This window comes from Streptomyces sp. NPDC058000 (genome assembly GCF_042886435.1).
In the GTDB taxonomy this organism is placed as follows: domain Bacteria; phylum Actinomycetota; class Actinomycetes; order Streptomycetales; family Streptomycetaceae; genus Streptomyces.
In genome coordinates, this window is record NZ_JBHVQS010000068.1 from 1 (window position 1) to 41,090 (window position 41,090).

At 73.1% G+C, this 41,090-nt stretch carries 32 protein-coding genes; 14 read left to right on the top strand and 18 right to left on the bottom strand.

What is annotated here, in order from left to right:
- Positions 1 to 406: 406 nt before the first annotated feature.
- On the bottom strand, positions 407 to 1,414 hold the full coding sequence (locus ACFVT2_RS37535; protein WP_390025554.1) for a stage II sporulation protein M: 1,008 nt from the start codon (positions 1,412 to 1,414) through the stop codon (positions 407 to 409).
- A 152-nt stretch (positions 1,415 to 1,566) separates the two neighbouring features.
- On the opposite strand from ACFVT2_RS37535, the gene ACFVT2_RS37540 reads away from it, so the two are divergent.
- Positions 1,567 to 2,601, top strand: a complete 1,035-nt coding sequence (locus ACFVT2_RS37540; RefSeq protein ID WP_390025556.1) for an RDD family protein — start codon at positions 1,567 to 1,569, stop codon at positions 2,599 to 2,601.
- Between the two features lie 88 nt (positions 2,602 to 2,689).
- On the opposite strand, the gene ACFVT2_RS37545 is transcribed toward ACFVT2_RS37540, so the two are convergent.
- The 8 genes from ACFVT2_RS37545 to ACFVT2_RS37580 form a co-directional block, all read right to left on the bottom strand.
- Positions 2,690 to 3,304, bottom strand: a complete 615-nt coding sequence (locus ACFVT2_RS37545) for a hypothetical protein (RefSeq protein WP_390025558.1) — start codon at positions 3,302 to 3,304, stop codon at positions 2,690 to 2,692.
- A 156-nt stretch (positions 3,305 to 3,460) separates the two neighbouring features.
- Entirely contained in the window at positions 3,461 to 4,918 is a 1,458-nt protein-coding gene (ahcY, locus tag ACFVT2_RS37550; RefSeq protein WP_390025560.1) for an adenosylhomocysteinase, read from the bottom strand.
- 379 nt (positions 4,919 to 5,297) lie between these two features.
- Complete coding sequence (locus tag ACFVT2_RS37555) at positions 5,298 to 6,242, bottom strand: cation diffusion facilitator family transporter (protein ID WP_390025562.1); 945 nt, start codon at positions 6,240 to 6,242, stop codon at positions 5,298 to 5,300.
- Positions 6,243 to 6,371: 129 nt separating this feature from the next.
- The gene (gene manA / locus ACFVT2_RS37560) at positions 6,372 to 7,574 is read right to left on the bottom strand and encodes a mannose-6-phosphate isomerase, class I (protein WP_390025564.1); all 1,203 of its coding nucleotides are present in this window, start codon (positions 7,572 to 7,574) and stop codon (positions 6,372 to 6,374) included.
- Positions 7,575 to 7,646: 72 nt separating this feature from the next.
- Entirely contained in the window at positions 7,647 to 8,783 is a 1,137-nt protein-coding gene (locus ACFVT2_RS37565) for an SIS domain-containing protein (protein WP_390025566.1), read from the bottom strand.
- A gap of 42 nt (positions 8,784 to 8,825) precedes the next feature.
- Positions 8,826 to 9,008, bottom strand: a complete 183-nt coding sequence (locus tag ACFVT2_RS37570; RefSeq protein ID WP_016573075.1) for a Trm112 family protein — start codon at positions 9,006 to 9,008, stop codon at positions 8,826 to 8,828.
- Between the two features lie 131 nt (positions 9,009 to 9,139).
- Positions 9,140 to 10,498, bottom strand: a complete 1,359-nt coding sequence (locus ACFVT2_RS37575; RefSeq protein WP_390025567.1) for a phosphomannomutase/phosphoglucomutase — start codon at positions 10,496 to 10,498, stop codon at positions 9,140 to 9,142.
- 103 nt (positions 10,499 to 10,601) lie between these two features.
- The gene (locus tag ACFVT2_RS37580) at positions 10,602 to 11,048 is read right to left on the bottom strand and encodes a DUF3499 domain-containing protein (RefSeq protein ID WP_390025569.1); all 447 of its coding nucleotides are present in this window, start codon (positions 11,046 to 11,048) and stop codon (positions 10,602 to 10,604) included.
- A gap of 268 nt (positions 11,049 to 11,316) precedes the next feature.
- On the opposite strand from ACFVT2_RS37580, the gene ACFVT2_RS37585 reads away from it, so the two are divergent.
- On the top strand, positions 11,317 to 11,775 hold the full coding sequence (locus tag ACFVT2_RS37585) for a metallopeptidase family protein (protein ID WP_390025571.1): 459 nt from the start codon (positions 11,317 to 11,319) through the stop codon (positions 11,773 to 11,775).
- A 74-nt stretch (positions 11,776 to 11,849) separates the two neighbouring features.
- Here ACFVT2_RS37585 and ACFVT2_RS37590 read toward each other — a convergent pair whose 3' ends face one another.
- The 3 genes from ACFVT2_RS37590 to ACFVT2_RS37600 all read right to left on the bottom strand — a co-directional run bounded on the left by ACFVT2_RS37590 (position 11,850) and on the right by ACFVT2_RS37600 (position 17,850).
- The gene (locus ACFVT2_RS37590) at positions 11,850 to 13,448 is read right to left on the bottom strand and encodes a DUF5719 family protein (protein WP_390025573.1); all 1,599 of its coding nucleotides are present in this window, start codon (positions 13,446 to 13,448) and stop codon (positions 11,850 to 11,852) included.
- Positions 13,445 to 17,266, bottom strand: a complete 3,822-nt coding sequence (locus tag ACFVT2_RS37595; RefSeq protein ID WP_390025575.1) for a glycosyltransferase family 2 protein — start codon at positions 17,264 to 17,266, stop codon at positions 13,445 to 13,447. Before ACFVT2_RS37595 ends, ACFVT2_RS37590 begins: the two co-directional genes overlap by 4 nt.
- A 320-nt stretch (positions 17,267 to 17,586) precedes the next feature.
- Positions 17,587 to 17,850, bottom strand: a complete 264-nt coding sequence (locus ACFVT2_RS37600; RefSeq protein ID WP_003983763.1) for a WhiB family transcriptional regulator — start codon at positions 17,848 to 17,850, stop codon at positions 17,587 to 17,589.
- Between the two features lie 695 nt (positions 17,851 to 18,545).
- On the opposite strand from ACFVT2_RS37600, the gene ACFVT2_RS37605 reads away from it, so the two are divergent.
- The 3 genes from ACFVT2_RS37605 to ACFVT2_RS37615 all read left to right on the top strand — a co-directional run bounded on the left by ACFVT2_RS37605 (position 18,546) and on the right by ACFVT2_RS37615 (position 21,568).
- Complete coding sequence (locus tag ACFVT2_RS37605) at positions 18,546 to 19,088, top strand: cysteine dioxygenase (RefSeq protein ID WP_390025577.1); 543 nt, start codon at positions 18,546 to 18,548, stop codon at positions 19,086 to 19,088.
- A gap of 132 nt (positions 19,089 to 19,220) precedes the next feature.
- Entirely contained in the window at positions 19,221 to 20,180 is a 960-nt protein-coding gene (gene cofD, locus ACFVT2_RS37610) for a 2-phospho-L-lactate transferase (protein WP_390025579.1), read from the top strand.
- Positions 20,177 to 21,568, top strand: a complete 1,392-nt coding sequence (locus ACFVT2_RS37615) for a coenzyme F420-0:L-glutamate ligase (RefSeq protein WP_390025581.1) — start codon at positions 20,177 to 20,179, stop codon at positions 21,566 to 21,568. The genes cofD and ACFVT2_RS37615 overlap by 4 nt, the downstream gene beginning before the upstream one ends.
- Positions 21,569 to 21,610: 42 nt before the next feature.
- Here ACFVT2_RS37615 and ACFVT2_RS37620 read toward each other — a convergent pair whose 3' ends face one another.
- The 3 genes from ACFVT2_RS37620 to ACFVT2_RS37630 form a co-directional block, all read right to left on the bottom strand.
- Positions 21,611 to 22,516 (bottom strand): DNA-3-methyladenine glycosylase family protein, encoded by a 906-nt coding sequence (locus ACFVT2_RS37620; RefSeq protein ID WP_390025583.1) that lies wholly within the window; start codon positions 22,514 to 22,516, stop codon positions 21,611 to 21,613.
- 140 nt (positions 22,517 to 22,656) lie between these two features.
- Positions 22,657 to 23,739, bottom strand: coding sequence for a sugar phosphate nucleotidyltransferase (locus ACFVT2_RS37625; RefSeq protein WP_390025585.1), 1,083 nt, complete (start codon positions 23,737 to 23,739; stop codon positions 22,657 to 22,659).
- A 342-nt stretch (positions 23,740 to 24,081) separates the two neighbouring features.
- Positions 24,082 to 25,485, bottom strand: coding sequence for a peptidoglycan recognition protein (locus tag ACFVT2_RS37630; protein ID WP_390025587.1), 1,404 nt, complete (start codon positions 25,483 to 25,485; stop codon positions 24,082 to 24,084).
- 127 nt (positions 25,486 to 25,612) lie between these two features.
- On the opposite strand from ACFVT2_RS37630, the gene ACFVT2_RS37635 reads away from it, so the two are divergent.
- From ACFVT2_RS37635 to ACFVT2_RS37650, 4 genes are all read left to right on the top strand, one after another.
- Positions 25,613 to 26,371 carry a TIGR03089 family protein gene (locus ACFVT2_RS37635; RefSeq protein WP_390025589.1) on the top strand — a complete coding sequence of 253 codons (759 nt, stop codon included), beginning with the start codon at positions 25,613 to 25,615 and terminating at the stop codon, positions 26,369 to 26,371.
- 263 nt (positions 26,372 to 26,634) lie between these two features.
- Complete coding sequence (locus ACFVT2_RS37640) at positions 26,635 to 27,918, top strand: LCP family protein (RefSeq protein WP_390025591.1); 1,284 nt, start codon at positions 26,635 to 26,637, stop codon at positions 27,916 to 27,918.
- 244 nt (positions 27,919 to 28,162) lie between these two features.
- On the top strand, positions 28,163 to 29,935 hold the full coding sequence (locus ACFVT2_RS37645; RefSeq protein ID WP_390025593.1) for an LCP family protein: 1,773 nt from the start codon (positions 28,163 to 28,165) through the stop codon (positions 29,933 to 29,935).
- Positions 29,936 to 30,084: 149 nt separating this feature from the next.
- The gene (locus ACFVT2_RS37650; protein ID WP_390025595.1) at positions 30,085 to 31,857 is read left to right on the top strand and encodes an LCP family protein; all 1,773 of its coding nucleotides are present in this window, start codon (positions 30,085 to 30,087) and stop codon (positions 31,855 to 31,857) included.
- Between the two features lie 44 nt (positions 31,858 to 31,901).
- On the opposite strand, the gene ACFVT2_RS37655 is transcribed toward ACFVT2_RS37650, so the two are convergent.
- Complete coding sequence (locus ACFVT2_RS37655) at positions 31,902 to 32,927, bottom strand: glycosyltransferase family 2 protein (RefSeq protein WP_390025597.1); 1,026 nt, start codon at positions 32,925 to 32,927, stop codon at positions 31,902 to 31,904.
- Positions 32,928 to 33,232: 305 nt separating this feature from the next.
- Between ACFVT2_RS37655 and ACFVT2_RS37660 the strand changes: the two genes are divergently transcribed.
- The 3 genes from ACFVT2_RS37660 to ACFVT2_RS37670 are packed head-to-tail and all read left to right on the top strand — an operon-like array spanning position 33,233 to position 35,806.
- Positions 33,233 to 34,702: an LCP family protein gene (locus ACFVT2_RS37660; RefSeq protein ID WP_390025598.1), complete on the top strand. Its 1,470-nt coding sequence runs from the start codon at positions 33,233 to 33,235 to the stop codon at positions 34,700 to 34,702.
- Positions 34,699 to 35,151 carry a hypothetical protein gene (locus ACFVT2_RS37665; protein WP_390025600.1) on the top strand — a complete coding sequence of 151 codons (453 nt, stop codon included), beginning with the start codon at positions 34,699 to 34,701 and terminating at the stop codon, positions 35,149 to 35,151. Before ACFVT2_RS37660 ends, ACFVT2_RS37665 begins: the two co-directional genes overlap by 4 nt.
- A gap of 46 nt (positions 35,152 to 35,197) precedes the next feature.
- Positions 35,198 to 35,806, top strand: a complete 609-nt coding sequence (locus ACFVT2_RS37670; RefSeq protein ID WP_390025602.1) for a VanZ family protein — start codon at positions 35,198 to 35,200, stop codon at positions 35,804 to 35,806.
- Positions 35,807 to 35,824: 18 nt separating this feature from the next.
- Here ACFVT2_RS37670 and ACFVT2_RS37675 read toward each other — a convergent pair whose 3' ends face one another.
- Complete coding sequence (locus ACFVT2_RS37675) at positions 35,825 to 36,379, bottom strand: acyl-CoA thioesterase (RefSeq protein ID WP_390025604.1); 555 nt, start codon at positions 36,377 to 36,379, stop codon at positions 35,825 to 35,827.
- A gap of 283 nt (positions 36,380 to 36,662) precedes the next feature.
- Here ACFVT2_RS37675 and ACFVT2_RS37680 point away from each other — a divergent pair, with 283 nt between their 5' ends.
- Complete coding sequence (locus tag ACFVT2_RS37680; protein ID WP_390025606.1) at positions 36,663 to 37,961, top strand: LCP family protein; 1,299 nt, start codon at positions 36,663 to 36,665, stop codon at positions 37,959 to 37,961.
- Positions 37,962 to 38,034: 73 nt separating this feature from the next.
- Here ACFVT2_RS37680 and ACFVT2_RS37685 read toward each other — a convergent pair whose 3' ends face one another.
- A complete protein-coding gene (locus ACFVT2_RS37685) occupies positions 38,035 to 39,207 on the bottom strand; it encodes an acyl-CoA dehydrogenase family protein (RefSeq protein ID WP_390025607.1) in 1,173 nt (390 codons plus the stop codon).
- 208 nt (positions 39,208 to 39,415) lie between these two features.
- On the opposite strand from ACFVT2_RS37685, the gene ACFVT2_RS37690 reads away from it, so the two are divergent.
- Positions 39,416 to 40,756, top strand: a complete 1,341-nt coding sequence (locus tag ACFVT2_RS37690; protein ID WP_390025609.1) for a UDP-glucose dehydrogenase family protein — start codon at positions 39,416 to 39,418, stop codon at positions 40,754 to 40,756.
- Positions 40,757 to 41,090 lie beyond the last annotated feature (334 nt).

Sequence of the window (41,090 nt, forward strand, 5' to 3'; positions counted from 1 at the left end):
ACCTTACCAGATCCGTTTCCGTCTCTGGCCCCCTGCTGGAGCGGGGTCCGGCCGCTTCGCTTTCGCTTTTCGGCCTTTCCGACTTTATCAGATCTTCTTTCCGATCCAGACCGCGAGGCGGCCGGTTCGAATTCCGTTCTGAATTACCCGTCAGAGGGGGTTTGTCTTTCGACTTTTCCGACTTTATCAGAAGGCATTCGATCCAAATAATCGAGTGGAACTTCTGATAAGTGGCCGGTGCGCTCAGTCGATTCGAAAGTGCGACTGGAGCGGAGGAGAGACTAAACGTCGCGATTGAACTTGTCCAGTTCGTTGCAACCGTTTGAATCTACCTCCCCCTGCCACCCATGTCAACGGGTTGCTGGGGCGAAGAGGAGATTAGCAGGTCAGGAGGGGTGCGCGCACCTCAGGCGGCGGTGGGGAGGAGGGCGGCGCGGTCGGTGGTGGCGACGTCGCCGGTTTCGCCGGCGCGTACGGCGCGGCCGCCCAGTACGTAGACGTAGGTGAGGAACGCCAGCTCGGCGAGGATGCCGATGGTTATGCGGGCCCAGGTCGGGAGGCCGGAGGGCGTGACGAAGCCTTCGAGGACGCCGGAGACGAAGAGGACGGCGGCCAGGCCGATGGCGACGCCGAGGGCGGTGCGGCCTTCCTCCGCCAGGGCCGTACGACGGGGGCGGGGCCCCGGGTCGATGACGGTCCAGCCCAGGCGCAGGCCGATGCCGGCGGCGACGAAGACGGCGGTCAGTTCGAGGAGGCCGTGCGGGAGGATCAGGCCGAGGAAGGTGTCCAGGCGGCCCGCCGAGGACATCAGGCCCAGGCCGGCCCCGAGGTTGAGCATGTTCTCGAAGAGGATCCACAGGACGGGGAGGCCGAGGAAGGCGCCGAGGACCAGGCAGAGGGCCACGGCCTGGGCGTTGTTCGTCCATACCTGGGCGGCGAAGGCCGCGGCGGGGTGGTTGGAGTAGTAGGCCTCGTAGTCGCCGCCGGGGCGGGTCATCTCGCGGAGTTCCTGGGGGGCGCCGAGGGTGGACTGGACCTCCGGGTGGGCGGCTATCCACCAGCCCAAGAGGGCGGCGACGGTCAGGGAGAGCACCGCCGTGGGGATCCACCAGTGGCGCAGGCGGTAGACGGCGGCGGGGAACGAGGTGGTGAAGAAGCGGGCGGCGTCGCGCCAGGAGGACGTGCGGGCGCCGGTGACCTTGCTGCGGGCGCGGGCCACGAGGGAGGTGAGGCGGCCCGTCAGGGCGGGGTCGGGGGCGCTGGAGAGGAGGAGGGAGAGGTGGGTGGTGGTGCGTTGGTAGAGGGTGACGAGTTCGTCGGCCTCCGCGCCGGTGAGGCGGCGTTTTCGGCGGAGGAGGGAGTCGAGGCGATCCCATTCGGCGCTGTGGGCCGTGACGAAGACATCGAGGTCCATGCGGGGTCGCTCCTCGTAGCGCGGTGGGTGGGTGCCGGGCCAGCTTGGCAGACTGGCCGGGCGCGGGCCCTGGACCTCAAGGGGTAGGGAGCACCGTGTGAGGGGGCCGCGCGGTGGCGGGCTCGGGAGCAGGGTCGAGAGGGAGTGGGCGTGTGAGTCAGCTGGTGACGGGGGAAGCGGTGGTGCTGGGGCTGCGGCCGGCCAGGCTGGCGAGCCGCGGGCTGGCGGTGATCGTCGATCTCGCGGTGGCCTGGGGGACGTACATCGTGGTCACGTTGGTGATGGTGAGCGCTGCGTCCTCGTTGGACAGTGCGGTGCTGGCGGCCGTACAGGTGGCCACGTTCGTGTTGGTGCAGGTGGGGATTCCGATCGCGGTCGAGACGCTGAGCCACGGGCGGTCGTTGGGGAAGCTGATCTGTGGGCTGCGGGTGGTGCGGGAGGACGGCGGGCCGATCCGGTTCCGGCATGCGCTGGTGCGGGGTGCCATGGGGGCGGTCGAGATCGTGATGACGATGGGGGTGTTGGCGTCGATCGCGTCCATGGTGTCGGCCCGGGGGCGGCGGCTGGGTGATGTGTTCGCCGGGACGCTGGTGATACGGGAGCGGGTGCCCGAGGCGGAGGGCGGGGGTGTGGTGCTGCCGGCGCCGCCTCCGTGGTTGGCCGGGGAGGTCGGGGGGCTCGATCTGTCGCGGGTGCCGGACGGGTGGTGGCTGGCCGTGCGGCAGTACCTGGGGCGGCTGGGCGAGTTGGATCCGCAGGCGGGCGCGGCGATGGCCTGGCGGCTCGCGGGGGATCTGCGGGGCTTCACGGGGGCGGAGGTGCCGGCGGGGTTGGACCCGGCGGTGTATCTGGCGTCGGTGGTGCGGGAGCGGCAGGGGCGGGAGTCCCGGCGGGCGTTCGGGGCGAGCGGTGTGCCGGGGGCGGTCATGGGGGTGCCGCCCTCGGGTGGTGTTCTTGGGGGTGGTGTTCCTGCGGGGGCTTCGGCGGAGCGTGGAGGCGGTGCGGCTGCGGCCGGTGGGGCGTGGGTGGCGCCCGGGGGTGCGGTGGCGGCCGGGCAGGGGGCAGCCGGCGGTGCGCCGGGAGGCGGCGGGGCGGGCTGGCCTACGGGGACGGCCCCGGCGGCGTCGGGTCAAGGCGGGGGCGGCCAGGCGCCTCGGGGTGGCAGCGGGTTCGCGCCGCCCGTGTGAGACGGGTCGGGCAGCAGGAGGCCGGTGGGGAACGGGGCGAGTTGTCGCCCGGGGGGCGAGGCACGGGGTCCGGCGCTCGCCGTCGCCGTCAGGTGAACGTCGAGGGCGGCGTGTCGAGGGATTCGAGTTCGATGCCGGGGGCGGCGAGGACGACGTCGCCGGCGAGGTGGACGGCGTGCTGTTCGCCGGTTTCGAGGTCGGTGACCTGGTACTCGTCGGCGATGAGCGGGGCGTTGTCAGTGGCGTGTGGTGTGCTGGAAAGCAGGGCCCAGGACTGGTCGAGGGTGCGGGGGGCGAGGACGGGGGGTGTGAAGGCGACGAGGCGGACGCGGGTGGCGCCGGCGCCCAGGGCGGGGCGCAGCAGGCGGGCGGTGGCGACGAGGAAGGCCGGGGACGCGCCGGTGAAGGCGTGGGCGGGGACGTTGCCTTCGGTGGCGTGGGTGCCGGTGGGGTCGGTGCGTACCCAGGTGACGCCGTCCAGGGCGGCGCCGCGGATCTGCCAGGCGGAGCGCACGAGTTGGAGGCGGATCGGGCGGCCGAGGTCGTCGAGGGTGAGGTCGACGGATCCGGTGGGCTCGCCGGCGGTGTCGAGGGTCTGGGAGACGTAGCGCCAGCCGGAGGGGCCGGTGGCGCAGTGGAAGTGTTCCTCGCCGAGGGGGGTGTGGTCGTGCGGGTCGTACAGGGAGTAGTGGCCGCGGGGCATGGTGGTGCAGTCCTTGGGGGAGGCGGGCGGGGCGGTGCGCCGCGGGCGGGGGTTCGGGGGATTCTGCGAGCCAGGCCCCCGCCGGGAGGGCGAGGGCCTGGTGCCAGCGGCTGCTGGGGTGCCGGCTACCGGTCCGCGGGCGGGCCGGTGGTGGCTTTAGTAGCGGTAGTGGTCGGACTTGTAGGGGCCGTCGACCTTGACGCCGATGTAGTCGGCCTGCTCCTGGCGCAGGGTGGTGAGCTTGACGCCCAGCGCGTCCAGGTGGAGGCGGGCGACCTTCTCGTCCAGGTGCTTGGGCAGGACGTAGACGTCGGTCGGGTACTGCTCGGGCTTGGTGAACAGCTCAAGCTGCGCCAGCGTCTGGTCCGCGAAGGAGTTCGACATCACGAACGAGGGGTGACCGGTGGCGTTGCCCAGGTTGAGCAGACGCCCCTCGGACAGCACGATCAGGACCTTGCCGTCGGGGTGGGTCCAGGTGTGGACCTGCGGCTTGACCTCGTCCTTGACGATGCCGGGGAGCTTGGCCAGACCGGCCATGTCGATCTCGTTGTCGAAGTGACCGATGTTGCCGACGATCGCCTGGTGCTTCATCCGCGCCATGTCGGAGGCAAGGATGATGTCCTTGTTACCGGTGGTGGTCACGAAGATGTCCGCGGTCTCCACGACCTCCTCAAGCGTGGTGACCTGGTAACCGTCCATCGCCGCCTGCAGCGCGCAGATCGGGTCGATCTCGGTGATGATCACGCGGGCACCCTGGCCGCGCAGGGACTCCGCGCAGCCCTTGCCCACGTCGCCGTAGCCGCAGATCACGGCGGTCTTGCCGCCGATCAGGACGTCGGTGGCGCGGTTGATGCCGTCGACCAGCGAGTGGCGGCAGCCGTACTTGTTGTCGAACTTCGACTTGGTCACCGCGTCATTGACGTTGATCGCGGGGAAGAGCAGGACGCCGTCGCGCTGCATCTCGTAGAGGCGGTGGACACCGGTGGTGGTCTCCTCCGTCACGCCGCGGATCTCGGAGGCGAGCCGGGTCCACTTCTGCGGGCTGTCGGCGAGGGTGCGGTTGAGGAGCTCCAGGATCGCGTGGTGCTCTTCGTTCTCGGCGGTCTCGACCGCCGGGGCCTGACCGGCCTTCTCGTACTCCACGCCCTTGTGGACCAGGAGCGTGGCGTCACCGCCGTCGTCGAGGATCATGTTCGGACCGCCGGTGGGCGTGCCCGGCCAGGTCAGCGCCTGCTCCGTGCACCACCAGTACTCCTCCAGGCTCTCGCCCTTCCAGGCGAAGACCGGGACGCCCTGCGGAGCCTCGGCGGTGCCGTGGGGGCCGACCGCGATCGCCGCGGCGGCATGGTCCTGGGTGGAGAAGATGTTGCAGGAGGCCCAGCGCACCTGCGCGCCCAGGGCGACCAGGGTCTCGATCAGCACGGCGGTCTGCACGGTCATGTGCAGCGAGCCGGTGATCCGGGCGCCCTTGAGGGGCTGCTGGTCGGCGTACTCCTTGCGGATCGCCATCAGACCGGGCATCTCGTGCTCGGCGAGGGTGATCTCCTTGCGGCCGAAGGCGGCGAGGGAAAGGTCGGCGACCTTGAAGTCCTGGCCGGTGGCTGCTGTCGTCATTCGGGCTGCTCCTCGGAATGTCGAGGTCGGTCGGGCAATTCGGGCAGTCTGCGGCGCGGGTTGGGGGTCCCCAGTGGTAACGGGGCGCACTTGAGCCTACGTGGAGGCTGGTACACCTCTCCCCTTGCCGCAGCGCAATCCGTCGGAGGCCCTCTCTCCCTCGGCCGGTCCGCGGTGCGGGCCGCCCGACCGCCATCAGCAGCGACGTCTGGCACTGCCCTCGAATTTACACCGAACGGTCCTGGTGCCCCAGCCCGCATCGGTTTGTTCGTTGGCTTGTTCTGTGCGGTGTGCGGGGGTGGGGGTCGGTCGGCGGGTGGGGTGGCATGCGTAAGGCCCCGCCTCCTGGGGTGGCGGGGCCTTACGGCGGGTGGGTCGGTCAGGTGCCGCTGGGGGGCTGGGCGGCGGCGGCCCGCTCGTCGTAGATGTCGGGTTCGAGGTAGATGACGCGGGCTATCGGGACGGCTTCCCGGATGCGGGCCTCGGCGGCGTCGATGGCGCGGGCGATCTCGGTGGCGGTGTCGTCGTGCTGGACGGCGATCTTGGCGGCGACGAGGAGTTCCTCGGGGCCGAGGTGGAGGGTGCGCATGTGGATGACGCCGGTGACGACGTCGCCGTCGACGAGGGCGGCGCGGATCTTGGCGACCTGGTCGGGGCCGGCCGCCTCACCGAGCAGCAGGGACTTGGTCTCGGCGGCGAGGACCAGGGCGATCAGGACCAGCAGCGTGCCGATGCACATGGTGCCGATGCCGTCCCAGGCGCTGTTGCCGGTGGCGAGGGTGAGTCCGACGCCGCACAGGGCGAGGACGAGGCCGATCAGCGCGCCGAAGTCCTCCAGTAGGACGACGGGGAGTTCGGGGGCCTTGGCGCGGCGGATGAACTGGACCCAACTCTGCTGGCCGCGCAGTTCGTTGGACTCCTTGATCGCGGTGCGGAAGGAGAAGCCCTCGGCGATGACGGCGAAGATCAGGACGCCGACCGGCCAGAACCAGTTGTCCAGGGGGTGCGGGTGCTGGATCTTCTCCCAGCCCTCGTAGAGCGCGAAGACGCCGCCGATGGTGAACAGGACGATGGAGACCAGGAAGCCGTAGATGTAGCGCTCGCGGCCGTAGCCGAAGGGGTGTTCGGCGGTGGCGGCGCGCTTGGCCCGCTTGCCGCCGAGCAGCAGTAGGCCCTGGTTGCCGGAGTCGGCGATGGAGTGCACGCCTTCGGCGAGCATCGAGGACGAGCCGCTGAAGGCGAAGGCGACGAACTTGGCCACGGCGATCGCCAGGTTGGCGCCCAGCGCCGCAACGATCGCCTTGGTACCGCCGGATGCGCTCATGGGTGCGCCGTGTCCCTTCCGTAGACCGGGCTTTACCGCCCCTTTAATGACGTGCGGCGGTCATTCTTGCAGCCCGGTCCGCGGGAGGTGTCGGGAGGCCGTATCCCGGACGGGATCCCGTTCCGGGGATCAGGCGACGACGGTGGCGCGGAAGAGGGTGCCGTCGCCGGCGAGGGTGAGGTGTTCGCCGGCGGGGGCGAAGGCGGCGGTGCCGGGGGTGAGGGTGAGGTCGCGGGTGGTGCCGCGGTCGCTGGTCAGGTGTACGGAGCCGGCGGTGCAGAGCAGGATCTGCGGGGTGCGGGCGGGGAGCGGGCGGGGGGCGGCGCCGGGGGCGAGCGCGAAGCGGGAGAGGCGGAACTCGTCGACGGGGGTGTCGTAGACCTCCTCGCCGTCGACCTCCTCGGGTCGCAGTACGCCGGCGTCGCGGGGGGCGAAGCGGACCACGCGCAGGAGTTCGGGGACGTCGACGTGCTTGGGGGTGAGGCCGCAGCGGAGCACGTTGTCGGAGTTGGCCATCAGTTCCACGCCGAGGCCGCTGAGGTAGGCGTGCGGGATGCCGGCGCCGAGGAAGAGCGCTTCGCCCGGCTGGAGGCGGACGTGGTTGAGGAGCGCGGCGGCGAGGACGCCGGGGTCGCCCGGGTAGTGGTGGGCGAGGGTGGCGAGGGCCTCGTACGCCTCGGCGTGCGGGCCTCCCTTGGGGGCGAGGTGGGCGGCGGCGGTGGCGGCGCGTTCGACGGTTTCGGCGATGGCGTGGGGTTCGGCGCCGAGGACGGCGGTGAGCACCTCGCGCAGGGCGGATTCCTCCGGGCTGGCGCGGAGGATGTCGACGTACGGCTTGAGGTCGCCGACGTCGAGGCCCTCCAGGAGCTCGGCGGCCTGGTCGGGGTGGCGGAAGCCGCAGAGGCCGTCGAAGGGGGTGAGGGCGCAGATCAGCTCGGGCTTGTGGTGCGCGTCCTTGTAGTTGCGGTGCGGGGCGTCGAGGGGGACGCCGCGGGCCTCCTCGTCGGCGTAGCCGGCTTCGGCCTGGGCGCGGTCGGGGTGGACCTGGAGGGAGAGCGGGGCGCCGGCGGCGAGGACTTTGAACAGGAAGGGCAGCCGGGGGCCGAAGGCGCGGACGGTGTCGGCGCCCAGTTCGGCCTCAGGGTCGGCGGCGATCACGTCGGCGAGGGAGACCGGGCCGTGGCCGCGGTCGAGGCGGGAGGGGGCACCGGGGTGGGCACCGAGCCACATCTCGGCCTGCGGTTCGCCGGTGGGTGGGACGCCGAGGAGGTCGGGGAGGGCGGTGGTGGAGCCCCAGGCGTAGGGGCGCACGGTGTTGACGAGGCGGTCCATGGGACGGCTGCTTCCTGACGTGACGTGGGTGGTCCGGCGGGGCGCGGGTGGTGGGCTCCCCCGGAGCCATGATCACTCGGTGCCGGCGAGCGCCAGGTAAACGGCACCGAAATCGGCGATGGCGAGGAGTTCCGCGGCGCGTTCCAGGTCGCTGCCGGCGGTCGGCTCCAGCTCGCTGAGGGGGGTGTCGCGTTCGTCGGCGAGTTGCTGGGCGGCGCGGGTGGCGGAGAGCGGCCCGGCCTCGTCCTCGCGGAGCAGGATGATCCTGGCGTGCAGGGCGGCGGGTTGTTCGACGCGATCGCGGAAGAAGTCGTCGGGGTCGGCGCCGGCGGCGAGTGCGCCGGCGAGCAGGGTGCGGTGGGTGGTGAGCACCTCGGGGAGTTCCGCGGCGAGCGCGGGGCGACCGGCCAGTCCGGCGAGTTCGGTGGCGAAGTGGCGGCCGACGGCGCCGGCGATCAGGCCCTCGGTCCAGATGAGCGGGAGCGCGTCGGCGAGGTCGGCGGCGAGGGTCTTGCCGGGGTTGGTGTAGGTGGGGATGGCCGGGCCGCAGCGTTCGGCGACCTGGTCGAGGCGGTCGGCGAGCTTGCTGACGGCGTCCGCGGGGGCGCTGATGAGGCCGATCCGGTCGGCGAGCACGAGCAGCGGGATGAGGACGGACCAGAGGGTGCCGGGGGCGGCGGGTGGGGCGCCCTCGACGTCGAATTCCTCGTCGTAGGCGGTGGTGGCCAGGGGGACGGGCAGGCCGCGGGCCTGGACGACGGCGTCGGCGAGCGGGCCGCCGGCCGGGGTGACGGCGACGACCGCGCAACCACGGCGGTAGGCGTGTTCGACGAGTTCGGCGAGGCCGGGGTCGGCGGCGTCGGGGCCGGCGACCAGGAGGAGGTCGAGGGGGCCGGCCCAGCCGGGCAGGGTCCAGCGGAGAGCGCCGGGTAGGGGGGCGACTCCGGTGGGCTGGATGAGGCTGACCGGGCAGCTGCCGCCGCTGAGGGCGCGCAGCAGGTCGGCGACGCCGGCGGCGGCCGGGGCGGGGCCGGCGACCAGGATGGCGCGCGGCCGCCCGTCGGGGGTCAGCTCGGGGATGCCGGATTCGGCGGCGCTACGGGCGGCGGTGCGGACCCGGGCGCCGGATTCGGCGACGCCGCGCAGCAGGCCGAAGCGGTCGGCGCCGGCCAGCGCCTCGGGGGCGTCGAGCAGTGACTCGTCGAGCATGGTGGCGCGGCCTCCGATCGCCGGTGGGCGGGGTGGTGCCGGTCAGGCGGGGCGGCGGGCTTCATCGACGAGGAGGACCGGGATGCCGTCCTGGACGGGGTAGGCGAGGCCGCAGTCGGCGGAGGTGCAGATCAGCTCGGCCGGGTCGGCCGCGGTGCGGTCTTCCAGCGGGGCGTGGCAGGCCGGGCAGGCGAGGATCTGGATCAGGCTGGCTTCGACCGGCATCGGGGTGCTCCTTTGGCGTGGTTACGGCGTGGCCAGCGTACCGCCGGTGTGGGGGGCGGGGCCTGCCCGGAGGGGGTTTTGGCAGGTGGGAGGGCCGGGGTGGGCGGCCCTCCCGTCCGGTGGGGCGTGGGTCAGCCGCGGATGATGCCCAGGGCCTCGTCGCGGGTGCGTGCGACGGTGGCCTGGTCGCGGGCCTCGACGTTGAGGCGGAGCAGCGGTTCGGTGTTGGAGGGGCGGACGTTGAACCACCAGTCGGCTGCGGTGACGGTCAGTCCGTCGAGTTCGTCGAGGGTGATGCCGTCGCGGCCTTCGTAGGTGGCCTTGATGGCGGCGAGTCGGCCGGCCTGGTCGTCGACGGTGCTGTTGATCTCGCCGGAGGCGGCGTAGCGGTCGTACTGGGCGACCAGCTGGGACAGCGGGCCGTCCTGGCCTCCGAGGGCGGCCAGGACGTGCATCGCGGCGAGCATGCCGGTGTCGGCGTTCCAGAAGTCGCGGAAGTAGTAGTGGGCGGAGTGCTCGCCGCCGAAGATGGCACCGGTGTGGGCCATTTCGGCCTTGATGAAGGAGTGGCCGACGCGGGTGCGGACGGGGCTGCCGCCGTGCTCCTTGACGACCTCCGGGACGGACCACGAGGTGATGCAGTTGTGGATGACCGTGCCGCCGGGGTGCTTGGCCAGTTCGCGGGCGGCGACCAGGGCGGTGATCGCGGACGGGGAGACCGGGTCGCCGTTCTCGTCGACGACGAAGCAGCGGTCGGCGTCGCCGTCGAAGGCGAGGCCGAGGTCGGCGCCGACGGCGCGGACCCGGGCCTGAAGGTCGGTGATGTTCTTCGGGTCGAGCGGGTTGGCCTCGTGGTTGGGGAAGGAGCCGTCCAGCTCGAAGTAGAGGGCGTCGAGGTCGAGGGGCAGGCCCTTGAAGACGGTGGGGACGGTGTGGCCGCCCATGCCGTTGCCGGCGTCGACGACGACCTTCAGGGGGCGGATGTCCGACAGGTCCACCAGGGAGTGCAGGTGGGCGGCGTAGTCCTTCAGGACGTCGCGCCGGGTGAGGGTGCCGCGTGCGGCGGCCGGCTCGGGGGCGCCTTCGGCGGTCCAGCGCTCGACCAGGGCGCGGATGTCGGCGAGGCCGGTGTCCTGGCCGACGGGGGCGGCGCCGGCCCGGCACAGCTTGATGCCGTTGTACTGGGCGGGGTTGTGCGAGGCGGTGAACATCGCGCCGGGCAGGTCGAGGGCGCCGCTGGCGTAGTAGAGCTCGTCGGTGGAGCAGAGGCCGATCTCGGTGACGTCGGCGCCGCGGGCGGCCGCGCCGCGGCCGAAGGCCCGGGACAGGCTCGGCGAGGAGGGCCGCATGTCGTGCCCGATGACGATCGCGTCGGCGCCGGTGACCTGGACGAAGGCCGCGCCGAAGAGTTCGGCCAGGGTCTCGTCCCACTGGTCGGGGACCACGCCGCGCACGTCGTACGCCTTCACGATCTGCGACAGATCAGTCACAGCCAGCCCTCCTGCAGTCGCTACGGGGTGACAAACCTACCCGTACGTTCTGTGCGGGGGCCGTGAACCAGCCGTGTACGGCAGCGGGCCAGCTGGTGGCGGGTCAGGAGTCGGGTGAGCGCAGGATCCGGAGGTGGCCGCGGCGGGCGACCTCCATGGGGTGGCCGTCGCGGCCGGTGGGGGTGGGGGTGTTCGTGCCGCCGGCGGCGCGTTCCTGGGGGCGGGCGGCCTCGCGGACGGCGTTGGCCAGCGCTTCGAGGTCGTCGCTGTTGGGGCGGGCGGGCCCGGGGTCGATGGCGAGGCGGACGACTTCCCAGCCGCGGGGGGCGGTCAGGCGCTCGGAGTGTTCGGCGCACAGGTCGTAGCAGTGCGGCTCGGCGTAGGTGGCGAGCGGTCCGAGCACGGCGGTCGAATCCGCGTAGACGTACGTCAGCGTTGCGACGGCGGGGCGGCCGCACGCAGTGCGCGAACAGCGACGTACAGGGCTCACGACGTTGGACGGTACCGCACTCTTGAGCGGGCCGCGACGACTCTCCCCCGGCTCACCCAACCGTGTCGTCCCGCTTCGTCCGATGCGTCTGACCTGCACCCGTCGGTCGGGGCTCGGCGGGGGTGCGCGCGGAGGGGTCGTGCGGGGGGCGGCATGCCGTCCCCAGGTGGTGCATTTCGTGTCATTCTGCGGTGCGGAGTGGGGGTGGGGCGATCCGATACGGGGCCACAAACGAACCGAACCGGGGCCGGTCCGGTCACCCGACGACAAGTGGCGAGTTGTCGCACAACGCCGTGCGGGTCGTCCCCGGAGGACTACGCTCGATCTGATGGACAGCCCCGTACCTCCCCGTCCTGCGGAGCCGCGACCCCGCCGCCGCGACCGCCACGGCCGTGGCATGCGCGGCCCGATCGCGCCTCCCCAGGTACCGCTGTCGGTGTCCCGCGCCGACGCGTTCGCGGACCTCGTCTACGACTCCCGGGACCGGCTGGAGCGGCGCTGGTCGCAGCTGGCGCAGGTCGATTTCCTGGTGCTGGAGGTGCCGGGGTTCGGGCCGGGCGACGAGCCGGACCCGCTCGCCGAGGAGGAGGGCGTGCCGCTGGGCCGGGTGCTGCCGGCCGGTGGCGGATATCGCGACCGGATCGTGATCTACCGCAGGCCGGTGGAGATCCGCACGAAGAGCCACGACGAGCGGGCGCTACTGGTGCACGAGGTCGTCGTCGAGCAGGTCGCCGAGCTGTTGGGGCTGGCGCCGGAGTCGGTGGACCCGCGCTACGGGCAGGAATGAGCGGGCAGCGCGGGTCCGGGAGGTGTCGCCCGCGGCGGCGCCCTTGAGGCGCGGCCGGGTGACGGGCGGGCGGGTCAGCGGGTGAGCAGCGACAGGTCCTGGCCGGCGGTGGGCACCAGCACCGAACCGCGGTCGTCGGGCAGCGACTGGATGGTGAAGGCGGGCAGCCCGCCCTGCGGCAGCGCCAGCATCCGGGCCGCGTAGACCGGGCCGCTGCCGGGCTGGGGCTCAACGGTCAGCGCGTAGGAGCCCTTGAGGCCGGTCGGCTGCGGCGGCTGGACGGCGAGGCTGGTGCCGCCCTTGACCGTGTACGTCTTGGAGACCGGGGTGCCGCCGTCGCTGCCGGCCGACGCGGTGACCTTGACCTTGGCGTCCTTGCCCTTCTCGGGGGCGACCAGGGTCAGGGTGCTGGCCTTGGCCCGGTTGTCGGCGACGGTGCCGCGGGCCTCCAGGGGCCGGGTCGCCGGGATGAAGGCCATCTCCTGGTTGTCGCCCTTGCCGCGGATCACCCGCAGCGCCGCGGCGATCGGGGCGGTGGAGCCGTCGTCGCTCGGGGTGAGGACCAGCGAGCCGGCCTCGCCCTTGGTGACGTCCTTGAGGTCGACGGTGGTGGCCATCCCGCTCTTGACGTGCAGGCTGTCGAGGCCGGCGGGGGTGATCAGGCCGGTCGGGGTGGCCAGTTGGACCTTGAGGTCGACGTCGGCGTCGCCCGGCGCGACGGCGACCAGTTGGACGTCGGTGGCATCGGCCGGGATGCCGGGGAGGACGGCACCGGGCGACGGGTCGGCGGCGGGCGGCAGCCAGTCGCCGCCGGTCTTGGCGTCGGCGGCCTGGACGGCCGCGCCGATCCGGCCGGAACGGGCGGTGACGTGCAGCGCGGCGCCGTCGGCGGAGCTGCTGGTGAGGGTGGAGAGCAGCACCGGGACGGTGGTGCGCGGCGGCACGGTGATGTCCTCGCCGCCGCCGCTGTCCGTCAACGGGCCGTCCTTGCCGCGCATTTCGAGGTCCACGACGGCCGGCACCGAATCGGGGTTGGTGAGGTGGACGTAGTCGTTGCGGCCGGCGGCGGTGCTGACGCCGGGGAACCAGAACTGGGTGTCGGGGGCGGTGCAGGTCAGCCCCTGGAGGCCGCGGCCGGAGCCGGCGGCGATGCCGGTGGTCTGCTGGACGGTCCAGCCGGGGGCCAGCACACCGTCGGCGGAGCCGGTCAGGGCGGGTGCGTCGGCGCTGTCGGTGGTCGCGATGACCGGCTTCCCGGCCTGCTGGAGGGGCACCACGGGCTTGGTGTCGGGCGGCGGGACGATCTGCGTCCCGCCGGCGTCCGCGGCACCGCCCTTGCCCTTGCCGTCCTTCGCGTCCTTGCCGCCCTTGCCGGCGGCGTTGCCGTGGCTGTCGGCGACCGTGCCGGCGGGCTGGAGCTGGGCGGTGCCCTTCTTGGTGTCCGCGCCGGCCGCGGCACCGGGGGGCGCGAAGGCGGTGTAGGTGGTGTCGGCGACCTCCGAGGAGCTGGGCGCCGGGCACACCAGCGTGGACCGCTGGACGGGCAGCCGGGTGCCGCTCGCGGGGGCCGCGGCCGCGGCCGCGCCGTCGCCGGGGGCCGCGAGCGCGGCGACCCCGGTGACGGCGGCCAGCGCGGCGGCCGCGGCGGTGAGGGACAAGATGGTGCGCTTCACTGCTGCTCGCTCCCGTCACGGCGCGGCTCGGGGAAGGCGCCGGGGTACGTCGTGCCGTCGTAGGGCTGCGGGTGCTGCGGATGCTGAGGGTGCTGCTCCGCCCCGGCGTCCGGGTAGGGCTGCTGCTGGCCGCCGTAGCCGTACGGGTCGTAGGCGCCCGCCTGGTAGGGGTCGGTCGTGTACCCGCCGGACTCGTAGCCGCCGGACTGGTACGGGTCGGCCGGCGGATAGGGCTGCTGCTGCGCGCCGTACTGGCCGGCCTCGTACTGGCCGGCCTCGTACGGGTCGGCGGACGGGGCGTAGGGCTGCTGGTCCGCGGCGGACGGGTCGGGGGCGGCCGGCCACTGCTCGTAGGAGGGCTGCGGCGGTACCGCGGCGTAGGGGTCGGCGGCCGGAGCCGGGTCCGGGGCCGGGGCGGCGGCCGGGGGCTCCTCGCCGGTGCGGGCGGCCGGGATGCCGGCGTCGGCCGGTGCGGCGGCCTCGGCCTGGGCGCGCAGCCGGCGGGCCCGGCGGCCCTCCCCCGCGGTCTGGTCGGCGGCGGCCGCGGTGGTCACGGCGGCCGCGCTGGTCACGGCCGCATCCTCGGGCAGGTCGTCGTCGATCTCCCGGCGGCGGCCGGGCAGCGCCATCACGACCAGGACGAGGGCGAGCAGGCCCTGGCCCCACAGCCACAGGGTGTGGCCGAGGGGGTTGTCGTGGGTGAGGTCGAGCCGGCCGCCGTCGGACGGGAGCTGGAAGCCCTGGGCCCAGCCGTCGAGGGTGACGGGCTTGAGGGGGGTGCCGTTGAGGGTGGCGTGCCAGCCGTCGTCGGCGGCGTCGGCGATCCGCAGGATCCGGCCGGCGGGACCGGCGGGCACCTTGGTGGTGTGCGCGTTGACCGGTCCGGCCGGCACCGGGACGGGCGCGACGGCGTCGCCGTTGCCGGTGCCCTCCTTGGTCTGGCCGGGCACGATCGCGATCCGGGAGACGCGCTGGTCGACCCGCCACAGGGCGCTGCCGTCCTCCTGGCTGAGCCGGGTCAGGCCGGGGGTGGCGTCCAGGACGCGGCCCATCTCGCGCGGGGCGCCCTTGCGGACCAGGACGTAGCGGACCGCGTAGCCGCCGAGCCGGTCGGTCTGGTCGGCGCCGGAGCCGGCGACGAGGTGGGCGACGACGGCGTCCAGGCGGGTGTCCGGGCCGGCCTCGGCGGCCAGGTCGGCGTCGCCGAGCTGAGCTCCGGAGCCGCGGACGAGGGAGTAGGAGACGTGACCGGCGGTGCCGTCCAGGACGAGGGTGCGGGCCCGGTCGGTGGTCGTGGACTCCTCGGCGACGAACGCCGGGACCTGCGTGGGGTCGCGCCGCTGGACCGGGCCGGCCGCGCCGGTGATCATCCAGCTGACCGCGGCGTAGAGCGGGGCGATCAGACAGGCCGACGCGACCAGCACGGCGGCCGGCTGCTTCCAGCCGAAGCCGAGGGCGGCCATCCGGGTGCGGATGCCCTCGGCGCCGACCGCGGCCGCGCACAGCAGCGCCAGGCCGTAGACGAGCATGGCCGGGCCGGTCCAGCCGGAGCCGTTGCCGAGCGCCGCGAACAGCAGCCCGGTCAGGGCCACCGCCCAGGCGGTGCGGATCGCGGTCTGCCGCGCGTCGCGCAGGGTCGCGCCGAGGGCGGCCAGCACGATGCCGAGGAGCAGCAGCCCGCCGACGGCCTTGGGGCCGCCCGGGGAGAGCCCGACGAGGTCGAGGACGGAGGCGGAGCCGGCGCCGTAGTCGAGGCCGGCCTCGCGGAAGAACTGCGACGGGTGGGTGAGCAGCGACAGCGACCAGGGCGCCAGCACCACCAGCGGGGCGATCACCACGGCCAGGAACCGCAGCAGGTACGGCATCACGAGGCCCCGGTTGCCGTCCAGGAAGCGCAGCACCAGCAGCGCCACGCCGAGCAGCACCGCGAGCGGCCAGACGAGCGGGGTGAAGGCGCTGGTGACGGTGACCAGCAGCGCGTACGCCCAGGCGGCGCGCCAGCTGGGTCGGGTGCCGGGCGCCAGCCGCAGTCCGCTCGCGGCGACCGCGGCGCGGGCCATCAGCGGCAGCAGGACGGCCAGTACGGCGGTGCCCAGGCGGCCGCCGGCGAGCGCACCGGTGGCGGCGGGCAGGAAGGCGTAGGCGATGCTGCCCCAGGCCCGCAGCAGCCGCGAGGCGACCAGCGGGCGGGACGCGAAGTAGGCGGTGAGGCCGGCCAGCGGGACCGAGCAGACCAGCAGCAGGGTGAGGGTGAAGCCGGTGCTGCCGAGGAAGAGCGTGGAGAAGGAAGCCAGCACGGCGAGGTAGGGCGGCGCGGAGGCGGTGTCGCCGACGCCGACCGGGTGCCAGTTGTTGACGTAGGACGACCACAGGGCGCCGAGGCCGTCGGGCGCGGGCAGCAGGGCGCCGCCGACGAGCGAGCCGCTGCCGAGCAGTCCGCGGCAGGCGATCAGCGAGACGACCAGCAGGACGAGGAAGAGCACCGGTCCGGGCCGGCGGGCGATCCGTTTGAGCCGCGCGAACTGCTCGATCTCCAGGTAGTCGGCGTCGTCGCCGCCGGGCCCGGACTCCACGGCGCCGTGCCGGCCGGCGGAGGCGACGTCGGGGGCGGCGCGGCCGGCGAGGTTGCCGGCGACCTGTTCGACGGTGGCGCGGACGGTGGCGCCGGGCGGCGGGAACAGCGGCCGCAGCTCGCTCGGGTCGACCGTCGGCTTCCCCCGGCGTTTGCGGGCGGCGAGGATCTTTCCGGGGCGGAGCAGGGTGCCGAAGAGTCCGGCGAGTTCGTCCAGGGCCTGGCCGGGGACCTTGCCGACGAGGTACGCGATGACCCGCAGCAGGGTGCCGATCAGCAGCCGCAGCAGGGTGTAGGGGACCAGCGCGCCGCGGGTGTTGGCGAGCAGGGTGTAGACGGCGCCGGCCTTGTCGACCCGGTGCGGGTTGGCCACGGAGCGGCCGACGCAGTCGATGGGCCGGCGTTCGCGGGCGGCGGCCTCGGCGTGCCGTAGGACGGCGTCCGGGGCGATCAGGACCTGATGGCCGGCCGCCTGGGCGCGCCAGCACAGGTCGACGTCGTCGCGCATCAGCGGCAGCCGGCGGTCGAAGCCGCCCAGCTGCTCGTAGACGTCGCGGCGGATGAGCATGCCGGCGGTGGAGACGGACAGCACCGGGCGGACCTGGTCGTGCTGGCCCTGGTCCTGTTCGCGGCGGTCCAGGCCGGTCCAACGGCGGCCGCTGCGGGCGATGCTGACGCCGGTTTCGAGCAGCTGCCGGCGGTCGTACCAGCTGCGCAGCTTGGGGCCGACGATGGCGGTGGACGGGCTGGCGTCGGCGATCCGCAGCAGTTCGGCGAGGGCGTCGGGGGCCGGCGCGCAGTCGTCGTGCAGCAGCCACAGCCACTGGACCGGTTCCCCGTGCGGGAGTTCCGGCATCTCGTACGCCTCGTCGTGCCAGGTGCGGCTGACCGGGTCCCAGCCGCTGGGGCGGCGCAGGTACGGCAGGTCGTCGGGGCCGAGGACGGGGGCGGTGCGGACCGCCTCGTCGACGGCGGTGCCGAATCCGGAACGGCGGGCGAGGTGGAGCACGTGGTCGTCGCCGATCGCCTCGGCGAGCAGTTGGGCGGAGTCGTCCCCGCTGCCGGTGTCGGCGCCGATGACGTTCTGCACCGGGCGCTCCTGGCCGAGCAGTCCGGCGAGCGCGTCGGGCAGCCAGCGGCCGCCGTCGTGCGAGACGATCACGGCGGTGACGACGTGCCGCGGGAACTCTGGTGTGGCAGCTGCGTACGGGGCGGCCTGGGCCGCCGACTGGCTGTGCACGGACATCGAGGTACGGGCCCTCCGGACCCGGGAGTCCGGGGCCCACGGCGAAGTCGCTGAAAGGCCCCCGCCCCCGGAAGACACTGCGACGGACTACGAGGGACACGCGCACCCCGCGCCGGCGGTGCGGGCGTGTCTCGGACGGGGCCCCACACTAATGGTTCGCGCCGGGGCACCGATCGGCTCCGTACACAGCAGACCGCCTCCGGCGGCCGGGGCGCTGGAGGCGGTGTGTTCGCTATAGGGGGATATGGGGAGTTGGGGTGGTGCGGCGGCGTGGTCGGCGCGGCCGCGGGCTGCTGGTGCGGGGGGCTGGCCTGTCACGGTCAGACGGCGGCCTTCTTGAGCCGGCGGCGCTCGCGCTCGGACAGACCGCCCCAGATACCGAAGCGCTCGTCGTTGGCGAGGGCGTATTCGAGGCACTCCGACCGGACTTCGCAGGCGAGGCAGACCTTCTTGGCCTCGCGGGTGGAGCCACCCTTCTCCGGGAAGAAGGACTCGGGGTCGGTCTGGGCGCACAGTGCGCGCTCCTGCCAGCCGAGCTCCTCGTCCGCCTCCTCGACCAGCAATTCCTGGAACAGCTCGGTCATGTGCGCCCCTCGTCTGTCTTTACGTCCCCGTGATCAAGCCGTGATCGAATTCGGCTGAACGACACGAGTGAAATTACAAGTGTGCTGATCCGGGCCAGTCAAGCCGAGATCTGCTATTGGGCCTCTTATTCACTCTGCGGAACCAAGCATATGCGGAAAGTGTTCAAATCATCCAAAAACAGGACACTTCCCCGGGCAGCGAACCCGTGGCTCCCTTCTCACCGAGTGAGACGTCAACGGACGGCTTTCGCGTTGCACCGCGCGCGCCGGAGCGGGAAAGATCACAGCCGGATCACAGGACCGCAACGGCGGCCGTGGGCACGGTTGCTGACCGCTTCTCCGCACCATGGGCTGCACAAACCTTTCTCCGGACGGAGTAACCGGATGAGGTGAACGCTGTCCGATACGCGGTCATGCGTTTGACAGCGCACCACCGCCCCATGTCTCCTTGGCCGCATGCCAGCGACCTCCGCGCACCGACTGACCCGTTCCTACGGGTCGCTCTGCGCTGCGCAGGCCCGCTGTCGCTGTTCCAGCTGTCGTAGCCACTGAGCTCCAGCCCGCCGCGCTCGCACCATCCCGTCAGCGCACTGCTCCGCCGCGACCACCGCGCCGCGCCCCCACAAGGAACGGCCCGCGCCGTGCCGCACCCCACTTTCGCGCGTCACCCAGCACTTCCGCCGAGGAACCCCGCCATGAACAGCGACGTCCAGATCGCCGGCGACCCGCTCGCCATCCCCCACCTGCTGCCGCCCGTCCCCGCGCACCCCACCACCGTCGCCGGCTTCGCGGGCCTGGCCCGCTCCCTCGCCGCCGACCGCGCCGCGTGGACCCCGCTGGTCCGCTACGACGCCACCACCCGCTGGTACCACCGGCTGCGCACCGGCCCTGGTTACGAGGTGTGGCTGCTGAGCTGGGTCCCCGGGCAGGGCAGCGGCCGGCACGATCACGGCCCGTCCTCGGGCGTACTGACCGTCCTGGAAGGCGAGTTGACGGAACACGGCACCGGTGGAGCGCGCACCCTGGGCGCCGGCGCCCAGCGGGTGTTCGCCCCCGGCTACGCCCACGAGGTCGTCAATGACGCGCTGGTGCCGGCCGTCAGCCTGCACGTGTACTTCCCCGGCCTGACCGACATGCCGATGCTCCCCCCGTCCCACCTCCGTTCCGCCGAGGCGGCCCCGCTCGCGCCGTACAGCGCCCGGTGCGCGGCGCCGGTCCAGGGGACCGCGACCCACTGACGCCCACCCGTCACCCGACCACCACCCCTCATGGAATCAGCCTGCGGCTGACAGCCCACCCGTCACCCTGCCCCCCTCTTGGAAGCAGCCCACCCCTCTTGGAAGCAGCCTGCGGCTGACAGACTTGCGGGCATGCGCATTGTGGTTCTGGCCGGCGGTATCGGCGGCGCCCGCTTCCTGCGGGGACTGAAGGCAGCGGCTCCGGACGCGGACATCACCGTCATCGGCAACACCGGTGACGACATCCATCTGTTCGGGCTGAAGGTGTGTCCCGATCTCGACACCGTGATGTACACGCTCGGTGGCGGGATCAACGAGGACCAGGGCTGGGGCCGGACGGGCGAGACGTTCCGGGTGAAGGAGGAACTGGCCGCGTACGGCGTCGGGCCGGAGTGGTTCGGGCTGGGTGACCGGGACTTCGCCACCCATATCGTCCGGACCCAGATGCTGGGCGCCGGCTACCCGCTGAGCGCGGTCACCGAGGCGCTGTGCGACCGCTGGCAGCCCGGTGTGTGGCTGCTGCCGATGTCCGACGACCGGGTCGAGACCCACGTCGCCATCGAGGACGAGAACGGCGAACGCAAGGCCGTGCACTTCCAGGAGTACTGGGTACGGCTGCGGGCGTCGGTGCCGGCGCTGGCCGTGGTGCCGGTCGGCGCCGAACAGGCCAAGCCGGCGCCCGGCGTGCTGGAGGCCCTCGCGGCGGCCGACCTGATCCTCTTCCCGCCCTCCAACCCGGTCGTCAGCATCGGCACGATCCTGGCCGTCCCCGGCATCCGGGAGGCCGTCGCGGAGGCCGCGGCACCGGTGGTCGGGCTGTCGCCGATCGTCGGGGACGCCCCGGTGCGCGGGATGGCCGACAAGGTGCTGGAGGCGGTCGGGGTGGAATCCAGCGCGGCGGCGGTGGCCCGGCACTACGGGGCGGGTCTGCTGGACGGCTGGCTGGTGGACGACGTGGACGCGGGCGCGGTGGCCGACGTCGAGGCGGCGGGGATCCGCTGCCGCGCGGTGCCGCTGATGATGACGGACGTGGAGGCCACCGCCGCGATGGCCCGCGAGGCGCTGGCGCTCGCCGCGGAGGTGCGGCGATGACCGGGACGGCGCCCGGGTACCGGGTGTGGGCGCTGCCGGGCATCCCCGAGGTGCGGCCCGGCGACGACCTCGTCAAGTTGATCGCGACCGCGACGGCCGGCGCCGACCTGACCCAACTGGCCGATGGCGACGTGGTGTTGGTCACCTCGAAGATCGTCAGCAAGGCCGAGGGGCGGATCATCGAGGCCACCGACCGCGAGGCGGCGATCGACGCCGAGACGGCGCGGGTGGTGGCCCGCCGCGGCACCCTGCGGATCGTGGAGGACCACCGGGGCCTGGTGATGGCCGCGGCCGGCGTGGACGCCTCCAACACCCCGTCCGGCACGATCCTGCTGCTGCCCGCGGACCCGGACGCCTCGGCCCGCGCGCTGCGGGCCGGGCTGCGCGAGACGCTCGGCGTGGACGTCGGCGTGATCATCAGCGACACCTTCGGGCGGCCGTGGCGCAGCGGTCTGACCGACGTCGCCATCGGGGCGGCCGGGGTGCGGGTGCTGGACGACCTGCGCGGCGGCACCGACGCCTACGGCAATCCGCTGGTCGCCACCGTCGTGGCCACCGCGGACGAACTCGCCGCCGCGGGCGACCTGGTGAAGGGCAAGGCGACCGGGCTGCCGGTGGCCGTGGTGCGCGGGTTGCCGCACGTCGTCCTGCCGGCGGACGCGGGGCCGGAGGCGGACGCGAGCCCGGAGGCGGGTGCCGGCGGGAACGCGGACGGCGAGGAGCCCGCGGACCTGGGGGCGCGGGCGCTGGTGCGGAACGCCGCGGACGACATGTTCCGGCTGGGCACCTCCGAGGCCGTCCGGGAGGCGGTGACGCTGCGGCGCACGGTCCGGGAGTTCACCGACGATCCGGTGGACCCGGGCGCGGTGCGGCGCGCGGTGGCCGCGGCACTGACCGCGCCGGCGCCGCACCACACCGCGCCGTGGCGGTTCGTCCTCGTGGAGTCGGCGGAGTCCCGGACCCGCCTACTGGACGCGATGCGGGACGCCTGGGTGGCCGATCTGCGCGCGGACGGGAAGTCGGAGGAGTCGATCGCCAAGCGGGTGCGGCGCGGCGACGTGCTGCGCAACGCGCCGTATCTGGCGGTGCCGTGCATGGTGCTGGACGGTTCGCACGCCTACCCGGACGCGCGGCGCGGCGCCGCCGAACGCGAGATGTTCGTCGTCGCGCACGGCGCGGGCATCCAGAACTTCCTGGTGACGCTGGCCGCCGAACGGCTGGGGTCGGCGTGGATCTCCTCGACGATGTTCTGCCGGGACGTGGTCCGGGAGGTGCTGGAGCTGCCGGCGGACTGGGAGCCGATGGGGGCGGTGGCCATCGGGCGGCCGGCGTCGCCGCCGCGGGAGCGGCCGGCGCGGCCGGTGGACGACTTCGTCAGCGTCCGCTGAGCGGGCGTTCGACGGACCCCACGGTGGGCGGCGCCGTCCCGGTCACAGCCGGGCGATGTCGCCCACCGGGAAGCGCGGGGCGCGGCGCGGCGGGATCAGGCCGGAGAGCAGGATCAGCCGGGCCGCGCGGTGCCGCTGGCCCTCGTAGGGCGCCAGCAGGTGAAGCATCTCCTCGTCGGTGGTGCCGCGGCGGCCGGTGAGCGCATAGCCGATGATCTTCGGCAGGTGCAGGTCGCCGACGGTGATCGCGTCGGGGGCGCCCAGGGCGCGCTGGAGGGTCTCGGCGGCCGTCCAGGGGCCGATGCCCAGGATCGCGGTCAGCCGGCGGGTGGCGGCCGCGAGGTCCATCCGCGCGGCCTCCTCCATACGGGCCGCGACCCGGACCGCGCGCACGATCGCCGAGGACCGCTTGTCGTCGACGCCCGCGCGGTGCCACTCCCAGGACGGGATCAGCGCCCAGCCGCGCGGCTCGGGCATCACCCGCAGCCGGTCCCAGGGGCCGGGCGCGGGCGTGCCGTGTCGCTGGAGCAGCAGCCGCCAGGCGCGGTACGCCTCGTCGCTGGTGACCTTCTGCTCCAGGACCGAGGGGATCAGCGACTCCAGGACCAGGCCGGTGCGGGCGAGCCGGACGCCGGGGTGGCGGCGGCGCGCCTCGTGGACGACGCGGTGCCGGGCGGTCAGCGCCGCCGGGTCGTCGGACTCCCCCAGCAGCTCCGGCAGGCGCTCCAGCAGCCACTGCGCGCCCGGGCCCCAGGCCGTCGCCGCGATGTGGCCGTCGGCGGGGCGGGCCGCCAGGCGCAGGGTGCCGGGGCCGTCGGGCGTGCGGCAGGCGCGCCAGATCTCGTCGCCGCGGACCGCGAACGCCGGGTCGCCGGGACCGCGACGCAGCACCCCGAGGGTGCGGTGCAGGTCGTACGGGCCGGGCGGAACCCAGGTGCGGGCGGGCATGCCGCCAGGTTAGGCGATCGGGGTCGGGCCGAGGTCAGGCGTCGGTCGTCGCCGGTCGGACGGGGACGCCGTCACCGGTTGGGCAAGGACGTCGTCGCCGGTCGGACGGGGAACAGGTCGCCGGTCGGACGGGGCGCGCGTCACTGGTCGGACGAGAAGCGGACCGAGCCGGCGGGGATGTCGGCGCCGCACCAGATGCGGATGCCGCCGCGCAGTTCGTTGTCGGGACCGACCACCGCGCCGTCGCCGATCACCGCGCCGTCCAGGACCGTACGGGCCCCGATGCGGGCGCCGGCGCCGATCAGCGAGTCGCGGACCTGGGCGCCCGGTTCGATCACGGCGCCGTCGAGGACCGTGCTGCCGTCCACCCGGGCGCCGGCGCCGACCGTGGCCGCGGAGCCGACCACGGTGCCGCCGGTGAGCTTGGCGTCGGGGGCGACCTCGGCGTCCGCCAGGACGAGGCGGTCGCCGCAGCGGCCGGGGACGGCCGGGGACGGGGCGCGGCCCATGACCAGGTCGGCGGAGCCGCGGACGAATGCCTGCGGGGTGCCGAGGTCGAGCCAGTAGGTGGAGTCGACCATGCCCTGGAGGTGGGCGCCGTCGGCGAGCAGGCCGGGGAAGGTCTCGCGTTCGACGGAGACCGGGCGGCCGGTGGGGATGGAGTCGATGACCGAGCGGTTGAAGACGTAGGCGCCGGCGTTGATCTGGTCGGTGACGATCTCCTCGGGGGTCTGCGGCTTCTCCAGGAAGGCGGTGACCCGGCCGGTTTCGTCCGTGGGGACCAGCCCGAAGGCGCGCGGGTCCTCGACCCGGGTGAGGTGCAGGGAGACGTCGGCGCCGCTGGTGCGGTGGGTGTCGACCAGGGCGCGGATGTCCAGGCCGGTGAGGATGTCGCCGTTGAAGATCAGCACCGGGTCGCCGGGGGCCGAGTGCAGCCGGGAGGCGACGTTGCGGATGGCGCCGCCGGTGCCCAGCGGCTCCACTTCGGTGACGTATTCCAGGTGCAGGCCGAGCGCGGAGCCGTCGCCGAAGTACGGCTCGAAGACCTCGGCGAGGTAGGACGTGGCCAGGACGATGTGCTCGACGCCGGCGGCGCGGGCGCGGGCCAGTTGGTGGGTGAGGAAGGGCACGCCGGCGGCCGGGACCATGGGCTTGGGCGTGTGCACCGTCAGCGGGCGCAGCCGAGTGCCCTTGCCGCCGACCAGGAGGATCGCTTCGGTCACTTGTGTCCTCTTGTTCGCTTCTCCGCCCGTGCAGTGCAACGGTGCGGCAGTCGTCGCGTCGACCGCGGCCCGGCGGCTGCGCGTGCGACGCTCACGTGGTCTTCTCTGCTTCCTGGGGTCGGCTGGTCGGCGGACCAGTGTAGGCAGACGGACCGTCGGTCGCCCTCGGCGGGACGTCGGGACGCGGCGGGCCGATGACGGGTGCCGGGAGGTATCGCGGTCCCTAGGACGTGCAGTGGCGGCGATCGGTTCAGTGTCGGGGCCGACGACCGTGCGGCGGCAGAGGACACCGGGGGTGACACGTTTCACGGCGGCGGTGCCGGACGGGGCTCCCGGCGGGCGTCAGCGGCCCTGGAGGCGGGCCGCGGCCAGCCGGACCGCGGGGAGGTCGGCATAGAGGAGGGTGCCGGGGCATTCCGTCTTGAAGCCGTCGCGATGGCCGGAAATGACGTGCTGTTGGACGACTCTCCCCTTCCGGTAGAGATTGCCGCCGGTGGACCTCATCGGGGTGCGGCCGCGCGGATCGGCGCCGTGCAGGCCGAGTTTCCAGGCCGCCAGCCGGCCCAGCGCCTCGACGGCGGGGCGGGGCGGGGCGGTCTTGCTGAACGAGCCGAGCAGCGCGATGCCGGTGCTGTCGTTGTTGAAGCCGAGGGTGTGGGCGCCGAGTACCGGTTTGGCGACGCCGCCGGCGCGGCCCTCGTAGATGGTGCCGCACTTGTCGATCAGGAAGTTGTAGCCGATGTCCCGCCAGTGGCTGCTCTTGACGTGGTAGCGGTACAGGCCGCGGATCACCGAAGGGGCTTGTGCGCAGGTGTAGTTGTTGCCGGTGGCGCTGTGGTGGACGAAGACGGCGCGGACCGGGTGGGTGTAGACGAAGCGCGCTTCGCGCAGCTGCTCGTCGGCGCCCCAGCCGGCCCGGGTGACGATGCGCGGGCGGGCGCCGATGTGCACCGCTCCGGCGGCGGGCCCGCCGGCCGCGGTGACGTCGGCCTGGGTGGCGGCCTGGTCGGCGGCGGGGATCTCGGTGGCGCCGAGCGGTGCCAGGGGCGCGTTGGCGGCGGAGCTGGCGGTGGCCTCGGGGGTGCTGGGCGGGCCGCCGCGGACGACGGGGGTGTCGGGGCCGGGGTCGACGAGTTCGAGGCGTAGGCCGTGCGGCAGGACGGTGGCGGCGCGGTGCGGGTCGGCGAGCGTGAGGCGCAGTTGGACGGCGTCGCTGGCGCCCACCCACAGGGGCGCCGTGCTACCCCGTGCGGCGTTGCCGCGGCCCTCCCCGGCGCCGAGGTCGGGGGCGTCGTCGCTGGCGTTCTGGAGGTCCTGCCAACCGGACCAGAGGCCGCTGCCGCGGGCCCGGGTGCGGACCTGGATCCGGCCGCGGAGGGCGGCCGCGGCGTCGTCCCAGACGATGCCGAGGAGGGAGAACGGCCGGACCGTGCGGGGTGCCAGTCCGCGGACGGCCGGTTCTTGTGGCGATTCGCCGACCTGGGTGCCCTGGGTGCCCTGGCCGCCCTGGCCGCCCTGGGCGGGGGTGCCCGGGACGGCCGGGGCGGCCTGGGCCGTCGGGGCCGTCGAGGCCGTCAGGAAGAGGCTCTCCAGTGGCAGGGACTGGGTGGCGCCCGGCAGGTCGCCGGCGCGCACCGCGCCGGGCCCGGGGGCTGACTCGGCGGGGTGCGCGGCGGCCGGGGCGAGGGGCAGGGCGAGGGCGGCCGTGCACGCGGCGCCGAGGCAGGACACGAGGAAGGGGCGCATGGGAAATCCTGGACACGGCCGGCAGCGGCCCGCCATCGCTGGTCTGACGGGGCATCGGCCGAACCGGTGGCCCGCGCGGACCGCACCCGACTGACCGTCAGTGGGCCGCGCGCGTACTCTGGCCGCGATGAACGCCACCGACCGCACCCCCGCCGACCTGCTGGGTTCCGCGCTCGCCGCGGACCCGGCCCGCCCGCTCGTGACCTTCTACGACGACGCCACCGGCGAGCGGGTGGAACTGTCCGTCGCGACCTTCGCCAATTGGGTGGCGAAGACCGCCAACTACCTCCAGGGTGATCTGGCCGCCGAGCCCGGCGACCGGCTCGCGCTGCTGTTGCCCGCCCACTGGCAGACCGCCGTCTGGCTGTTGGCCTGTGCGTCGGTGGGCGTGGTCGCGGACGTGGGGGGTGATCCGGCCGCCGCGGACCTCGTCGTCAGCGGTCCGGACACCCTCGACGCGGCGCGGGCCTGTTCCGGGGAGCGGGTGGCGCTGGCGCTGCGCCCGTTGGGCGGCCGGTTCCCGCAGCCGCCGGCCGGGTTCGCGGACTACGCGGTGGAGGTGCCGGCCCAGGGCGACCGGTTCGCGCCGTTCGTCCCGGTGGATCCGGGCGCACCGGCGCTGGCGGTCGGCGGCGTGGAGCTGACCGGTGCCGGGATCGGGGAGCGGGCGCGGGCGGATGCCGCGGCCGCGGGGCTGCCGGCGGCGCCGCGGGTGCTGTCGGGGCTGGCGTACGACACCTGGCAGGGCCTGTCGTACGGGCTGTACGCGCCGTTGGCGGCGGGCGGTTCGGTGGTGCTGTGCCGCCATCTGGACCGGCTGGACGACGGTGCGCTGGCCGCGCGGGAGACCACCGAGAAGGTCACCTTCACCGCGCCGCGTTCCTAGGGCCGGCCCGGTGGATCAGGGCTTGTCCGACCCTGATCCACCGAACCGGCCCCGAGGCGCCCGGGACCGGCGCGGGGCCGTCGGCTCCCCCGTCCGGCCGAGGGGATTCCCGCCGGACGGGCCGGTCCGGCCGTGTGGGGCCATGCTCGGTGTACGTACGCCCGGTGCGTACGGACTCCCCGGCGCGGGGTACCGGTGGTCTCCTCCCCGGCGGTGCCCGGCGCGGGGGCGTGCCGCCGACTCCGTGAGGGAGGGACGCACCCGTGACCGAGAGCCCCGACACCCCGCCCGGCCGCCGGCGTCCTTCCGAGAGCGGTGGGCGGGGGGCGCCGGGCCCCGGTCGGCGGGCGCGGTTCGGGGGCTGGGCGGAGCGGCCCACCGGGCTGCTGGCGACCGACCGGCCGGGCCCGCCGCGCGTCCCGGCGCCGCCGCACCGCCGCTGGCTGCGGGCCGCCGCGCTGGCGCTGACCGTCGCCGTCCTGGCCTCGGCGGGGTTGGGGTGGGCCGTCTGGTCCCGGCTCAACGGCAACATCCGCTCGGACAGCGCCACCGAGCGGGAGTTGGAGAAGTACGAGTCGGAGCGGCCGCCGGCGGGTCCGCCGAACGCGCAGGACATCCTGCTGATCGGCTCCGACAACCGCGGTGGCGACAACGGCGCGTACGGGGTGGACAGCGGCACCCAGCGTTCGGACACCACGATCCTGCTGCACCTGGCGGCCGACCGGAGGAGCGCGACCGCGGTCAGCATTCCGCGCGACCTGATGGTGCCCGTACCGCACTGCAAGCGCGCCGACGGAACCGAGTCGGTGCCGCAGACGGTGCAGTTCAACTGGGCGTTCGCGTTCGGCGGCGCGGCGTGTGCGATCCGTACGGTGGAGATGATGACCCGGGTCCGGATCGACCACCACGTCATCGTGGACTTCACCGGGTTCAAGAACATGGTGGACGCGGTGCACGGTGTGCAGGTGTGCCTGCCGCAGCCCATCAAGGACGACGAGGCTCATGTGGCGCTGCCGGCCGGTCGGCAGACGTTGGACGGCGAGGCGGCGCTCGGTTTCGTGCGGGCCCGCAAGAGTCTGGGCGACGGCAGTGACACCCAGCGTATGGAGCGGCAGCAGCTGTTCCTCGCCGCCTTGGTGAAGAAAGTGCAGAGCAATGGCGTGCTGCTCAATCCGATGCGGCTGTATCCGGTGATGGATGCCGCGACGAGTTCACTGACCACTGATGCCGGGCTGGCTTCCCTCCGGGGTTTGTACGAATTGGTCCGCAGCATGCGCAGCATTCCCACCGCACATGTGCAGTTCCTGACCGTGCCGCGTACCGCGTACCGCTACGACCCGAATCGCGATGAGCTGGTGCAACCGGACGCGGATGGGCTCTTCGGGCGGCTGCGCAACGATCGGCCGGTGACGGTGGTGCCGCAGCGGCCCACCGCGGCCGTGGACGGCAAGGCCGCGGGCCGCGGGCGGGGCGGAAGACCGGCGCCCGCCGCGAGTTCGACACCGGCCTTTCCCGGGACCACGGCGGAACACGGCGCCTGCGAATAAATACGCCGCGCAGTGCGCCGGTGAGCCGTGAAGGGAATGGGCGGATTGCCCAGTTGTAGGGAAGTGGAATTTGTCACGGGCGTCGCCCGACACTGAACTGGGCGGATAGTGTGAGCGATCCGGTCCGCACGACCAGCTGGCCGTTGAGCGTTGACCCAGTAACTGACCACGTACCGCACTATCGACCGACCGAGCGCCCTGAGGGGATGGCGCCGCGTGGTATCGACGGAGGACTCAAGGCACCGTGGACGCGCAAGGCCGTGGGCAGGCGGGCGACGACAACGTCGACCCCGCCGATCAGTGGGTGTTCGATCCGAACACCGGCAACTACGAGTTGCGGCTTGACCCGAAGGGTCAGGGCCCGGCTCGGCCCGCCGACCGCAAGGCGCCCGGCAGACGTGCCACGGGGAAACCCGGCGCGGGGCGCGACGACACCGACACCCGTCCGCTGCCCGTCCAACGGGGCGGCCGGAAGGACAAGGACGACGACGCCGAGCCCGCGGCGGGCGGCCGGGCGGCGCGCCGGGCCGCGGACCGGGCCGGGGCCGAATCCGCGGCGGCGGCCGGCAGCGCGGCGACCCGCCGCAAGCCCAAGCCGAAGAAGTCGGTGAAGCGGAAGGCCGTGTACTGGACGGCCGGTGTGGTGGGCTTCGTGCTCGTCGCCGGCTGCGGTACCGCGTTCGTCATCTACGAGCAGCTCGACGGCAACATCAGGAAGGTCGACGTCGGCGAGGAGAACTCGGCGGTCACCGACGGTCCGGTGAACCTCCTGGTCATCGGCACCGACGCGCGCACCGGCAAGGGCGACTCGGGGTACGGCGACTCGGGCAGCGTCGGGCACGCGGACACCACGATCCTGATGCACGTGTCCAAGGACCGGACCAACGCCACCGCGCTGAGCATCCCGCGTGACCTGATCACCGACATCCCCGACTGCCCGACGAAGCAGCCGGACGGCTCGACGAAGGTCATTCCGGGTCAGCAGCAGGTGCGGTTCAACACCAGCCTGGGCCAGGAGGGCCGGGACCCGGGCTGCACCTGGCGGACCGTCGAGAAGCTGACCGGGGTGAAGGTCAACCACTTCATGATGGCGGACTTCAACGCCGTCAAGGACCTGTCCAATGCGGTGGACGGCGTCGAGGTGTGCGCGGGCAAGGACATCAACGACCCCAAGTCGCACCTGAAGTTGACGGCCGGTCGGCACGTGGTCAAGGGCGAGCAGGCGCTGGCGTTCGTGCGGACCCGGCACGCGGTGGGCACCGGCAGCGATCTGAGTCGGATTCAGCTCCAGCAGCAGTTCGTCGGTTCGCTGATCCGGAAGCTGAAGTCCAGTGCGTTCGGCAGTCCGACCAAGCTGCTGGACGTGGCGCAGGCGGCGACCAAGGCGCTGACGGTGGACACCGGTATCGGCAGTGCGTCGAAGCTGATGGACTTCGGCAGCGACCTGAAGCGGGTCGACCTCAACAAGATCACCTTCGCCACCGTCCCGGTGCTGGACAACCCGCGGGACAAGGCCACCGTCGTGCTGGACACGGCCAAGGCCGATCCGCTGTTCAAGATGGTGCAGCAGGACCACACGCTGTCCAAGGGGGCCGGGAAGGACCAGGGCGGCAAGAAGGCCGCACCGGTCAAGAAGGCCCCGGCCGAGCTGGTCCGGGTCGATGTCACCAACGGCGGCGGGCCGTTCGGCGCGGCCCAGGAGACCGTGGACTGGCTGCAGAACAACAAGGGCGCGCGGCTCTCCACCAATGCCGGCAACGCCTCGGAGAAGCTCGCCGCGACCCGTCTGGAGTACGCGCCCAACCAGGCCGACCAGGCCGCCACGCTGGCCGAGTGGATGGGTCTGCCCAAGAGCGCGTTGAAGCAGACCGCCACGGACGCCGGTCCGCGGGTCCCGATGAAGCTGGTGCTCGGCAAGGACTTCACCGCCCCGGGTTCACCGATCGAGGCACCGACCGAAACCCCGGCGGGGGTCCAGCACGTCAATGCAGATGACAAGAACATCTGCGCGAAGTAATCCGGCGGGCCCGGCAGGGCCGCCCAGCGGGGAGCGCGGCGTCAGCCGCCCCGGTGGAGCCGGTGCGCGTACCGGGTGCTCCAGTGGAGCCGGTGCGTGCACCGGGGGGACACCGAGCGCACCGGATCGGACAACGGGGAGAGTGCCGAATGCCGCAGAGCGGTGTGCGCGGTGACGGGCAGCGCGGGGGACGAAAGGAGCCGGAGCCGGAGCCCCGGCGGTTGGGCTGGACGGGCGGCGGCTTCGCGGACAAGGGGCTGCCCCCGGACGCGCCGGGCTGGGCGCCGGACGAGGGCTCCGGCCCACCGGCTCCCGACGACGGCGGTGGCCCGCCCGACGGTGGTGGCCCGTCCGACGACGAACCGGCCGGGCACCGCGCCGGCCGTCCCCCGCGTCGCCGCAAGGGCGGTAAGGCCGGCAAGCGCAGCAAGGGCGGCCGGGCGCTGCGCTGGACCGCGCTGAGTCTGGGCCTGCTCCTGGTGGCCGGGGCGACCGGCGGCTACCTCTACTACCAGCACCTGAACGCCAACCTCCGCAAGGACGCGCTGGACCTCGGCCCGGGCGGACTGAAGAAGCCGGAGCCCAACGCGTTCGGGCAGACGCCGATGAACATCCTGCTGGTGGGCTCGGACGGCCGGAACAGCGAGAAGAACATCGAGCTGGGCGGGGCCCGCCAGGACGCGGACCGCAAACCGCTGGCGGACGTCCAGATGCTGCTGCACGTCAGCGCCGACCGCAGCAACATGTCGGTGATCTCCATACCGCGGGACACCCGGGTGACCATCCCGCAGTGCACCGACCCCAAGGACGGCCACGTCTACCCGCAGACCACCGCCGCCATCAACGAGTCGCTCCAGCACGGCGGTCCGGGCTGCACCGTCGCCACCTGGAAGGAGCTGACCGGCATCTACATCGACCACTTCATGATGGTCGACTTCGCCGGGGTGGTGGACATGGCCGACGCGATCGGCGGGGTCCCGGTCTGCGTCGACCGGAACGTCTACTCGCACGACAGCAGGGGCCACGGCAGCGGACTGCGGCTGACCAAGGGCACCCACTCCGTCCAGGGCGTCCAGGCGCTCCAGTGGCTGCGCACCCGTTACGGCTTCGAGGACAACACCGACATCGGCCGGGCCAAGGCCCAGCACATGTACATGAACTCGATGATCCGTCAGCTCAAGAAGGGCACCAAGCTCACCGACCCGGTGCAGCTGCGGGACCTGGCGGAGGCCGCGACCAGCGCGCTCACGGTCGACGAGGGGCTGGGCTCGGTCAAGAAGCTCTACGACCTGGGCGGTGACCTCCAGCGGGTGCCGACCAAGCGCACCACGATGGTCACCATGCCGTGGCAGTACGGCCCCGGGGAGCGGTACGTGGTTCCCAAGCCCGGTGACGCGGAGGCCACCTTCGCGATGCTGCGCAACGACGTCGCGCTGGACGGCAAGGACGCCAAGGGTGCCGAGGGCGCCAAGAAGAAGCCGGAACCGGAGACGGGGCCGTCCACTCCCAAGGCCAAGCTGGACGTCATCATCCAGAACGGCACCGACGGTTCGCGCGGCCCGGCCGCCGGTCGTGCCAGCGACCTCCACAGCCGGCTGGCCGCGCTCGGCTACACGAGCGCGCGCACGGACTCCCGGCTCGCCAGCCAGGTGGACACCACCCTCGTCTACAAGGACGCCGCCCAGCGCGGCGACGCCCTGGCGCTCGCCAAGGCACTGGGGCTGCCCAGCGGCGCGGTGCGGGAGTCGTCCTCGGCCGGCACGATGCGGCTGGTGGTCGGCAACGACTGGCGGACCGGCACGGACTACCCAGCGTCGTCCGGCGGGGCGGCCGCGCACCAGGCCCCCAAGAGCGCGGACCCGCTGAACGCGGAGAAGGACTCCTCGGCCTGCATGACGGTCAATCCGCAGTACACGTTCTGACGGACCCGGTGAGGGTGCGCGCCCGTGGGCGCGCACCCGGGCGGCTACTCCGCGGCCGGGGCCGGCACCGCGGGCCGCCGGCTGGCGATGACCTTCTGCGCGAGGGCGCGCGGGCTGGTGAGGAAGCCGACGCCCCACGACATGTGCATGGTCGCCAGGGCGAGAGGGATCTGGGCGCGGGCCTTCAGCGTCAGACCCTTGCCGGCCGGCAGCGAGCCCGCGGTGATCGCGGCCAGGTAGCCGGCCGGGACGACGAGGCCCCAGGGCGTGACGGCCACGCCGACGACCAGGCCCGCCGCGATGGCGCAGACCGCGGTCGGCGGGGCGAGGTAGCGCAGGTTGATCGACCCGGAGTGGTAGCGGGCGACGACGTGCCGCCACTTCCCGTAGTCCTTGTACTGCTTGGCCAGCGCCTTGATGCTGGGCCGCGGCCGGTACTGGACCTTCAGCTCCGGCGAGAACCAGATCTGCCCGCCGGCCTCCCGGATGCGGAAGTTCAGCTCCCAGTCCTGGGCGCGGATGAACTCCTCGTTGTAACCGCCCTGCTGCTCCAGCACCTCGCGGCGGAAGACGCCGAGGTAGACCGTTTCGGCCGGGGCGGCCGCACCACCGGTGTGGAAGGCGGCGTTGCCGACGCCGATCTTGGAGGTCATGGCGGCGGCCACCGCCTCCTCCCAGGCGTTCTCGCCCTCGGCGTGCATGATGCCGCCGACGTTGGCGGCGCCGGTCTCCTCCAGGAGGCGCACGGCGGTGGCGATGTAGTTCGCCGAGAGCATGCCGTGGCCGTCGACGCGGACCACGACGGGGTGCCGGGACGCCTTGATCGCGGCGTTCAGGGCGGCGGGGGTGCGGCCCGTGGGGTTGGGGACGGTGTGCACCCGGGGGTCCTCGCGGACCAGTTCCGCGGCGATCTCGTCGGTACGGTCCGTGGACGGGCCGAGGGCGATCACCACCTCCATCTCGCCGGCGTACTCCTGGGCCAGGATGTGCCGGACCGCATTGCGCAGGTGACGTTCCTCGTTGAGCACCGGCATGATCACGGAGACGGCCGGGAGCTGCTGCTGGGGCATGTTTCCTCGGGGGTACGGCCCGCGGCGAGCCGCCATGGGGGGCGGCAGCGCCCGCCGGCAGACTGCGGTATTCCGCCTCACGGTACCGCGAACGGGGGACCCCGCCGGACGGCAACCGGGTGGCCGGACGACAACCACCCGGTGTGTGGCGTTTTGATGCAGATCATATGGGCTTACGGTGACCCGGTCCGTTCCGTGCCTGACCCCGTACCGTGACGGACTCCGTACCGCGACTGCCCGCGCACCGGCCGGGCCCGTCCGCCCCGCTCCGCCGTCCCTGTCCCCGTCCACCGCGGAGGTGGCCCGTGACCGCGCCGTCCCCCTCCCCCCGCACCGTCCCGGGCCGGCGCCCCCGTCGGTCCCGGTGGCGCCGCCCGCGCCGGCGTCCCCAGGGGGCGCGCTGGGGGGTGCGGATCAGCGCCGCGGCGACCGCCCTGTTGCTGTCCGCGAGCGGGGTGGGGCACGCCATGGTCACCGGCGTCGAGACCGGCATCAGCCGGGTGGACGCCTTCCAGGGCATCAGCGACCGGCCCGGGGGCGGCGCCGGGCTGACCTTCCTGGTCGTCGGCACGGACGGCCGGGACAAGCTGACCGACGAGGAGAAGCGGAAGTACCACCTGGGCGGCGACCCCTGCCACTGCACCGACACCCTGATGCTGGTGCACCTGTCCGCCGACCGGAGCCGCGCCAGCGTCGTCAGCCTCCCCCGCGACTCGTACGCCGAGGTGCCCGCCCACCAGGACGCCGACGGCTGGCGCCACCCGCGGCACGCGCTCAAGCTGAACGCCGCCTACGCCGAGGGCGGCCCCAACCTGACCGTGCGCACCGTCGAGCACATGACCGGGGTGCACATCGACCACTATTTGGAGGTCGACTTCACCAGCTTCATGCGGACCGTGGACGCGGTCGGCGGGGTGGAGCTGTGCACGGTACGGCCGCTCAAGGACCGCTACTCGGGGCTGGACCTGCCGGCCGGGACCTCGCGGCTGGGCGGCGGCCAGGCGCTCCAGTACGTCCGCTCGCGCCACGTCGACGCCTCCGCGGACCTGGGCCGGATGCAGCGCCAGCAGCGGTTCCTGGCCGCGCTGCTGGACCGGATCACCTCGTCCGGGGTGCTGATGAACCCGGTCCGCTTCAAGGAGGTGGCGGACGCCATGCTCCGGTCGGTACGGGCCGACGACGGCTTCGGGGCGGGCGACCTGGCCGACCTGGCGCAGGCGATGCGGGGCTTCGGCCCGGCGTCGTCGGAGTTCGCGTCGGTGCCGCTGCGCGGTGAGGCCGAGAACGTGCCGGGGCTGGGTTCGACGGTGCGCTGGGACCCGGTCCAGGCGCCGAAGCTGTTCCGGGCCCTGCGCGAGGACCGGCCGTTCGCCCTCCACCCGGACCCGAAGGCGGCGCCCACCCCGGTCGTGGACGTCCCGCCGGAACACGTCAAGGTGCAGGTCGAGAACGGCACCGGACGGCCCGGCCTGGCCGCCCACGTCACCCGGGAACTGCACGACACCGGCTTCGCCACCGACGTCCCCGGCCACTCCGCGCACGCCACCACACCGCGCACGGTGCTCTCCTACGACCCCCGTTGGGACCGTTCGGCGCGCTCACTGGCCACGGCGCTGCCCGGTGCCCGACTGCGGCCGGCGGCCGGGCAGGGGCCGGTGATGCGGGTGACCGTCGGGGCGGACTTCCGGGCGGTGCGGCCGGTGCGGGCCGAGGAGCCGACGCCGGCCCCCGGCACCCTCGCCGCGATCACCGGCGACCAAGCGGTGTGTCGATGACGGTCCCCGCGCCCCGCCGGACCGCGCCGGGGCCGCCGCCGGGCGGGCCGGGCCGGCGGCACCGCGCGGGTCGGACCGCGGCCGCGGTCGCGGTGCTGGGGCTGGTCGCGGCCACCGCGGCGGCGGCCCCGGCGGCCCCGGCCGCGCCGACCGGCTGCGGCGTCCTGGTCCGCGGCCTGCTGTGCCTACGCGGCCCGGTCGGCGCCCCGGGCACCTACACCGTCGTCTACCGGCGGGACGAGCCGATGCTCGGCGAGATCACCGTCCGGCTCGGCTACCAGCGCAAGAACTCCCGGATCACGGCGTTTCCCGGCTGGTTCGGCACCGGCCGGACGCGGGGCGGCACGCTCCGGCTGAGCGGGCGGGTGGAGATGCCGGCGGACGAGTGCATCCGGGGCGTCATGGAGCACACCGCGACGGTCTTCGTCACCAAGTGGAGCTGCGGCTGACGCCGGGCCGCCCGGTGTCCGGAGTCCGGAAAGGTGGGTGCGGAGCATGTGGCAGGCCGTCCTGGTCATCACCCCGACCACGGTGGTGCTCTTCCTGCTCGGGGCGCTGGCGCTGGCCCTGGGCCTGGCGCTGTGGGCGGAACGGGCCCCGTACCGGGCCCCGCGCACCACGGCCCGGGTGCTGCTGGCGGTCTGGCTGCTGCTGATGCTGGTGGTCACCCTCGCCCCCGTCCAGCCGGTCGGCTCCGGCGACGCGACGTTCTGGTGGCGCCCGGGTGAGGGCCTGTTCGAGCTGGGCGCACAGCTGGAGCCGGGCCAGGTGGCGCTGCTGGTGCGGCGCCTGATCGCCGGCACCGCGCTCTTCGTCCCGGTGCCGCTGCTGCTGCGGTTCGCCGCGCCCCGGTGGTCGGCGGCGGGTGCGTTCCTGCTCGGGGTGGGGCTGAGCGTCGCCATCGAGGTGGGGCAGCTGCTGATGCGGGCGGGCCGGGTGGCCGACATCGACGACGTGCTGTGTGCGGCGGCCGGGACCGTCACCGGTGCGGCGCTGGCGTTGCTGGCGAAGCTGGCGGCGGCGGTGCTGCACCACCGGGCGCTGCCCCGCCGGGCGGTCCGGGCGGCGCCCGGCGCGGCGGCGCCCGCGCCCGAGGAGGCGTGAGGGGGCGCCGCCGGCCGGTCAGGCGTCGTCGAGTCCCTCGGCGGCGCGCCGCTCGCGCAGTTCCCTGATGGCGCGGCGGCGGGCCAGCCGGTGCGTCCGGCGGATCTGGGCCTCCTGGTAGCGGCGCCTGTCACGCTCGGTCTCGGGGATGACCGGCGGCACCGTACGGGCCTTGCCCTGCTCGTCGACGGCGGCGAAGACGAGGTAGGCGGAGCCGACCTGCTGGGCGGGGGTGGACTCGTTCCAGCGCTCGGCCAGGACCCGGACGCCGATCTCCATGGAGGACCGGCCGGTCCAGTTGACCTGTGCCTTGACGTGGACGAGGTCGCCGACCCGGACCGGCTCCAGGAAGGCCATCTCGTCCATCGATGCCGTGACCGCGGGGCCGCCGGAGTGCCGGCCCGCGACCGCGCCCGCGGCGTCGTCGACCAGTTTCATGATCACTCCGCCGTGCACCGTGCCGAGGAGATTGGTGTCGCCTGCGGTCATGATGTGCGACAGCGTGGTGCGGGAGACGGAGGTGGCCTTGCCCGCAGGGGCGTCCTCCGGGCTGTTGGTGGCGAGGTCGGTCATGCAGACCAGCGTAAGCCGGTCCCGTACGGGACCGTACGGGCGGGCGGCGGAACGGCCCCGGGCGGCGTGACGCAGGTCTCGGCGCCGGCGTGAGATGCCTCTCCCCCTCCCCGCCGGAAACCATCTGGAATGGATGCTTCCGATAATGGCGTCCGGAATCGTCGGGCCCTTCGCGGTATGGCCCGTTAGCGGTCCGTCGCTTTGCATCAGCTCTGCAACAGCCACGGCCCGATCCCGCACCCGCCCTGTAAAGCAACCCCCCGCGGCGTGCACACTTCCCTCTATGAATGAGTGGCCCCAAGGACGGTCCGGCGACCAGAACGGCAACCGGTACGGACGCGGCAGCGGCAGCGCCCAGCCGGAGGGTGCGCGCGCCATGCCGCAGGTACGGCGCGACGCAGGCCCCGGCTACCAGCGGAACGAGCCCCCGCTCCCGCCGTCGCTCTCGCCGCGCCGCGGTGCCGGCGTACCGCCGCAGCAGTCCCAGGGCTACGACGACAGCGGCTACAACACCGGCCAGGTCTACGGCGGGGGCGGCGGCCGGGGCGCCGGCGGCGGCCGCGGCGGCGAGGGCGACGGCTACGACGCCCGGCCGCGCCCGCAGTGGGGCCGCCGCATCAAGTGGGCGCTGATCACCCTGGTCGTGGTGGTGCTGGTCGCCTCGATCGGCACCTACTTCTGGGCGGACGGCAAACTCCGCCGCGAGGTGGACCTGAGCAAGGTCATCGACCGCCCCGCGACCGGCGACGGCACGAACTACCTCATCGTCGGGACGGACAGCCGCGAGGGCATGACCGACGACATGAAGCAGAAGCTGCACACCGGCGGCCCCACCGACGGCGGGCGCACCGACTCGATGCTGATCCTGCACGACGGCAGCAACGGCCCGACGCTGATATCCCTGCCCCGCGACTCCAACGTCGAGATCCCCTCCTACGTCGGCTCGAACTCCGGCAAGAAGTACCCGGCGACCGGGCGGCACACCAAGCTGAACGCGACCTACGCCGAGGACGGCCCGGACCTGCTGGTCCGCACCATCGAGTACAACACCCACCTGCACATCGACCACTACGTCGAGATCGGGTTCGCCGGCTTCGCCAACATCGTCGACGCGCTCGGCGGCGTGGAGATGGACATCCCCCAGGCGTTCAAGGACAAGGACTCCGGCGCCGACTTCAAGGCCGGCACCCAGACCCTCACCGGCGCGCAGGCGCTCGCCTTCGTCCGGACCCGGCACGCCTTCGCCTCGCAGGACCTCCAGCGCACCAAGAACCAGCAGAAGTTCCTGGCCGCCGTCGCCAAGCAGGCCGCCACGCCGGGCACCATCCTCAACCCCTTCAAGCTCTACCCGACGCTGGGCGCCGGCCTGGACACGCTGAAGGTGGACAAGGACATGGGCCTGTGGGACCTGGGCCAGATGTTCTTCGCGATGAAGGACGTCAGCAGCGGCAACGGCAAGTCGATGAACATGCCGATCTCCGGCAGCGTCGGCGGCAACCTGGTCTGGGACCAGGCCAAGCTCAAGCAGCTCGTCCAGCAGCTCAACAACGACGAGCCGGTCACCGTCACCAGCAACAACTGACCGGACCGGCCACCTACGAGGACGGGCCCCGACCGCGGTGCGGTGGGGGCCCGTCCTCGTAGGTGGGAACGCCCTACGGCAGGTTCCGCGCCATCACGATCCGCTGCACCTGGTTCGTGCCCTCGTAGATCTGGGTGATCTTGGCGTCCCGCATCATCCGCTCCAGCGGGTAGTCGCGGGTGTAGCCGTAGCCGCCGAGCAGCTGCACGGCGTCGGTGGTGATCTCCATGGCGGCGTCGGAGGCGTAGCACTTCGCGGCGGCGCCGAAGAAGGTCAGGTCCTCGCCCTTGGCCCCGGCCGAGACGCGCTCGGAGCGGGCCGCGGCGGCATAGGTCAGCTGACGGGCCGCCTCCAGCTTCATGGCCATGTCGGCGAGCATGAACTGGACGCCCTGGAAGTCACCGATCGGCTTGCCGAACTGCTTGCGCTCCTGGACGTAGCCCTTGGCGTAGTCGAGGGCTCCCTGGGCGATGCCGAGCGCCTGGGCCGCGATGGTGATGCGGGTGTGGTCCAGGGTCTTCATGGCGGTGGCGAAGCCGGTGCCCTCCGCGCCGATCATGCGGTCGGCGGGGATCCGGACGTTGTCGAGGTAGACCTCGCGGGTCGGGGAGCCCTTGATGCCGAGCTTCTTCTCCGGGGCCCCGAAGGAGACGCCCTCGTCGCCCTTCTCGACGACGAACGCCGATATGCCCTTGGAGCGCTTCTCCGGGTCGGTGACGGCCATGACCGTGTAGTACTCCGACACCCCGGCGTTGGTGATCCAGCGCTTGACGCCGTTGAGGACGTAGAAGTCCCCGTCCCGCACCGCCTTGGTCTTCATCCCCGCCGCGTCGGAACCGGCGTCCGGCTCACTGAGGCAGTACGAGAACATCGCGTCGCCCTTGGCGAGCGGCGCGAGGTACTTCTTCTTGATCTCCTCGCTGCCGGAGAGGATCACCGGCAGCGAACCGAGCTTGTTGACGGCCGGGATCAGGGACGACGAGGCGCAGACCCGGGAGACCTCCTCGATGACGATCACGGTCGCCAGCGCGTCGGCACCGGCGCCGCCGTACGACTCCGGTACGTGCACGGCGTGCAGATCGTTGGCCACCAGCGCGTCGAGCGCCTCCTGCGGGAAACGGGCCTCCTCGTCCACCGCAGCGGCGAACGGCGCGATCTTCGCCTCGGCGAGCGAGCGCACCGACTCGCGGAGCATGTCGTGCTCCTCAGACGGCCGGTACAGATCGAAATCAGCGGTTCCCGCCAAGGTTTCTCACTCCCCTGTGAGGTGTCGGTAGTGCTAACTACCGTTAAGTAACCCTTACTGAGAAGGGATTCTAGGTCGGATACCAGGCGGCGGATAGGTGAGGTTGCCGACAGTCCCCCCAGGGAGCGTACGGAGGTCGGGAAGGGTGCGTTCGGCGCGCGGATATGCTCGGTCAGCACCGTTTTCCGCCAGACATCTGGAGCCCCACATGGCCCTCAAGATCACCGTGATCGGCACCGGTTACCTCGGTGCCACCCATGCCGCCGCGATGGCCGAGCTGGGTTTCGAGGTGCTGGGCCTGGACGTACAGCCGGAGAAGATCGAGATGCTCCGCCGGGGCGAGGTCCCGATGTACGAGCCGGGCCTCGCGGACCTGCTGCGCCGCCACGTCGCCGGGATCGAGGGCTCCACCGGCCGGCTCCGCTTCACCACCTCCTACGAGGAGGTCGGGGCCTTCGGCGATGTGCACTTCGTCTGCGTGAACACCCCGCAGAAGCACGGCGAGTACGCCTGTGACATGTCCTACGTCGAGGCCGCCTTCGACGCACTGGCGCCGCACCTGACCCGGCCCGCGCTGGTGGTCGGCAAGTCGACGGTGCCGGTCGGCAGCGCGGCCCGACTCGCCCGCCGCCTCACGGCCGCCGCACCCGCCGGTGCCGACGCCGAGCTGGCCTGGAACCCGGAGTTCCTGCGCGAGGGGTTCGCCGTCCAGGACACCCTGCACCCGGACCGCCTCGTGGCCGGCGTCACCAGCGAGCGCGCCGAGGCGCTGCTCCGCGAGGTCTACGCCGCCCCGATCGCCGAGGGCTCGCCGTTCGTGGTCATGGACTACCCGACCGCCGAACTGGTGAAGACCGCCGCCAACTCCTTCCTGGCCACCAAGATCTCGTTCATCAACGCGATGGCCGAGGTCTGCGAGGCGGCCGACGGCGACGTGGTGAAGCTGGCCGAGGCGATCGGCCACGACGAGCGGATCGGCAAGAAGTTCCTGCGGGCCGGCATCGGCTTCGGCGGCGGCTGCCTGCCCAAGGACATCCGGGCCTTCATGGCACGCGCCGGCGAACTCGGCGCCGACCAGGCACTGACCTTCCTCCGCGAGGTCGACTCGATCAACATGCGACGCCGTGGCCACATGGTCGAGCTGGCCCGGGAAGCGGTGGGCGGCAGCTTCCTCGGCAAGCGGGTCGCCGTCCTCGGCGCGACCTTCAAGCCGGACTCGGACGACGTCCGCGACTCACCCGCCCTCAACGTCGCCGGCCAGATCCACCTCCAGGGCGGCCAGGTGACCGTCTACGACCCGAAGGGCATGGCGAACGCCCAGCGGATCTTCCCGACCCTGGGGTACGCGGCGAGCGCACTGGACGCGGTACGCGGCGCCCACGTCGTCCTGCACCTGACCGAATGGCGCGAGTTCCGCGAACTGGACCCGGCGGAGCTGGCCGAGGTGGCCACCGAATGTCGCGTCCTCGACGGACGCAACGCCCTCGACCCGACCTTGTGGCGCAAGGCGGGCTGGACGTACCGGGCGCTGGGGCGGCCGTCCGCGTAGCGGATCTTTTTCCCCACGTTGTTGGCCGTCCCGCCGTGGGGGTTCACGTTTTGCGGGGCCGCTGCGCGGGGCTGTTCGGCCCCGTCCCCTCCCGTCGGAGGGTGGGAATGACGGTGGGCGGGGGTCAGGGTGAGTGGTCGCCTAACGGTCGCCACTCAGCCGTGAATCCGCACCATCCCACCCACCCGCACCACCACCGGCCTCTTTACCCACCCACAACGGGAGGGGACGGTTCTGTGGGGCTGGGGTGTGCCGGACGTAAAGCGAAGCAGTGCGGCCCACCCCCGCCCCACACAAACCGCCCCGCCGCCCAGCAGCCCCCGCACCGGACCCC

Bases quoted from the DNA above. Each gene is read 5' to 3' on its own strand.
- ACFVT2_RS37570 (WP_016573075.1), bottom strand. From the start codon at position 9,008: ATGCCGGTCGAAGCCAGCCTGATCCAGATCCTCGCCTGCCCGGCCTGC.
- ACFVT2_RS37620 (WP_390025583.1), bottom strand. From the start codon at position 22,516: ATGCCCGCCCGCACCTGGGTTCCGCCCGGCCCGTACGACCTGCACCGC.
- cofD (WP_390025579.1), top strand. From the start codon at position 19,221: ATGCGCATTGTGGTTCTGGCCGGCGGTATCGGCGGCGCCCGCTTCCTG.
- ACFVT2_RS37690 (WP_390025609.1), top strand. From the start codon at position 39,416: ATGGCCCTCAAGATCACCGTGATCGGCACCGGTTACCTCGGTGCCACC.
- ACFVT2_RS37600 (WP_003983763.1), bottom strand. From the start codon at position 17,850: ATGACCGAGCTGTTCCAGGAATTGCTGGTCGAGGAGGCGGACGAGGAG.
- ACFVT2_RS37670 (WP_390025602.1), top strand. From the start codon at position 35,198: ATGTGGCAGGCCGTCCTGGTCATCACCCCGACCACGGTGGTGCTCTTC.
- ACFVT2_RS37535 (WP_390025554.1), bottom strand. From the start codon at position 1,414: ATGGACCTCGATGTCTTCGTCACGGCCCACAGCGCCGAATGGGATCGC.
- ACFVT2_RS37595 (WP_390025575.1), bottom strand. From the start codon at position 17,266: ATGTCCGTGCACAGCCAGTCGGCGGCCCAGGCCGCCCCGTACGCAGCT.
- ACFVT2_RS37545 (WP_390025558.1), bottom strand. From the start codon at position 3,304: ATGCCCCGCGGCCACTACTCCCTGTACGACCCGCACGACCACACCCCC.
- ACFVT2_RS37605 (WP_390025577.1), top strand. From the start codon at position 18,546: ATGAACAGCGACGTCCAGATCGCCGGCGACCCGCTCGCCATCCCCCAC.
- ACFVT2_RS37665 (WP_390025600.1), top strand. From the start codon at position 34,699: ATGACGGTCCCCGCGCCCCGCCGGACCGCGCCGGGGCCGCCGCCGGGC.
- ACFVT2_RS37585 (WP_390025571.1), top strand. From the start codon at position 11,317: ATGGACAGCCCCGTACCTCCCCGTCCTGCGGAGCCGCGACCCCGCCGC.
- ahcY (WP_390025560.1), bottom strand. From the start codon at position 4,918: ATGACGACAGCAGCCACCGGCCAGGACTTCAAGGTCGCCGACCTTTCC.
- manA (WP_390025564.1), bottom strand. From the start codon at position 7,574: ATGGACCGCCTCGTCAACACCGTGCGCCCCTACGCCTGGGGCTCCACC.
- ACFVT2_RS37615 (WP_390025581.1), top strand. From the start codon at position 20,177: ATGACCGGGACGGCGCCCGGGTACCGGGTGTGGGCGCTGCCGGGCATC.
- ACFVT2_RS37630 (WP_390025587.1), bottom strand. From the start codon at position 25,485: ATGCGCCCCTTCCTCGTGTCCTGCCTCGGCGCCGCGTGCACGGCCGCC.
- ACFVT2_RS37675 (WP_390025604.1), bottom strand. From the start codon at position 36,379: ATGACCGACCTCGCCACCAACAGCCCGGAGGACGCCCCTGCGGGCAAG.
- ACFVT2_RS37655 (WP_390025597.1), bottom strand. From the start codon at position 32,927: ATGCCCCAGCAGCAGCTCCCGGCCGTCTCCGTGATCATGCCGGTGCTC.
- ACFVT2_RS37565 (WP_390025566.1), bottom strand. From the start codon at position 8,783: ATGCTCGACGAGTCACTGCTCGACGCCCCCGAGGCGCTGGCCGGCGCC.
- ACFVT2_RS37650 (WP_390025595.1), top strand. From the start codon at position 30,085: ATGCCGCAGAGCGGTGTGCGCGGTGACGGGCAGCGCGGGGGACGAAAG.
- ACFVT2_RS37555 (WP_390025562.1), bottom strand. From the start codon at position 6,242: ATGAGCGCATCCGGCGGTACCAAGGCGATCGTTGCGGCGCTGGGCGCC.
- ACFVT2_RS37635 (WP_390025589.1), top strand. From the start codon at position 25,613: ATGAACGCCACCGACCGCACCCCCGCCGACCTGCTGGGTTCCGCGCTC.
- ACFVT2_RS37680 (WP_390025606.1), top strand. From the start codon at position 36,663: ATGAATGAGTGGCCCCAAGGACGGTCCGGCGACCAGAACGGCAACCGG.